This window comes from Mycobacterium vicinigordonae (genome assembly GCF_013466425.1).
GTDB lineage: Bacteria > Actinomycetota > Actinomycetes > Mycobacteriales > Mycobacteriaceae > Mycobacterium > Mycobacterium vicinigordonae.
The window spans coordinates 4073600-4131270 of sequence record NZ_CP059165.1; the positions used below are offsets into that span (position 1 = coordinate 4073600).

The window sequence follows — 57671 nt, forward strand, 5'->3', positions numbered from 1 at the left end:
ACGACAGCAGGGCAACTGCATCGTCGCTGGCCACCCGCACCGATTCGGCGCGGGCCCGCGCTTCCTCGGATCCGGACAGGTCCACCCATTTGAAATAGCCCGCGGTGAGCGCAAGCAGCAGCGCGATCCCCGGCAGCACGCCGAAGGCAAGGACACGCGACCGCGCGATCGGGGGCCGGCGCCGGATCGCCTTGGCGTCTCCATCCAGCCGGTCGTCCGACTCGTCGCGCAGTTCGTCTTCCGATTCGTCGTGCAGTTCGCCTTCTGATTCGTCGCTGCCCGAATCCGCAGCTTCGTCGCCGGACGTCTCGGTGGCCTCTCCGTCCTCATTGCCGCCGACAAGAGCGGATTCCTGCGTCGTATCGTCATCCGGCGTACTTTCGGCTCGCGTTGTCATCCCCGTGGTCCGTTCGCTCAGCGTCGTCATGGCACGAACACCACATTCGACATCTTGGCGTCGCTGCCGACGGCTTGGACATCGATTCGCATCCGCCATTCCCGCGGCGCCTCTTCGCCGGCGGCCGTCCGCGACTTCACCGCTACCGCCACCAACACCCTGGCCGAGTCCCCCTGCTGGGACTCCAGCCCAGCTTCGGTGACGGTGCCCTCCGATTTCGACTGCGCGGCCTTGACGAGTTCGATGAACGGTTTGGCCCGATGCTCGAAATCCTCCCGGAAGGCGCCGGTGGCCGAATCGAGGATCCGCTGCACATCGGCGTCGATCTCGGTGTAGTTGAGTGTAGTGAGATTCACCGCACCCTGGCGGGCCGTCTGGATAAACAACTGGCGTTGGACGCGGGCCTGGTGCTGCTCGTACCCGCGGTAGCCGAGCCAACCGGTCAATCCGGCGAGCGCGGCCACGACGACTCCGCTGACGACCAGAGCGCGCCCGATGTGGGTAAGCCGCCCAAGTGGATTCGGCAGTCCCCGACCGGTGGCGCGAGAGGCGACTGGGTTCTCGGCCGCGTCGGCGTCCGCCTCAATGCACTCGTCGGATTCCCTGGACAAAGCGACTTCACCTTGGGTGTCAGCAATATCAGGCTTCTCAGAAGGCTCGTCAGCCATGTTGCTCCTTCCTACTGCTCACGGTGACGGCACCAGCAGCGATTGCCAGTTCTTGGCACGTGGATGTGCCAAATCGGACTCGGTATAGCGGTGCCCGTCGGGTCCCACGTAGTCACCGGTCGCCGGATCGTACGTGGCGACCGCTACCGGCGGTGGAGGTGGCGGTGGTGCCGGTGCGATGCCTTGAGGCGGTGGCAGCCGCGGGTCCTGGCCCGGCGGATACTGCGGAACCCCCTGGCCGGTGGTGGTGGCGTTGGGGTCGCCCTTCCAGTTGTAGCCGTCGTTGAGCGGCACATACTCCTCGTCGCTTTCACACATTTCGACGGTGGGAGCCCGCTTCCACGGCTTGGTTTCGCACGGAATATTGCGTGCACCACGGACATTGAGCTCGGAGTCCTGTGGCAGCCGGCAGTAAAGTTCGGCCGCCGGCCGGTCCGGCGCGTCCACACTGGCCGGCGAACGGCGCTGCGTCGGCGGCAGGAAGCCGGTCGTGCACGGGGGCGGTAAGTTCATGTTGAGGTTGAAGTCCAGATAGAACCCGCGATAGTCCTGCTTGGTCGCGGTGTTGGGTACCAGGGATCCGGCCATCACGGCGATACCCTGCGGCAGCAGCACCAAGATCTGCTCGATGTCGTGGCGATAGACGAAGGCGATGTCCCCCAGGCTCACCAGGTTCGCGAACAGCACCGGCACTGCGGGTGCCACGCGGTCGAACATCGCGCGTCCTTCCTCCAGCCCGGAACTGCCCTGCCGCAAAAGATCTCGCAGGGCGGCGTCCTGCGCCTGGAACTGTGCCGTGATCGCGGCGGTCCGGTGTGCCCATGTCGCGATCGCATCCGCGGTCTGCACTTGGGAATTCAGCACCGGCGGCGCCTGGTCGATCAGGGTGGTCAGCGGCCCGACGTTTTGCCCTGCCGCGATCGCCAACGCCGTTGACCCGTCCACGATCCGAGACAGTTCCGGGCCCAGCCCACCGACCGCACGGTCGGACTCGTTGATCACTGTGCTCAGGTTTGCTCGCGGAATCGCTTGCAGCGCACGGTTGGTCATGTCCAGCAGTCGGCCGATATCGACGGGCACATCGACGTGGCCTGCGGAGATCACGTCCCCGTTACGCAGCAACCGGGTGTGCTGTGCCTGAGTCCCAGCACCCGGTAGCGGGGTCAATTCGAGGTACTGTTCCCCGATCGCCGAGCGGCTATGTACGGATGCCTGCACATCGGCGGGCACCTTGACCCCGGATTTAAGGGCCAGCACAGCGCGCACCCCGGTGGCGGTGACGTTCACCGACCTGACCTGGCCCACGTCGGTGCCGCGGTAGGTGACGACCGAGTTCTCGTATAACCCGCCGGATTGCGGCAAGTCGACGGTGACGTGGTACTCCCCGATCCCGAACAATGTTTCGGGTAGTTTCATGTAGTTGAATGCCATTGCACCGCAAGAGATTATGGTCACGACAAACAGCACTGCTAATTGAACCCAGGTCCTGCGATTCAGGCGCAGCATTCAGTACCCCCCGTCGTGGTAGGGGAAGGTCAGCGGGTTGCCCGCGGTGGCCGGGCTCGGTTGCATGCCGATGGTGCGGCCCCACTGCAATTCGAGCTGGGTGAGGTTGCCCTCCCATCGGGAGCCGGTAAAGATGCCGGTGTCGATGCGGCTCAACGTCAAGTCGACGATCATCGTGAGGTTGGCGTAGTCACCGCGGAACCAATTGCGGACCGTGGAGGTCGGCCAAGGGTAGGTCGCCAGCCCATCCAAGCCCTTGGTGAGCGCCGGTCCGGCGTCTGCGAGCCTGCGCAGCACGGGGGCGATATTGCGCAAGTTGTTGACCAGGGATTGCTTGCTCTGGCGCACGGTGTCGGCTGCGACGGCACTGAACTTGCCGAGTTGGTCGATCGCGTCGGCGATCGCGGCACGCTCCTGGGCCAACACCGCAAGCGCCTTCGGCACGGTGGTCAAAGCTCGGTCGACGACCTGGTCCTTGGCGGCGAACTGGCCCGCCAGCGCGTTGAGATTCTCTGCGGCGGAGATGATGTCGTCGGTCTGCGCGTTGGTGCCGGCGATGAACTCGTCGAGTTGGTGCAACAGGCTTCGCATGTCGTTCTCCCGGCCGGCGAACGCCTTGGCCACTGCTTGGGTAATCTCCTGCAGTTGGCCCAGCCCCCCGCCGTTGAGCAGCACCGACACCGAGGCCAGGGTCTGCTCGGTGGTCGGATACATGCTGGCGTGAGACAGCGGGATGATCGACCCATTGACGAGTTGACCGACCGGCGGCTCGTCCTTGGGCGGCGCCAGTTCGACGTGCATCGAACCCAGCAGACTGGTCTGCCCGATCTTGGCCGTGGAATTGGCCGGCAGGTGGACGTTGCCGTCGATGCGCATGGTGACCAGCGCGTGCCACTCCTGGACCTCGATCTTGGTGACGTTGCCGATGTTGACGTCGTCGACGCGGACGCGAGTGTTTTCCTGGATGTTCACCACGTCGGGCAGCTGCGCCTGAATTGTGTAGGAGCCCGGACCCCCACCGGCGGTGCCGGGCAGCCTCAGCGAGTTCAGTCCATGCCAATCGCACCCGGGCAACAACGCAAGGCAGGCGGCGGTGAGTCCAGCGAGCACGGCGCGCCTGATCATCCGGGCCCCTGCGGGACCATCAGGCCGGCCAGCCCCAATGCCGGGTCGGGGAGGGTCGGGCCCGGACGGGCCGCCGGGGCGGGGTTGGGCGGCTCGGGCGGTGCATCAGGAGCCGGTACGGCCCCGGGCGGCGGCCCATCGGGTCGCAGCCGGTCCTCACTGTAGGTAATCTCGTTCGGGCGGGCCTGCGGCCCCACGAACGGATTGAGCCCCGCCGGGATGTAGTTGTAGATCCGGTTCTTGATGATCGGCTCGACATACTGCAGGCACAGCTTGGACACCCGGTCCAGGCCGCGTCGGGAGGCCGCTTCGATAGAGCTGCATATCCACTGGGGAATGTCGGCGAAGTTGTTCAGCGCGATGATGCCGGTCATCGCACCCTGCGCGGGCTGATAGATGTTCACGAAATTCTGAAACACCGTCGGAGCGACATGCAGAATTTGTTTGATGTCGGCGCGGCTGTCGTTCAGAGCGGTGGTGATGGAACTCAGCCGGTCGAATGTGACACCGATCGATTCGCGGTTCTCCGCGAGGAATCCGCGCAAGTCCACCAGCGCGGTGTCCAGACCTCTTACCGCACTGGCGATTTCGTTGGGGGTATTGGTCAGAACGGTCGTTACGCTGGCCAGATTCCGGTTGAACGACGCCAACAGATCGCTGCTGGAGTACAGCGCCGAAACCAGCAGCTGCAGATTGCGCACCGTGCTGAAGATGTCATCGGCGTGGTCTCCGAGCGCCGAAAGTGCTTCGGAGAGCTTAATGATGGTGTCGCGCGCGGTGTCGCCCTCGCCGCGCAGGTTGTCCGCGGCAGAGTTGACAAAGGTGCCGAGCGAGTTCACCCCGCCCGGCGTCGTCGGCTGCAGCGACTCGGTGAGCTTCTCCAGCTGACGGCGGAAATCGTCCCATTCCACCGGTACCGCGGTGCGGCTCAGCGGTATCGACGCTCCCGCAGCCAGTTTGGGTCCACCGGAATAGGCTGGTACGAGTTGAATCGCCCGCGACGTAACCAGTGACGGCGACAAGATCGCGGCGCGGGCGTCGGCCGGGACAGGGTACTGCTTGTCGACCGAGAAGGTCACCTTTGAACTGGTCGGCTGCGGCTCGATCTTGTCCACCACACCCACCGCGACACCCAAAATGCGAATTTCGTCGCCGACAAAAAGGCCGTTGGCGTTGACGAAGTACGCCGAGTAGGTGTTCTTGTCGACCTCTTTCCACAGTTGCCGGCCGACCAGAAACGAGGCGAAAGCCAGGGTGAGGACCAGGCTGACACAAGTCACCTGCCGGACAACTTTCCGTTCGACGTTCACGGCGCGCCCACCCCGGCAGGTGCGGGCTCGGGCGGGGGCCCCGGCGCAGGCCCGGGTGAGGGCGGCTGAGACCACAGCGGCTGCGGCGCGGCTTCGGGCGGCACGGGCGGCGACCCGGTGGGCGGGTCCACCGACTCGGAGGGCAAGTGCTGGTTGGGATCCAGATACCGGTCGTACATGCGGGAGTCGAGTATCGGCCCGCTCAGCTGACCGGGGACCAGGTTCGCGACATAAGCCTTGAAAAAGGGACCGGATCCCAGGACTTCACCGAAAGACATTGCGTATCGCTTGAATTTGGGCAGAGTGCGCTGCAGGTCTTCTTTGCGATTGTCGAGGACCTCCAGTACGCGGTTCAGCTTGTCGAGCGCCGGCTTGAGTTGCGTGCGGTTCTCGTCGACCAGCCCCGAGAGCTGGTGCGAAACCGCCGTCAGATTGTTCATCAATGCGTCGATCGAATCCCGCTCCTGCAGCAGCGCCACCAGCAGCGCATTGGAATTAGATACCAGGGCGGCAATCTGCTGGCTGCGCCGGCCCAGCACGCCGGCGACATTGTTGGCGTTGCTTAACAGGCTGCGCAGCTGGGCATCACGATTGTTCAGGGTGTCCGAGAATCGCGCCACGCCTTCCAGGGCCGGCCTCAGATTCGGCGGTGTCTCCTTGAAGGTATCCGCCAAGGTGGTTAAGGCCGTGGATAATTGGACGGTATCGAGTCCGCTGATCTGGGTCGTCAGGTCGCCCAGCGCATCGGGCAGGTCGTAGGGGGACGTGGTGCGTTCCAGCGGTATGACGCCCGCCAGCCGGCCCCCGCCACGCGGAGTGAGCTCGAGCATCTTGGAGCCCAAGATCGTTTCGGTCTTGATCGCCGCTTCGGTTCGGTCCCCGAGTTCGACCTTCTTGCGGACGGTGAACCCGACCCGGACCTTGGTGCCTTCCAAGCGGATATCGGAAACTCTGCCGACACCCACGCCGGACACCCGTACCTGATTGCCCGGCTTGATGCCGCCGGCCTCCGCGAAGTAGGCCGCATAGTTGTCATAATCGTTGACGAACGGCAGCTTGTTGTACTGGAACGCGACGATCACCAGGCAGGTCACCAGTACGGTGCCCATCACGCCCAGCAGGAATGAGCTGCGCTTTCTGCCTGGTTTGCCCCCGAATCGCTGGTTGAAGAAGCTCATTGAGGCGTGCACCGCCCAGAGGGCTGGCTGACCAACTTGATGTAGATCGGGTTGCCTCCCTTGCCGTTCATCTTGAGCAGCACTTCGCAGAAGTAGAAGCCGAAGTAGTCGCCGGTAAGGCCCTGCCGCGACAACACCTGGTACACGTCGGGAAGGCTGTGCAGCAGACCGTCGACGTATTCTCGGTCGGCGAGCACCTGGGCCGACATGCGGTCGGTCTCGTGCACCACATCGCGAATCGGCTGGCGCGCCTGGACCAGCAGGTCGGAGATCGAACCCGCGGCAGCATTGACGTACGCGAGCCCGTTGGAGATGTCGGTCTTGCGCTGCGCCAGGCCGTCGACGAATTCCGCGAGTTTGTCCAAGCCGTCGGAGAACTCGTGATCACGGGCGGCGAAAGTATGTAGCACCGTATTCAGGTTGGTGATCAGCTCTCCGATCAACTCGCTGCGACCGGCCAAAGTGGAAGTCAGCGTCGAGGTCTGAGCCAGCACCGAGGCCAGGGTGCCGCCCTGCCCCTGGAATATACGAAGCAGTTGCCCGGACAGCGCGTTGACCTGTTCGGGGTCCAGAGCGCGGAACAACGGGCGGAATCCGCCGATCAAGGTGTCGATATCCAGTGCCGGCGATGTCTTCGATAGCGGAATCGTCGCACCCGCAGCCAACCGGCGCGGTGACCCGGCGCCGTCCTCCAAGGCGAGAAACCGGTCACCAATCAGGTTTTCGTAGCGCACTACGGCCTTGGTGCCCTCGGTCAGGCGCAGACTACGGTCGATCGCGAAGTCGACGGTCACAGTGCCGTCGCGATGCAGGGTGATGTCACCGACCTTGCCGACCTCGGCTCCGGCGATACGCACGAAGTTGCCGGACTTTAGGCCGGATACATTGGTGAACAACGCCCGATAGTTGGTGCGGTCGTCGAACCGCAACTGGCCGAATACCGTGATCAGGGCGAAGGTGAACAGCAAGCACACCACCGTGAATAACGCGACCCGGGCCGCGACTCTCCAGGTGCCCGGCCTTCCAGCTTGACTCATGGTGGTGGCTGCCCTCCGCGGTAGAAGTAGCGCGGCGGCTCCGGCGGATTCTTAGTGGTCGGAAAGTAGTTGGACCACCAAGGATTACCGACGGCCAGGTTGGTGCGGATCTCATTCGGGGCGGCACCCCATCCGGTGTCGGTGACCAGCGCCCGCACCGGGTAATTCGCGCTCGGATCCGGCAGCGACCCACAGCTCGGCCGGCCGCCGGGCCCACCGGTCGCGTTGACCTTCGGCAGATTCTTCGGGTACCGGTACGGATCGTCACCGAAGAGCAGCCCGGCATCCATAATGAACGAATATCCATTGCCCCCAAGGGTTTCCCTGCCGCCATGCTCGACATACCATTGGGCGCCCTGGAATAGGCAGGTGTAGGTGGGCGAATACATCTGCAGCAGCGCCGTTGTCGGGTCGAGCAGGTTGATTGACCGCACGATGTTCGCTTCGCTGCGGCCGATGACGCCGATACCAGCTTGACTAAAGCCGATCGCGGACATCAGCACGGCGTCCAGTGACCGCTGATTGTCGGTGAGGGTGACGCTGGTGGTCGACGCCGAATCGAGGATCGTCAGGATATCCTGCGCTGCGGTCGAATACGCGGCCATCGTCTTGCCGAACAGCTTCCAGTCCAGGTGCATCGTGTCCAGACGCGGGTTGACGGCCTGCAGCACGTCGTTCGCGTCGGTAATCGCCTGCCCGATCCGATCGCCCTTGCCGCGCAACGACTGCGCGAAGGCAGACAGGATCGCGTTCAGCTTCGCCGGGTCGATGGCCTGGACCACGGACTGCAAATTTTCGAAAACCGTGTTGACTTCGACGGTCACATTCCGGGAGTGCAGCACCGCACCGGGCTTCAGTCTCGCGGGGCTGGGATGCTCGGGCACGGTCAGCTCGACGTACTTGGACCCAAACGCGGTGGTCGACTTGATTTCAGCCTCGACGTTGCTCGGCAGGAACTTGAACGCATCCGGCTGCATCTTCAGTTGCAGCCGAGCGGCTTTGGTGTCGGTGCCGATCGAGGCGACCTGGCCGACCTGCACACCGCGCAACTTGACCTTGGCGCCCGACTCCATCACCAGGCCAGCCCGATCCGACACCAAGGTCAGCGGGACGAAGGTGTCGAACTTGCCGGTGAAGGCGCCCGCGGTCAGCGCAATCAGCAACCCGATCACAATAAACAACGTCGGCGCGTACCAAATCGGATCGATCTTGCTCGTCCGGCTTCTGTTCACCCGGAAGGCTCCCCGGTCGCGCTTGTCGTGGTGATTGCTCATGGGTCAGCCAGACAGGTTGAAGTTGCCGTGCTGGCCGTAGACGGACAGCGAAATTAACAGGCACACAAAAGCGGTGACGATCATCGACGACCGTACCGACCGGCCGACCGCCTCTCCGACACCGGCCGGGCCGCCGGTCGCGGTGAAACCGTAGTAGGTGTGGACGACCATCACACCGGTGGCCATCGCCAGCGCCGACCCGAACGACCACAGCAGGTCGGTGGGATGCAGGAACGTACCGAAATAGTGCTCGTAGACGCCGCGCGACTGGCCGTAGACGAAGATGGTCAGGAATTTGGCCGCGATGAACGACATCAGCACCGCGACGGCGTAGAGCGGGATGACAACCAGGACACCGGCGATGATCCGAGTGGAGGCCAGATAGGTGATCGCGCGAATGCCCATTACTTCCAGCGCGTCGATCTCTTCGTTGATACGCATGGCACCCAATTGGGCGGTCGCGCCGGCGCCGATGGTGGCCGCGAGTGCCAACCCTGCTGTGCAGGGCGCGATCATGCGGACGTTCAAGAATGCCGACAGGAAACCGGTCAGTGCCTCGACGCCGACGTTGGACAGCGTGTCGTAGCCCTGCACTGCCACCAGGGCACCGGTGGTCAGCGTCAGGAAGCCGATGATGCCGACGGTGCCACCAATGACCGCGAGCGCTCCTGTGCCCATGCCCATCTCGGCGATCAGCCGCAGCAGCTCACCCGGATAGCGACGTACGGCCTCGCCGATGTTGAGCAGGGAACGACCATAGAACGCGGTCTGTTCGCCCATTTTCCGAGTGGCCGACACGAGCCTGGAGGCGATGTCTGCGAATCGCGAAGGGCCGCTCAGCGTCGCCTCACTCATGGCACGGTGGGGTTCATTTGGCGGTGACCTTCACACCGAGCGCGGTGGTCAAGATATTGATGAAGAACAAAGCCATAAATGAGAACACCACGGTTTCGTTCACCGCACTGCCGACACCGGCGGGGCCGCCGCCCACCGAAAGTCCTTTGTAGCAGGCGATCAGGCCCGCCGAGATGCCGAACAGGGTCGCCTTGATCAGCGAAATCACCACTTGCGGCAGCCCGGTGAGCAATGTCATCCCCGCGACGAAGGCGCCGGGTGTGACGTGCTGGACGTACACGACGAAGATGTAGCTGCCGACCAGGCCGGTTACAGCGACCACCGAATACAGCAGCACCGCGACGAAGGTGGCCGCAATGAGACGCGGGACCACCAGTGCCTGAATGGGATTAACGCCGATGACTTTCATCGCGTCAATTTCCTCACGGATGGTGCGCGCTCCCAAGTCGGCGCACATAGCCGTCGAGCCGGCACCCGAGACGACCATTGCCGTGACAACCGGGCCCACCTGCGTCACCGACGCCAGCCCTGCGCCGGCACCGGACAGATCGCCGGCACCGATCTCTACGAGCAGAATGTTCAACACGAACACAATCAGCACCGTGTACGGAATCGACAACATGATGGTCGGGAAAATCGACACCCGGGCGACGAACCAGATCTGCTCAAGGATCTCGCGCCACGCCCACGGCCGTCGCACCAGCACCACAAATGTCTCCGCGCAGAACTGGAAGAACCCGCCCAGCGCGTTCATGGGTTTGGACATGGTTGTCGAGATGGTCATCGGGTCGGTTTACCCCCCCGGGTTATCCGAAAGTACAGACGGCTCATATCAGATCCTCGTTAAGCCTGCGCGGCAACAGGATTCGCATCTGGCCGTATTATCTTGTGCGACAAGGGTTTAGCAACTTCTGCAACGTAATCCAGGCTGCGTCGCCTAATTGCAGATAGAAACACGACGCCAGCTTACGAGCAACGCCTGGTCCAACCCAGGTTTGTAATCAGGCGGAAAACAAGGGTGGAAAGTATGCGCCGATCAGCCTACGGCCGCGCCGCCCTCCGCGATGCGACGGACTGCCCTGAGGAAGATGTCGATCTCCTCGAAGGTGTTGTAGAACGCGAACGACGGGCGAACCGTGGCCTCCAGCCCGTACCGCCGCAGAATCGGCTGCGCGCAGTGATGGCCGGCCCGGACCGCGATTCCCTCGGCATTTAGCGCTTTGCCGACCTCCAGCGGCTCGTGACCGGCCAGCACGAACGACAGCACGCTGGCCTTTTCGCTCGCGGTACCCACCAGGCGAACACCGGGAATGTCGGCCAGCCGCGGTGTCGCGTATTCGAGTAACTCGTGCTCGTAGGCCGCGATGCGCTCGATGCCCACCTTCTCGACATAGCGCAGCGCTTCACCGAGTCCGACCGCATCGGCGATGTTGCCGGTGCCGGCCTCGAACTTGTTGGGCAGGCCTTGATACAGCGACCGCTCCAGAGTGACGTCGGCGATCATGTTCCCGCCGCCCTGCCACGGTGGCGTCTCGGCGAGCGCCTCCTCGCTGCCGTACAGCACACCGATTCCCGTGGGGCCGTAGATCTTATGGCCGGAGAATACAAAGAAGTCCACACCCAGCTCGGCGACGTCGATCGGCAGATGCGGAATCGACTGCGCGCCGTCGATCAGCACCCGGGCCCCGTAGCGGTGCCCGAGCTGCACAATCTTCTCGACGGGGGTCACCGTACCCAGCGCATTCGAAACCTGGGTTGCTGCAACCAGTTTGGTTTTCGGCCCGAGCAGGTCCTCGAATTCCGACAGCAGCAGATTGCCCGCCTCGTCCACCGGCGCCACTTTCAACACCGCGCCGGTCTGCTGCGAAATCAGTTGCCAGGGAACGATGTTCGCATGATGCTCGAGGTGGGTGATGACGATTTCGTCGCCGGGTTTGAGATGTTTGCCACCCCACGCGTAGGCGACCAGGTTGATGGCCTCGGTGGTGCCCCGCACGAAGATGTTCTGTTCGGACTTGGGGGCGCCGATGAAACGACGCACGGTATCGCGCGCCTCTTCGTAGGCGTCGGTGGCCCGGGCGGCCAATTCGTGTGCCGCACGGTGGATGTTGGAGTTCTCGTGGGCGTAGAAGTACGCCAACCGGTCGATCACCACCTGGGGCTTCTGGGTGGTGGCGGCGTTGTCGAACCAGATCAGCGGCTTGCCGTTGACTGTCTCGCGCAGGATGGGGAAATCGGCCCGCACCGCGGCGACGTCGAAAACCTCGTGCTCGTCCGGCAGCTGCGGTATCGGCTCGGGTCGGGTGAGGAAGTTGTAGCTGGCTTCATCCCCGGGCACGCGCGGGCCCGGTGCCGCCACCGGCGCGTCGGACCAACCCAGATCGGTAACCGTTGGGGCTTCGGGTAGCCAACCGGGCGCCGAGCCACGAGGTGCCACCGGGGCGGTCGGTGCCGCGCCGGCCAGCACACCGGGCACCGTCGGGACGATGCCCGACGTCGGCACTGCGAACACCGTCAGGTCGACGACTCCGGGTGGCAGCAACGGATCGGCGGCCAAGGTCTCACCGGCGGTAGGCGCTGCAGTGGAGTCCGGCACACTGCCGCGCGGCGCCACCGGCGCCGTCTGCGGCGGGACACCCTCCGGCCCGGGGGATGTCGGGGCGGGGACGTACACATCCGATAATCCGACTAGCGGCACCGGGGCCGGGAACAGATCAGAGGTAGTTGCAGCCGTCCGTGCAGCCGACGTCGCGGCCGTCGTGTCGGGTGCGTTCCCGCGCGGCGCGACCGGTGTGGTCTGCGGTGGGCTGTCCGGCCCTGGCCGGATGCTGGCCGCGTAGATCTGGCTGGCCAGCGCGGCCAGTTCCCCGGCGCTGACCGGGAGTTCGCTTTCGGCGTCTACCGAGCGGTACTCACTTGTACTCATGGAACTGGTCCACGGCGACGTTGTCGAGCACGGCAAGCGCATCGTCGGTGAGAACAGCCAGCGAGGTGTACAGAGTGACCAGGTAGGTGGCGATCGCCGACTTGTTGATCCCGGTGAACCGCACCGACAAGCCGGGCGCCTGCTCCCCGACCAGACCCGGCTGGAACAGGCCCACCACGCCTTGCCGCTCCTCACCGGTGCGCACCAGCAGAAACTTCGTCTTGCCGTCTTCGACCGGCACCTTGTCCGACGGGATCAGCGGGATACCACGCCAGGTGATGAACTGGGCGCCGAACAGGCTCACTACCGGCGGCGGCACCCCGCGGTACGTAGCCTCGCGTCCGAACGCGGCAATGCCCAGCGGGTGGGTAAGGAAGAAGCTGGGCGTCTTCCACACCTTGGTGATGAGCGCGTCCAGGTCGTCAGGGGTTGGGGCACCGCCCAGGGTCTGAATGGTCTGCTCGGGGGTGGCCTGAGCCAGAAGTCCGTACTCGGGGCTATTGACCAGCTCGAACTCCTGGCGCTCTTTGATGGTCTCGATGGTCAGCCGCAGCTGCTGCGCGATCTGGTCGTGCGGGCTCGAATACAAGTCGGAAACCCTGGTGTGGATGTCGAGCAAGGTCGAGATGGTACGCAGGGTGTACTCGCGCGGACTGGTCTCGTAGTCGACATAAGTCTCCGGCAGCGGCTCGTCGACGCTGGCACCCGCCTCGGCTTTGATGGCGACCCGGTCCGGGTTAACGACCCGGTTGACGCGGTAAATACCGGCTTCCACCGGCACCCAGCTCAGCAGGTGCAACAGCCAGCGAGGCGTGATCGTCGACAGCTGCGGGACGGTCTTTGTGGCATTGGCGAGCTGCCGGGCGGCAAGGTCGCCGAGCGCCTGGGACTCGTTCTGCGCCCCCTGGGATGAAGTGGCCATCGTCGTCCTTTCCGTGCGTATTCTCCGGCTACGCGGGGATTGCCGGCAGAGCCATCATGCCCCACCTCAAGCCCGAATGCCCGCCGAGGGTAACCAGACCTTGGCGCCCGGACAAAGCGTTTAACCGAGGCTGAGCCGAACCGGCAAGACTCTCCCAGATTCCTCTCAGCGGAGTCCAAATTTTCGATGCTTTATAGTGGTCGCATGCCACAGCCCGTCCAGCTGCGTATTGTCCGCACGCGCTGCATTGCCGTGGCCTGTTGTTGTTGTTCCTGTTGATTTCTGACGCCATCTGACCGTTCAGCAATCGTCGCGCTCCCACCGATCTCGGTGTAGTGATGCGCGCTACACCGTTCAGGAAGAGCAACCGTCCCATGACCGTTCTATCGATACCCACGGCCATATCGCGGGTCGCGACCCGCAGCCGAGTCCGCGTCCGCCCCGCCGTCGAACCGGCTCGCATGACGCGTTACCGCGGCGGCACTTACTCGCACACCGTTGACAAGGTTGTGTTCACCGACGGCACCTCGGCTCGCACCGACCTGATCAGGCTCAATCCCAACCTGCAGGCCTACTCGCTGGACTTCGCCGGGATCGCCCCGCATCACCCGTCGCCCTATCGGCTTGGGTCGTGGTCGGCGCTCCCCCATCTACACACCCGCGGATGTGAAGCCGAGGTGGAGTGGATCCTGCGCCACTCGTTCCCGATGCGGTCCATCGCGCGGGTGAGCGACGAGCTGCGCCGGGCTGGTTACCCGCTAGGTCGGGGCAACATCAGCGAGCATGAGGCCATCGCGGCGACCCAGGCCGCGATCTGGCACTTCACCAACGGGATGGCACTGGACACCCGGCCGTTGAATGCGCCCATCGCCGTTCTCCGGGGCCCCGGCTCGGCGCTCACCTTCGAGTTCGACGGGCAGCCGCAACTCGGCGGGTACGCGCTATGGACCGCGTCTGAATCCCCCGTCACGGTTCGGCTGCAGAAATCCGCCGACGCCGTCGTCTGGCAAGACGTCTCCGGATCCCAATTGGTCACCAATCCGGGCAGGGGCCGCTACCAGCGCACACTCGGCCTCGGCAGCACGTTGTCGAGCGACAGTCACGGCCGCGGTGCCCGCGGCTACCGCTATTACCGGTTGCTCACCGCCGCGCCGGACGGCTCACCCGACGCGGCGGCCACCATCGACCACGTCGACTTCTGGCTTACCGGCTCCGGTCACTACCGCAACACCGACCGCGTCGTACATCTCTACAACTACTTGCTGTCCGGGGCCTACACCGCTCTTCGGACCGCCCCGCAGCCGCTGCTCGACAGCGCGGCCGTCGCCGAGCCGGGGCTGGTCGGCCCGTTCCAGGTGAGCGTCCCGATGACGCTGAGAGTCGGCGCCGGCTATCAACTCATCGACGCATTCGGCGCGGTCCTCGACGAAAGGATCGCACCAGGCACCGACTTCTATGTGTGTTTCACCGCGGGGAGCCCGCGAACCAAGGGAATAAGGCTGACCGGATTCACGTCGCACCACCTGAGCGGCCGGGTGTTGACCGGAGTGGCGCTGGCAGGGTCGGCACAGGGGTCGGTTCCCGGACTCACTCCGGTTGCGCTGACCACCCCTGTGCACGCGACAATTGAATTCGACATCACCTGGCAAACCGTCCGGGCCGGCACCGACATCGTTGGAGAATGTGGATGACCATCGCGGAGAACATCACACAACTCATCGGGAACACGCCGCTGGTGCGGCTCCGCCGGGTCACCGACGGCGCAGTTGCTGATGTCGTGGCCAAGCTGGAGTCGTTCAACCCGGCCGGCAGCGTGAAGGACCGCATCGGCGTGGCGATGATCGATGCGGCCGAGCAGGCAGGCCTGATTAACCCGGACACCATCATCGTCGAGCCCACCAGCGGCAACACCGGTATCGCGCTGGCAATGGTGGCCGCCGCTCGCGGCTACAAACTGGTGCTCACCATGCCAGACACGATGAGCATCGAACGACGGATGCTGCTGCGGGCCTACGGGGCCGAACTGATCCTCACCCCGGGCTCCGAAGGCATGCCGGGGGCTATCGCACGGGCCGAAGAGCTGGTCAAATCCGACGACCGCTACTTCATGCCCCAACAATTCGAGAATCCGGCCAACCCGGCCGTGCACGCCGTCACGACCGCCGAAGAAGTTTGGCGCGACACCGACGGCAAAATCGACTTTTTCGTTTCCGGCGTCGGCACCGGTGGAACCATCACCGGCGTCGCCCAGGTGATCAAGGAACGCAAGCCGTCAACGCAGTTCATCGCGGTCGAGCCGGCTGCGTCGCCGGTGTTGTCCGGCGGCCAGAAGGGACCACATCCCATCCAGGGCATCGGAGCCGGGTTCATCCCGCCGGTGCTGGACATGGCTCTGGTCGACGAGGTCATCACCGTCGAGAACGAAGACGCACTCACGCTGGCCCGCCGGCTGGCCAAAGAAGAGGGCCTGCTGGTCGGCATCTCCTCGGGTGCCGCAGTAGCCGCCGCCCTCGAAGTTGCGCGCCGGCCGGAGAATGCCGGAAAGCTCGTTGTCGTGGTGCTGCCGTCGTTCGGCGAACGCTATCTCAGTACCGTGCTGTTCTCTGATCTGGCGGATTGACCGTGCTCAAAGCCATCCGACGGGATATCCGAGCGGCCAGGGAACGCGATCCGGCCGAGCCGACCGTGCTCGAGGTCGTCTTCGCCTACCCGGGTGTGCACGCCGTGTGGGGGCACCGGATCAGCCACTGGCTGTGGCTGCGCGGCGCGCGCCTGCTGGCGCGGACCTTGGCGGAAATCACCCGGATCCTGACCGGGGTGGAAATCCACCCCGGCGCCAGGCTGGGCCCCGGCTTGTTCATCGACCACGCGACCGGGGTGGTGATTGGGGAGACCACGGAGGTCGGCGAAGACGTGACCCTGTTTCACGGCGTCACCCTCGGCGGCACGGGCCGCGACCGCGGCAAACGACACCCCACCATCGGCGACCGGGTTGTCATCGGCGCCGGAGCCAAAGTGCTGGGTGCGATCAAAATCGGCGATGACAGCCGGATCGGCGCCAACTCCGTGGTGGTCAAGGAGGTGCCGGCCAGCGCTGTGGTGGTCGGTGTGCCGGGACAGATCGTCAGCCGCCCGGGACCTGCCAGCGAGGACGAATCCAAGCTGCCCGACCTCGTCGGGGTCAGCCTGAAGTCACTACTCACCCGGGTGGCCAGGTTGGAAGAGCAGGGCACCGGCCAGCAGAACGGTCAGTCGGCAGAGCGTGTCATTCGCCCCCCCGAGGCCGGGGTGTGGCATGGCGAGGATTTCTCCATCTAGGGAATATCGCGACGGAGAAAGTGTTGGTGAGCTGGTGAGTTCTGTGGTGATAGCCGGGGTTGCGATTGTCGCGGCGTTAGGCGCGGCATGCGTCTTGGGCTGTGTGATCAACCGGCGGTCGGGGGTGCTGCGGCCCGCGACATATCCCTCGGCGTCCGAGCAGGACAACTCCGACCTCAACCTGTCCGACAGTGGGCCGACGGTGCTGCACTTCAGCGCTGACTGGTGCGGACCCTGCGCGGCGGTTCGACGGGTAGTCGACCAGGTGTGCACTGAGTTGCCCGAAGTCGCGCACGTCGAACTGGACATCGACGCGAACCCGGTTGCGGCCAGGCGACTATCGGTGCTGTCGCTGCCCACCACCTTCATCTTCGACGCCAAAGGCCAGCAGCAGTACCGCACGGCGGGCGTACCGAAAGCCGTTGACCTGCACGCGGCGCTGCAACCACTGCTGGTGTCAGCGGTCGAGTCAGGCGAGTGAGAGGAACAACGTCGATGCCGTCCGATATCAGCCAAGTAGACGTCCGCGGACCGCGATTCGCGGCCTGGATCACAACCACCGTTCTGGTGCTCACCCTGGTGGTCTCGATGATCAGCCCCATTGCGGCGGCGGTGATTCTCGCGGCGCAAGCAGTGGTCTTCGCGGTCACCGCGGTGCGCGGCCCGCGGAACAGCCCGTACGGGTGGCTCTTCGCCAAGTTCGTCGCGACACGGCTCGGTCCGGTGACTGAACGTGAACCGGTGCCACCGCTGAAGTTCGCCCAACTCGTCGGTCTTGTATTCGCTGTCATCGGGGTCGTGGGATTCGCGTCGGGCATTCAACTGCTCGGTACCATCGCAACTGGATTCGCTCTCTTCGCCGCCTTCCTCAACGCCGCTTTCGGCATCTGCCTGGGTTGCCAGATGTACCCGCTGGTCGCGCGTCTCCGTCGCGTCCCCGCGGCGTAGCGGTCGAATCAGCCAGAAATCAAACGGGTTACGGTGCAGTCGGGGGTGTAATCAGCGCGTTCGGCGAAACAGCTCCTGTCGTCGGCGCGTCGATCGAACCGAATGCGACGCCCCCCTCTTGCCGATGTCGTATAGTTATCCCATGCAATGGTTTCCCAGGTCACGTGCAGCGCACCGGGCGGCCTGCTTTCACTGCCGGTGATTCCCTTATTGCGCTTGACGTTTCGTGCCATGACCATGGCCGACATAGCGTTTCAACGAGAGGTCGAAGTCGGATGACGGACGGTCTGCAGACGCACCCGCACCTCGACTCTGGCCGCGAGCAAAACACCCGCGCACTCGACGTGGCGGTAGGCATCCTCGTCGGTCTGCGCCGCTGCAGCACATACGTCTCGTTCCGAGAACTGCTGTCTGCCAGCGAACGACACGCAGTGCCGATTTTTGCCCTGGCCGGAGCATTGGTAAACCTGGCCAGCCGCGACCCCAACTGCCGGCCCGCGACAGCAGCCGCACAGTCTGCCGCGGAACGTGAGTGGGGTGCCTACTACCCGCCCTAGGTTGACGTTCAGAGTCCCGCTGCGAGGGTGGTGCGGACGAAATGACTGCCGGGACTGCAAGACTGGCGCACCACCGCAATATCGTCGATAACGTCGAAGTCGCTCAGGACGTCCGCCTGGGTCACCTCAATTCCGTTGTCGTTCAACGCGTTCAAGGTGAGATCCGCGGTGTCGGGTCGCGACATCGGGACGCTGCGCAGGCATTCGGCCGCCGTCGGCGTCTGCAATCCGAGCACCCACCAACCGCCGTCGCACGCCCGGCCGAGGAGCGCCTGTGCCCGGAGTAGCCGACGCGCGCAGTCGGCTAGCAGCTCGCCGGTCACCTGAGGGGTGTCCATCCCAATCTGCAACACCGCGTGCCCGGCGGACCCCGCGTCGAGGTGCGCGTTGGCCAGCCGGTCAGCGAAGTCGTCGCCGCGCTGCGGAATCACCTGAAACGACTCGAGTCGGCGACGGATCTCGGTGCCACCGGCTGCACCGTCCAGGTCGCCGGTGAGCGCCACCACCCGCGACGCCACCGGCGTAGCGGACATCGCGTCGAGTGTGTCCAACAGCGCCGCGGCCGCGATCTGCGCGGCAACCTCTTCGCCCACGGACGCGGCGAGCCGCGTCTTGGCACGGCCCGGCTCGGGGGCCTTCGCCACCACCAGCAGCGTCACCGGCAACCCGGTCACGAGATGACCTTCCAGAAATCGAGAATCGCGGTGATGCTGCCCCGAAGAGAGCCGCTGACCTTCGATTTACCGCCGGTCCGAGGACCGTAGTTGACATCGAGTTCGACCACCCGCCAGCCGGCAGCGGCCGCTCGAACCAGCAGTTCCAGCGGATAGCCCGACCGCCGATCGACGACACCCAGATCCAGCAGCGCCGCGCGCCGGGCCACCCGCATCGGCGCTATGTCATGAACCGGCAGGCCATGGCGTGTGCGCAACCGCCAGCTCATCACCACGGTGCCCACCCGAGCCACCCACGGCCAATGCAGCCCCGGCACCGGGCGCCGGCGGCCGATCACCAGGTCGGCGCCCTGGTTGAGCGCGTCGACCAGACGCGGCAGGTCACCGGCGTTCATCGAACCGTCGGCGTCGATCACCGCCACGATCGCGGTGTGGGCGGCGACCACGCCCGCGTGCACCGCCGACCCGTAACCGGGCCGCGGCTCGTGTACGACGACAGCACCTTGGCGGTTGGCGACTCCGGCGGTGTCGTCGGTGCTGCCGTTGTCCACCACCAGCGCGTGGTAACCGGCGGGGATCGCAGCCAACACAGCCGGAAGTGACTCCTGCTCGTTGAGGCAGGGCAGCACCACGGTCACGTCATCGTCGGCCATTCGTCATTCCTAACGCAGCGGCGCGAAGGCGAATTCGCGCAGGCCCTCGCGCGGGTCGATGGCCGCCCGGAAACCCAGCACCTCAGCGGCGCGGGCCGGGTCGGCGACGATGTGCCGCACGTCGCCGCTGCGGTACTCCCCGGTGACGATTGGACTCAGGCCCGCCTCGCGTGCGTCGCTCACCGCGGCGGCCACCTCGAGGATCGAGATGGGTCGTCCCGAGCAGACATTGACTGCGGTGAAGCCGTCGCACTCGGCGGTGGCCGCGACGTTCGCCGCCGCCACGTCGTCCACGTGCACGAAGTCCCGCATTTGCCGACCGTCTTCGAAAACTTTTGGTGGCAAACCCTTTTCGAGTGAGGAACGAAAGATCGCGGCGACCCCCGAATACGGGGTGTCCCGCGGCATACCGGGGCCGTAGACGTTGTGATACCGCAGCGCCACCACCGAACCACCGGTGGCCTCCGACCACGCCAGCGCGTAATGCTCCTGCGCGGTCTTACTTGCCGCGTAGAGACTTCGCGGCCGCAGCGCAACGTCCTCGGCGACAAGGCGCCAGTGCAACTCCTCACCGCCGACCGGACAGCGGTGCTCGAAGACCCCGGCATCCAGATCGGCCCGCCGACGCGGCAGCGGATCGACCGGTCCGTGCACCGAGCAGGAGTAGCTGCCCTGCCCGTACACAACCATCGACGACGCCAGCACCAACCGTCGTACTCCCGCCTCGAACATCTGCGCCAGCAGCACGGTAGTGCCAAAATCATTGTGCCCGCCATAGGCCGGTGCATCCGCGGCGTTCACCCCAGCACCCACCATTGCGGCCTGATGGCATACCAGGTCCACCCCGGCCAGCAGTGGCGCCAAGCCGTCGCCGTCGCGGACGTCCACCCGGTGGCATCCGGGCGGCAATTGCGCATCCGGTCCATGCGCCGCCGGCAGCAACAGGTCGACGCCCACCACGTCATGACCGGCGCCGCGCAGTGCAGCGCCCACCCGCGAACCGATGAACCCCGCCGCCCCGGTCAGCAGCACCTTCATGACAGCTCTACCGTTCCTCTCGCCGTGTTTGACCGCTCTCACCATGGCCTAACGTCCTGCCGCTATCCAAATCCGTCACCAAAACGGTTGCGGCATAAGAGCCTCTAAGCTCGGCCCGTGGGTGGTCAGGTCGCCGGCAGCAGCTCGGGGGTGATGACCTGTAAGGTTCCGCCACCGTCGGCAAGGCTGCCCGTCACCACAACAGTGCCCGAATGTGGATCCACCGCAACGGAATTCGGCTGCCGCACGGTGGCTACATCGCCCAGGATCCGCGGCTTGCCAGGGTCGGGGAGGTCGATCACCCGAACCTGGTTGGACGCGGTCAATGTGACATAGAGGCGGCGACGCGCACCGTCATACGCCAGACCGTAGGGTTTTCCCGGCGCGTCGACCTTCGCGACACCGGTGAGTTGCGGGTCCACCCGTTCGATAAGTACCGCGCCACCGTCGGTGTCGGCAAAGGCCGCTCGGTCGCCACCCAGGGCCACCGCATGGGTGAGTTTCACCCCGACCGGCCCCTGCGCCACTTGCCGACCGGCCGGCCCGTCGTATACCCACACCCCGTTGCCCTGCACGTCGGCCACCGCGGCGTAATTGCCGACGGCTGCGACGCCGCCCGGCTGTACCGGTCCGGCGGGTAGCGAGGCGACCACCACCCCGCCTCGTACCAGCACCACGCCGCCGCCGTGTTCGTTGGTGACGACGATCGTGTCCCCCGCCGTCCGCGCCGCGTCGTGCGGTTGGTGGCCGACACCCGTCACAGCCCTGAGCACGTGACCGTCGGCAAGGGAAAGCTCCCACAGCTCGTTGGTCGCCTCCAGCGGGACCAAGACGGGGCCATCGGGGCCGACCAGGCTCAGGTGCCTGGCCGATCCCCGGGTCGGGACCAGTTGCCGTCGCACGCCCGTCGCCGCGTCGAACAACTCGATACCGTCGGGGTTACGCACCGCCACCGCGCCGACTCCGGACGTTCCGATGACGATGCCCTCGGGGATGTCGCCCGTCGGGACCACCGTGCCGACCGGCGCGCCCGGCGCTGGGGCGATCGCTGGCTCGGCTGCGGGTCTTGCTGTGGGCGCCGAGTTGGGCGTACTTGGGTGTTGGGTGCAGCCGGCAACCAGCGACATCATCGTCAGTACCGCCGCGCCGACCCGCGTCCGCAGCCGCGCCAAAGCGTCGCGATACGGCGCGGCGGCATTCGGTTTCATCACGCCACACCGGGTACCCGCGGCGGTACAGAACAACCAAATCAAGGGTCTACCAGCTCATATGCGCGAGCAACAATCAGTCCAAGGAATCCCGACGTTTTGAAATCAGTGTGAGGGCAATCCAACGCGCTACCAGCACCGAATAGCGGGGGAAGGCACCGTCGGTGTCCTCGGGCGGGTGAGGGAAGGGGTTCAACATCGTTCCGAGCAAAGTCGCTTCGGTGGGCTGTGCCGAACTGCGCGTAGATCGTGCAGCCGGTGACGCGTTTCAACGCCAACCGCAGGACGCTCTCATTGGCGAGAGTTACGATCCAGCGGTGTCGATGTCGGCGGATCTCATCTATCGCTCGGCCGCGGCCGGCAGGTCATGTTGGTCCCGTAACCATCACGGACACCGCCGTGATCTGCCGATCGACCGGTGGATGGGTGGCGCGCAGAGCACGCCCCAGGACCGGTCGGCCGATGAGCACGTCCTGGCGCTCTGCTCGTCGCGGCCCACCCTGGACGTGGGGTGCGGTCCAGGACGGTTCGCCGCGGCACTGCAACAACGGGGATTACCCGCACTGGGCATCGACAACTCCACCGCGGCGGTGGAGATGACACGTCAGCGAGGCGGAACGGCAATTCGCCGCGACTTGTTCGCGCCGTTGCCTGGCGAAGGCAACTGGGATCAAGTCCTGCTCACCGACGGCAACATCGGCATCGGGGGCGATCCGGTCCAGACGTTACGGAGGGCGGCGGACCTGCTTGCCCCTGGCGGCGTGGTGATCGCCGAGATCGACTGTCCCGCAACGTCGATCTGTTACGAACTGATTCGGTGGGAAACCGATCACCATCTGGGACACTGGTTTCCGTGGTCGCGGGTCGGACTCGGTGCACTGGCCGGCATCGCGGTCGCCGCCGGTTTACTTGTCACCCAAGCCGTCGACATTCACAATCGGGTGATCACCGTGCTGAAGGCCGACGCCGGCGCACAGCGCGGTGTCAACGGCGGAGTAGTCACCTGAACGCCACGCCCCGCGACACCGAACATCCCACGACACCCGCGGACGGCGCTCTGCCGTGGTGGCGAAGCCCGCTGCGCGGCCCCTGGCTGACTTCAATACTTGGCCTAGCACTACTGGTCGGGCTGCCGGTGGTGGCCCTGACCGGCCTGCTCTCCTACATCGCTTACGGCCCCAAACTGGGTCAGGCCATCCCGGGCGAGGTGGGGTGGCTCAGGCTGCCCATCTTCGATTGGCCAACCCGGCCCTCCTGGTTGTACCGGCTCACCCAGGGCTTGCACGTTGGATTGGGTCTGATCCTGATCCCGGTGGTGTTGGCAAAACTGTGGTCGGTCATCCCTCGACTGTTCGTGTGGCCACCGGCACGGACGATCGCGCAGCTGCTGGAGCGGCTGTCGTTGGTGATGTTGGTCGGCGGGATACTCTTCGAGATCGTCACCGGCGTGCTGAACATCCAGTACGACTACATCTTCGGCTTCAGCTTCTACGACGCGCACTACTTCGGGGCGTGGATCTTCATCGCTGGCTTTACGATCCACGTGTTAATTAAGTTCCCAAAGATGGTGCGCAGCTTGCGTTCTCGGTCTTTTCGCTCCGTGCTTCGCACCTCGCGTGCCGACACGCTGCCCGAACCTCCCGACGCCGACGGGCTGGTAGCCGCGAATCCCGCGCCGCCCACGATGAGTCGTCGCGGAGCGCTCGGGCTGGTCGCCGGCGGCGCGCTGTTCGTCGGAGTACTCACCGCCGGCCAGACCGTGGGCGGTGTCGCCCGCAGTGCAGCCTTCCTGGTGCCGCGAGGCCGAAGCCGCGGCAACGGCCCCAACGATTTTCAGGTCAACCGTACCGCCGCCGCCGCCGCGATCACGCCCGCAGACATGGGCGCCGGCTGGCGACTCGCGCTGCTCGGACCGACCGGGACGAAGTTGCTGGATCGGCGCGACCTCGAGTCGATGCCGCAACACACCGCAACGCTGCCGATCGCCTGCGTCGAAGGCTGGTCGACCACCCAGACCTGGAGCGGAGTCCGGCTCGCGGATCTGGCCGCGATGGCCGGGATGCCCGGACCTGCCCGAGCCACCGTCCGTTCGCTGGAGCGGTTCGGCGCCTTCAACCAGGCGGTGCTGGCCGCCAACCAGGTGGGTGATCGTGACTCGCTGCTCGCCCTGCGGGTCAACGGCGTCGATTTGTCGCCCGATCACGGCTACCCCGCACGCATCATCGTTCCCGCCCTACCAGGGGTGCACAACACCAAATGGGTGCGGTCTATCGAGTTCGGAACGCCCTAAGATGCGCGCGCTGATCGCTCGGTTCCGCGCGTTCTACGGCGGCAATCCGTTGCATCTTTTGGGCACGGTTGCAGCCTGCGCGCTGGCCGGTTACGTGGTCACCGTGCTGGGGCCGGCTGCCCTGTTTAACCCCAGAGTCTGGTGGCAGTCGATCGGAGTCTGGTTTCTGGCCGCGGTGGTCGCACACGATCTGATCCTGTTTCCCCTCTACGCCATTGCCGACCGCTCGCTGGTTCGGGCGCTCGCGGCCGTGCGGGCGCGCCGTGCAGCGCCGCGGCCGGGAGTCTCGCCGCTGAACTATCTGCGTGTTCCGACGCTCGCGACTGGGCTGTCACTACTGCTGTTCTTCCCGGGCATCATCCAGCAGGGGCATGCGACGTATACGACGGCTACCGGGCAGGATCAGAGCCCGTTTCTAGGACGCTGGCTGCTGCTGGTCGCTGCCGTCTACGCTCTGAGCGCACTGGCCTATGCCGTCCGACTCGCAATGGCGCGACATCCAAAGGAACGGTGAAGACGGGTCGCCGCGAAATCGTCGCGGTATCCATCGGCGTCGCTTTGGTGACAGCCGCTTTCGTGGTACCGCATCTGAACCTTGGCATTGTTACTCCCCTGATCCACAGTTCGCCGCAGACGATTCACGACTTAGCCGGCACCGCACCGATTTTCGGTTGGTGGAACGTCCACGCCGGCTGGAGCAGCATCGCCGCCGCAGCCATAGGAATCGCGGCGGTGGTCTGGGGACCCCGTCTGGCGCAGCAGTTGTCGTGGCGAGCGCTGACACTCTCGACGTGGGCAACCTCGTGCGCATGGGCCTTTGCACTGGCGATGATCGACGGCTGGCAGCTCGGGTTCGCGGGCCGGCTGGTCGCCCGCCACGAGTACCTACGTCAGGTGCCCACGGTCACCGACATCCCGGAGATGTTGCGGACCTTCTCTCGCCGCATCCTTGATTTTCAGCCCGATTCGTGGATAACCCATGTCTCCGGGCATCCGCCCGGCGCGCTGCTTACCTTCGTCTGGCTCGACCGCATCGGATTGGGCGGCGGCGCATGGGCGGGAGCGTTCTGCCTGTTGATCGGGTCGAGCGCAGCGACCGCGGTGATCGTCGCGGTGCGCGCCACCGCCGACGAAGCCACCGCACGCAACGCCGCACCGTTCGTCGCCGTCGCACCAACCGCGATCTGGGTCGCAGTCTCGGCGGACGCCTACTTCGCCGGAGTCGCCGCCTGGGGTATCGCCCTGCTCGCGCTGGCCGCCAGCCGGACCGTGCGCGCGCCGGTCCCGGTCGCCGTCGCAGCCGGTCTGCTGCTCGGCTGGGCCGCATTTCTGAACTACGGCATGGTGTTGATGGCACTGCCCGCGCTGGCAGTGCTCGTCGCCGTCCGTAATCGCCGGGCGGCCTGCACAGCGCTGGCGGCAGCACTTCTTGCCGCCCTGGCGGTGCTGGTGGCGTTCGCGCTGGCCGGGTTCTGGTGGTTCGACGGATACACGCTGGTTCAGCGACGCTATTGGCAGGGCATCGCGATGAACCGGCCGTTTCAGTATTGGAGCTGGGCCAATCTGGCTTCGGTCTGCTGCGCGATCGGTCTTGGCAGCGTCGCCGGCCTGGGCCGGGTCTTCGACACGGCAGCAATCCGCCGGCGGTCCGGTCTGCAGCTGCTGGTGCTGGCCGCGATTGCAGCCATCATCTGCGCCGATTTGAGCATGCTCAGCAAGGCTGAAACGGAGCGAATCTGGCTGCCGTTCACGGTGTGGCTGACTGCGGCCGGCGCGCTGCTACCTGGGCAGTCGCAGCGCTGGTGGCTGGCGGCCAACGTGATCGGCGCACTCGCGATCAACCATTTGATCCTGACCAATTGGTAGCCGGGTCAACCCAAACGATCCGGCAAACGCCGCCTTGCGCAGGCTCCCCCGGAAGGACTCGAACCTTCAACCCTTCGGTTAACAGCCGAATGCTCTGCCAGTTGAGCTACAGGGGACTATCAGTCCAGCGAGACGCTGGTGCTGACCGCGGGACGACTCTAGCGTACTGGCATAGGCGGCCCCAACTAGAGGCCCCCGGGTAAGTTGCGGACCAGTTTGCCGATTCCTGCGGTTTCGGGTCAGCGGCCCTTTGCCAGCAACTGGGGTGCGCCGAACCCGGGTCAGATGAGGCAGGATGGACCTATTCACTCGTCTCTCGGAGGGATCGCTTTGATCGGGTATGTCGCCGTGTTGGGGGTGGGCTACGTGCTGGGCACGAAGGCCGGACGTCGCCGCTACGAGCAGATCGCCGGCACCTATCGCGCCGTGACCAGCAGCCCCGTAGCCAGATCGCTCATCGACGGGGGACGCCGCAAGATCGCCAACCGGATCTCCCCCGACACGGGGTTCGTGACGCTCACTGAGATCGACGCACAGACCGCCGTCGTCGAACGCGAAGGCGAGCACCGAGTGGACGACCTGCAACCGGCGGCGGAACCGCAAGTCACGCGGTAAGGCCGTCACCGCTGGCCTGCTCCAGCAGGCTTCGGCGGTAAGCCTCCATCGCAACCAGGTCTCCGAACAGCGCGTGGTACTCGTCGCCATTTTCGATCGGAGACATGCGCTGCAGCTTGGACTTCACCTCGGCAATCTGGCGGCCCATCCAGACCTCCTGCAGCCGGGCCAGCACTCCGCCGATGTATCGGGGTAGCTGTTCGTCCTCGGCGCGGATCACCTCGACGCCCAGCTCGGTGACCAATCCGGCGGTCAATGCCGAGTTGGTGTGCTGACGCACCATGTCCAGCCATTGGGCTCCGCTGACGCCGATTGAGGTTCCACCTGCCGCCTCGATGGCCGCGCGCACCGCCGCGTAGCCGGGATGCGTGAAGCTTTCGACGGTCAGGGTGTCGAACACCGGGCCGGCCAACGCCGGAAACTGCAACGCCGACTTGAGCGCCTCACGCTGCGGCCACAATGTCGGGTCGCGCGGATCGGGACGGGCGGCTGCGGGTGCGGCGGCGACCGTGCCGGCGGTCTGCTGGGCGGAGTCTTGCACCCGGCGCGGGGACGGCTTGGTCCCGCTCTGGCCGGGATTCTTGGCTTTCTTGGCTTCGCCCCGGACCCGGTCGATGACTTGTGCGACATCGTCCCAACCGACCCAGCCCGCCAGCTGACGCGCGTATTCGTCGCGCAAGGTAGGGTCCTTGATCTGGCCCACCATCGGCACGCAGCGACGTAACGCGGCCACCCGGCCCTCGGCGCTGTCCAAATCCATTTCGGCGATAGCAGTGCGAATCGCGAACTCGAACAACGGGGTTCGCCGAGCCACCAGGTCGCGCAGCGCGCCGTCTCCTGCTTTCAGCCGGAGGTCGCATGGATCCATGCCGTCCGGGGCGACGGCCACGAACGACTGGCCGGCCAGCTGCTGCTCGCCGGCGAAAGCCTTGAGCGCGGCCGCTTTGCCGGCCTCGTCGCCGTCGAAGACGTAGATCAGCTCGCCGCGAAAGAAGCTGTCGTCCATCATGTGTCGGCGCAGCATCGCCAGATGTTCGTCGCCGAACGCGGTGCCGCAGGACGCCACGGCCGTGGTCACCCCGGCCAGGTGCATCGCCATCACGTCGGTGTACCCCTCGACCACCACCGCCTGGTGGCCCTTAGCGATGTCGCGCCTGGCCAGGTCGATGCCGAACATCACCGACGACTTCTTGTACAACACAGTTTCCGGCGTGTTGACGTACTTGGCTTCCATCGGATCGTCGTCGAACAGCCGTCGCGCCCCGAACCCGATCACCTCGCCGGACGAGGTACGGATGGGCCACAGCAGCCGCCGGTGAAAACGGTCTATCGGGCCGCGCCGGCCCTGCCTAGACAAGCCCGCCGCTTCCAGTTCCTTGAACTCAAAGCCCTTGCGCTGCAAATGCTTTGTCAGGGTATCCCAGCCAGACGGGGCAAATCCGCAGCCGAACCGGCGGGCAGCCTCGGCATCGAAGCTGCGCTCGGTCAGGTACTGCCGGGCCGGGGCCGCCTCGTCGGACTCCAGCGCCTGGGCGTAGAACTCCGCGGCCGCCGCGTTCGCCCCGACGAGTCGGCTGCGGCTGCCGCGGTCGCGCTGCACATTGGTGGCCGAGGCGCCGGTGTAGGTGATGGTGTAGCCGATGCGGTCGGCAAGCATCTCGACAGCCTCGACGAAGCTGACGTGTTCGATCTTCTGGACGAACGCGAAAACGTCGCCGCCCTCCCCGCAGCCGAAGCAGTGGAATTGGCCGTGGTTGGGACGCACGTTGAACGACGGCGACTTCTCGTTGTGGAACGGGCACAACCCCTTCATCGAATCGGCGCCGGCCCGCTTGAGTTGCACGTAGTCGCCGACGACTTCCTCGATCCGGGTGCCTTCCCGGATGGCGGTGATGTCGCGATCGGAAATCCGGTAACGGCCGCCGCGACGGCCATCGTCCCTGGAACCTGCCGGACTCGACACGGGCTCAGTCTAGGCCGTTGCCCCGGTGCCGATATCAGAGGCGATGCGCTCCAGCCGGCCTTCGGTGTAAGAGGCGATCTGGTCGACGACCACGCGCAGCCGAGCCCCGTCGTCGGCCGCGGTGTTGAACGCCGCGGCAAACAATGGGTCGAGTGTTTGCGGTGCTCCGGCAAGCAGCCAGTGCGCCACCCGGTGAATCCGCTCGCGCTGGGCAACCTGGGCCTGCAGGTGCCGCGGATCGGACATGATGAACTGCAGCGCCAGCATTTTCAGCAGCGCCACCTCAGCCCGCACCAGGTCGGGCACGTGCAGGTCAGCCTGGTAACGCACCAGCGGCCCGGGACCGGCCACAGCGCGGGTGGTGGCGATCGCGGCCGTGGCGAACCTGCCGACCAGCTCGCTGGTCAGCCGCTTCAACGCGACAGACGCCGCCAGCGTGGCGTCGTACTTGCCGACCGCCGTCACTACCGGCAGCCCCGACAGCCGCCGGGCGGCCTCTGCCAACTCGTCGGCGCTGAGCCGCGAGAACTCGCTCTCCCCCAGCTTGGCCAGCCCAGCGGCCTCGTCCTCGTCCGCGAGCACCCGTAGATCAATCCGTTCGGAGACCACACCGTCCTCGACGTCATGCACGGAGTAGGCGACGTCGTCGGCCCAGTCCATCACCTGCGCTTCCAGGCAGGTCCGGCGCGGCGGTGCGGCGGCGCGGGCCCAGGCGGCGGCGGGTTGGTCCTCGGCGTAGAAACCGAACTTGCGTTCACAGCCCTCGCCGCGCTGCCACGGATACTTGGTCACCGCATCCAACGCGGCGCGGGTCAGGTTCAGCCCGGCGCTATACCCTTGTGCATCAAGGACTTTGGGTTCAAGGCTAGTCAGGATGCGAAAATTCTGCGCGTTGCCCTCGAAACCGCCGTAGCCGGCGGCGAACTCATCGAGGGCCCGCTCACCGTTATGGCCGTACGGCGGGTGGCCGATGTCGTGCGCCAGACCGGCCAACTCTACGAGGTCCAGATCGCAGCCCAACCCCACCGCCATGCCACGCCCGATCTGGGCCACCTCCAGCGAATGGGTCAACCGGGTGCGTGGCGTGTCGCCTTCCCGCGGCCCCACCACCTGGGTCTTGTCAGCTAGTCGGCGCAGCGCGGCGCTGTGCAGCACGCGCGCCCGATCGCGGGCGAAGTCGGTCCGGTGCTGGCCCTCGGTGCCGGGCAAACCGGCGGTCTTCGGCTCTTCGACGACGCGCCGCTCCCGGTCAGACTCGTCGTAGGGGTCTTGCTGATCAGTACTCACCGCCCCACAGTCTGCCAGCGGCCGGCGTCACCAAATCCACCGACCGAATGACGGTTGAGGCGGCTTGGCCGGGGTATCACAGGCACCGGGTCGGATCCAGGATGGACGAGGAAGCTGGCGGATTTGGACGGATTGGTCGCGCTGCTGTCGGCCAAGGTCTGGCCGCATTCGATCTGCCGCTCGGGTGACGCAATCAGCCGACGGCGGGGGCCGACGCAGATCCCCTGAGACAAAGTTCAGGAGTGGATTCAAAGTGAAGAACGACGTGCACACCAAGCGTTGGACATTACGAGCCGCGACCGCTGCCGTCGCGGCCGCCGCATTGCCGGCGTTCCTCGGAGTGGTCGGCAGTGTGCCGACCGCACGGGCGGCCGCGCCGGAGTTCCTGCAGGTCCCGTCGGCGGCAATGGGCCACGACATCACCGTGGAGTTTCAGCAGGGTGGGGCCCCCGCCGTCTATCTACTTGACGGTTTGCGGGCCCGCGACGACCGCAACGGCTGGGACATCGAGACGAACGCGTTCGACGAGTACCGGGGGTCGGGCATCTCGGTGGTGATGCCGGTCGGCGGTCGCTCCAGCTTCTACGCCGACTGGTACGGATCGGCGAACGGGGCCACTTACAAATGGGAAACCTTCTTGACCAGTGAGCTGCCGCCCTACCTGGCGGGCAAGGGTGTCCGCACCACGCGCAATGCCGTCGTGGGTGTTTCGATGTCCGGCTCGTCTGCGTTGATCCTGGCGGCCTACCATCCCGGCCAATTCGCGTACGCCAGCTCGCTGTCCGCCTACCTCACCCCATCCAGCGGCAACGGGCCCACCTTAATCAAGTTTGCGATGAATGACGAAGGCGGTTACAACCCGGAAGACATGTGGGGACCCTCGGGCGGCCCCGGCTGGCAGCGCAACGACCCCACCGTCCAGGCCGGCAGACTGGCGGGCAACAACACCCGCCTCTGGGTCTACAGCGGCAACGGAACCCCGTCTGAGTTGGGTCAGAACAGCCTGCCAGGCCAAGTCATCGAGCAGGTCGTGCTGCAGAGCAATATCGACTTCAAGAACGCCTATACCGCGGCCGGCGGACACAACGCCACGTTCAATATCGACGGCAGTGGCGTGCACAGCTGGGGCTACTGGAATGCGCAGCTGGTCGCCATGAAGCCGGACATGCAGCGCACCTTGGGGGCCGGCGGCGGGCAGGCCTGACCACTTGCACCGCGGCACAGGTTCACACCAGTGGAGTGGGCCTCGCCCGCAACCGCAGCACCCTCGTAATGGACCGCGCTCGCCGCAGCGACGCTCGCCGACGTTTAATAGCGACATGCGCATCACCCGCCTGCTCGGTTCGTTGCTGACAATCGTCGGCCTGGCGGCGGGGTCGCTGCTGCTAGCACCCGCCGCGGGCGCACAGCCGCCGTTCCGATTGCCGGGCTATATCACCGACAACGCCGGCGCACTGTCGGAATCCGGCCGGGCCGCGGTTACCTCGGCAACCATCAAGCTCTATGGCGACCGGCGCATTCGGCTATGGGTGGTCTACGTCGACACCTTCTCCGGCCAAAGCGCCGAGAACTGGGCCCAGCAAACCTACCGGGCCAGCGATCTGCACAACTATGACGCGGTGCTGGCAGTCGCGACCACCGACCGCGCCTACGCATTCCTAGTTCCCAACGGCGTTCAGGGCGTCAGCCCGGGTCAGGTCGACAACCTGCGGCACAACCAGATCGAACCGGCACTGGCCAACGGCGACTGGGCCGGGGCGGCCGTCGCCGCGGCCAACGGACTCAACGTCGCACCCACCTCCACCAGTCCTTTTCTACTGTTGGGTGCGCTCGGGGTCATTGCGCTGCTGGTGCTGGTGCTGCTCGTGCTGATGCGGCGACGCGCCCGCCGACGGCGCGTCAAAGCCCTGGCCGCGGCCCGCAACATCGACCCCACCGACGAGACCGCGCTGGCCGCGGTGCCGCTGGACATCCTCGACGAGCTATCCCGCGCCAGGGTGGTGGAAGTGGACAACGCCGTGCGCACCAGCACCAACGAGCTGGCGTTGGCTATCGACGAATTCGGCGACCAGCGCACCGCACCGTTCACCGCGGCGCTGAACAACGCCAAAGCGGCTCTGTCCCAAGCGTTCACAGTGCGTCAGCAGCTCGACGACACGATACCCGAGACCCCGGCGCAGCGGCGTGAGCTGCTCACCCGGGTGATCGTCTCGGCTGCCAACGCCGATCGCGAATTGGAGGCACAGACTGAGGCGTTCCAGCAGCTGCGCGATCTGGTGATCAACGCCCCGTCCCGGCTTGACGCCCTGACCCGGCAGTACGTCGAGCTCACCAGCCGCGTCGACCCTGCGGCGCAGCATCTAGTCGAGTTGCACAAAGAATTCGGCGCCGCGGCGCTGGCCTCGGTGTCGGGCAACGTCACCACCGCCAAAGACCGTCTGGACTTCGCCGACCGCAACATCGGCACGGCTCGCGATCTGGCCGGCCATGCCGTGAGCGGGCAGCAGTCACCTCTGGTGGACGCCGTGCGGGCTGCCGAATCCGCCCTGGGGCAAGCCCGTTCGCTGCTGGACGCGGTGGACAGCGCGGCCGGCGACATCCGGCACGCCGTTGCCAGTCTGCCCGCACTGCTCACCGAGGTGCAGGCGGCCATCAAACGCGCCAACGAGCAGCTGCAGAGCGCCAAGGGCAACAGCGCCACGCACCTCAGCGAACTGATTGGCGCTCGGGATGCGGCGGCCCGCGCGCTGGACAACGCCAGTGGCTCCGGCGGCACCACCGATCCGCTGAGCGCGTTTGCCCAGCTGACCAAGGCCGATGCCGAACTCAACCAGCTGCTGACCACGGTGGCGCAGGAGCAGGCCAACGCTGAACGCCTCAGCCGCTCGCTGGAGCAGGCGATGTTCACCGCCGAATCGCGGGTGCGGGCAGTGTCGGAGTACATCGACACCCGGCGCGGCAGTATCGGCCCTGAAGCCCGGACCCGGCTCGCTGAGGCGAAACGCCAACTCGAGGCAGCCCACGCCAGGAAGGCCTCGCATCTGACCGAGGCAATTGCCTACGCCAACGGCGCATCCACGCTGGCCTCCCAGGCGCAGTCGCTGGCCAACGCCGATGTCCAGTCGACGCAGCGCGCCTACATGCGCAGCACCGACAGCGACACCCGCGCCATGCTGGGCGGCATCATCATCGGCGATCTGCTCAGCGGTGGACTGCGTGGCGGGTTCGGTGGCTGGAGCCCGACATCATTTGGAGGCTCGTCCGGATCGTCGGGGGGCTCGTCCGGCGGCGGTTTCATGGGTGGCGGCGGCCGGTTCTAAGTTCGTTCTGAGTCCGAGCGTCCCCAGCACGCTGTAGGCAAAAAAGAACTGCGCACGTCTACCTGCGGAACTCGCCGCGGGTAGACGTGCGCAGTCGACGGTCGCGGCGGACGCACCGGCAAGCGGTGCGCCGCCCCGAACCGTACTTCTCTCAGGCCCAGCTGGACCCGACGGCGCTGTCGGTCTGCGCCATGTTGCTGCCGGCGCTCTGGACCTTTTGGCCGTGAGCGTTGGCCTGCTCGTAGATCACCTGGAAGTTGCGACCCAACTGGGTGATGAACTCTTGGCAAGCCACCGAACCGGCGCCGCCCCAGAAGTCACCGGCAGCCAGCACATCGCGAACGATGGCCTGGTGCTCGGCCTCCAAGTTGGCGGCCTGCGCGCGGATGAGCGCACCGTGAGCGTCGACGTCGCCGAACTGGTAATTGATCGTCATCGAACCTGTTCTCCTTTGTCTGTGGAAGTTGTTGGCCTGCAGCGATTTTCGCCGCAGTCGGACTAGCTGCTCAGAATCTGCTGCGACGCCTGCTCTTGCTGCTCGTAGTTGTTGGCGTCACGGATCAGACCGTCGCGAACCCCGTGAAGCATGTTCACGATGTTGCGGAAGGCCTGGTTCATCTGGGTCATCGTGTCCATCGAGGTGGCCTCGGCCAGACCACTCCAGCCGGCGCCGGAGATGTTCTGCGAGGACGCCATCATCCGGCGAGCCTCGTCTTCCACCGTCTGTGCGTGAGTCTCGAAACGACCCGCCATCGCCCGCATCGAGTGCGGGTCGGTCATAAAGCGAGTTGCCATGTTGCATGTCTCCTTTTGCTTACGTGGATGTGTTACTTGGATTTCTCAACCAGTTTTGATTGATGTGATCGCCGCCTTCGGGAACTCCGAAGCGGTCAATCACCCGTAGACAACGACAGTCTTGACCCTTTCTCTCATCCGGCTGCCGGCGAATGCGGGACCACGCTGCTACCGCGTGGCATCTCGAAACGAGGTTCAGCGTTCTCCGCTTCCCACTGTTTCCACTCAGCCCACTCATCCCACTCGTCGTTGCTCGGTTCGATCGGTTCCGGATCGACCGCACCGGGCACTACGACGACGTCTTCGACACCAGCTTCAGACTCCTTCGCCCAATGGTCGTAGTCGTCTGGCGGAACAGCCGTACCCCAGCTGAGCGGAACCGACAGTCCGCCGAGCATGCCTGACTCGCCCCGTTTCGCCGCCACCGAGTCTGGCGGCAAGGGCGGACCAAGAGGCAAAAGCACGGTGTCCCCTTCCAGCGCTGATGTCATAACACCATTGCTTGACGGCGAGTGCACACCACCAAGCACTCGAATCGTAAGCCAATTCTCGGCCCAGCATGTCCTGAATCCGGATATTCCCGGCAGCAAAACTCTTTAGTCGTGGTCGGCGCCGACGATGGCGCCCGCCGAACGCGGCCTTCTCAGCGTTTTCGACAACTCTTCGGTCGGGCGGCAGCTTTGCATCTGGCTGACCCAAACCGCGGCCGGCCACCCGATGACCAGCGTCGGAATGCTTTCGGCGACCGGCACTTTCCGTCGCCTCGAGACCGATGCGTAGTCCGCTAACAGAGGCCGCTTGGGGTGCCTCGGGTGGGCTGGGTTTCCTGGGTGGGCATGGATTGCGGGAACGGCACGCGATACGGAATCGAGGTCTTCGTCGTCGTGCCCAGCACAGCGTTGGGGACGCACTGCGGCAATTTCGGCAGCGCGGCCAGCCGCGGGTGGTCCAGATGCGGTTTCGAGGGATTCGGCGGGACCGCGAAATTGAACGCCGAGGTCATATCGCCGACGACACTATTGCGCCAGGCGCTGAGGTTGGGCACCGGCACCCCGAAGCGGGTGCTGATCAGTTTCAGCGTCGAAGTGTGGTCGAAAGTGTTGTGACACACCAGCGGACCGCGACTGTACGGCGAGATGACGATGCACGGTACGCGAAATCCCAAGCCAATCGGACCGCGGATCCCGCCTGAACCGGAAACCGAGTTGATGTCGGCGACGGTCACGTATTCGCCCGGGGTATTCGGTGGCGCTGTCGGCGGTATGACATGGTCGAAGAAGCCGCCGTTCTCGTCGTAATTGACGATCAGCGCGGTCTTCTCCCACACCGCCGGATTGGACAGCAGGATCCGGAGCGCGTCGACAATGCCCACCGCCCCAATCGAAACCGGGAACGCCGGATGTTCGGACAGCAGAAACCCCGGGAGCAGCCAGGAGACCTTAGGCAGTCTGTTGTTGCGGACGTCGGAGAAAAAGTCCATCGGATAGGTCGGTGCGATGCCGTAGCGGGCCAGGTTCGACCGCGGGTCGGCCGCCTGCTTGAAATCGTTGATCAGGCCGTTGTAGCCGATGACCGTGTTGTTCAGTGGACCTAGCAACTTGTTCTGGTACACCTTCCAGCTGACCCCAGCAGCTTCCAGGCGATCCGGCATGGTCTCCCAGCTGTACTGCTGTAACGGCTGGATATTGGGTTCTACGAGCACGGGCCCGCCGTGCGTGCCCTCCGGGTCGATCCAGGCGCTCATCCAATAGAGCCGATTCGGCGTGGTACCGCCCAGCAACGAACAGAAGTAGCGGTCGCAGATCGTGAAGGTGTCGGCGAGCAGATGGTGAATCGGGATGTCGGCTCGCGTGTAATATCCCATGGTCACCGGGGTGTTGCCCTGCAGAGGGCTGTGCGCCGCCTGCGCCGGTAGCCAGCCGTCGTTGGCGCCTCCGTTCCAGGACTGGTGCATGGCGGTCCAGCTGTGATCGGGGTCGTTCACGCATTCACCGGCGACCAGCGGGCCACGGGTGGTGTCGAACCGGAACGGAATGGTTGTCCCGGCAGGGTCGTTCGCCTGTGTCGCCGGGTTCCATCCCTTTTGCTGAAACACGTTCGGAGGCGTGGTGTCCCCGAATCCCGATACACCCGAAAGGGTGCCGAAGTAGTGGTCGAAGGAACGGTTCTCCTGCATTAACAGCACAATGTGTTCGATGTCGGTCAAATGACCGTTGCAGGGACCGGCGCCGTAGGCTTTTTCGATTATCGGCCCGGCAAGGTCCATGAATGCGCCGGCGGTGCTGGCGGCGGCAGCCTTCGCCAAAAATTGTCGACGGGTCATTCCGTCGACCGGGTGTTCGGTGCCCACACGCCCTCCTTGAAGGCTCATTCGCCGCCTGATCACGGTATATTCACGCGGCCGACCAGCCGCGGATACGGCGACCGGCGTGTCGGAATCCAGTTCCATTTCGCTGCACCGAGATAAAACTGTGACTCCGTTCTTGCACGAAGCGCTTGGATTAGTGCTAATGCCGTGTCACGCCGCCGGCAGCACCCCCGGTGTTGCGCGATAGCAAGAATGGCGGTCGCCGAAAAAATTAAAGTAATCGCATATTCCTAATCAATCCCTCACACAGCGATTCAATACTCGGACTGAGGAATGCGGCGGACGGGCGGCCCGAGGTCAGGGGCCATTTTTGAACTTGCGCCGGCCGAGCCTGCGCGGCAGGCCCCCTTAGCGATACGCCAGAAATGGTCCGATTGTCTGGATGCTCGTGGCGCGACGGGAAAACGGTGGCCGGCAATGGGTTTCGCGACCCTAACCCGGCGTTGTAGCGTCCGTTGCCATGTGGTGCACGGTGCTGGTGTTAGCTCTTGTTGCTACCGCCGACCCGATTCGGATCGGTGTCAGCGCCGTTTTGTCGTCGCGGCCCAGGGCGGCCGGCCCGCTGCTCGCGTTCTGGCTCGGCGGAATGGCGATAAGCGTTGTTCTGGCGGCCGGTGTGCTCTTTGGTTTGCGCGACGTCGCTGTGACGGCGATGCACCGAGTGCAACTCGCCGCGGCCACGACGACGGCAGCTCACATCCAGATCATGCTGGGTTCGTTGGCGTTGCTGGTCGCGGTCGCCGTAGTCGGTCTGTCGTCGCGCCGACGCACCCGACCGGGACTGGGGGCGCCCGGGCCATCACCCTCGGCCTTCGCAAGAATGTCGACGCGCGCGAACCATGCGTTAGAGACGAGGCCACTGGGCGTTGCGTTCGCACTCGGGATGGGAATGCTGGTGGACTTCCGGTTCCTGGCGGCGCTCACCGCGATCCTGGCCTCAGACGCGGCAATGCGGGTGCAGGTCGGCGCTGCCGGGGTGTACACCCTGATCGCACTGGCGTTTGTCGAACTTCCCCTGATCAGTCAATTCGCGGCTCCGGCCAGGACCGACCGTGTCATGGCCGCGGTGAATCAGTGGGCGAAGGCCCGCCGGCAACAGGTTTCCGCCGCCGTCATCGCCCTGCTCGGAGCCTTCTTGATGAGCCGCGGCCTCGGTCACGCCTGACCGTCGGCGTGTCACAACAGGTGTCGTAATGCGTTGCGCCACCGCTGAAAACAAAGACGCGGGCGACGCGCACCCCCTGCGTCACCCGCGCCACTGCGTAGACGGTTATCCGACGCCAGTCCGCGGGATCACACTCGGCCGGTTCTGTACGACATGCGGACTCGCACCACCGCGGCCCATCATGCCGCCGGGCATGCCCGCCCCGGCGCCGCCACCCATACCCATCGGCATCGGCATCATCGGCATACCGCCGCCGGCACCCGCCGCACCAGCGGCTTGCGCCATCTCTGCAGCGTTGGCACCGAGGCCCGCCATCGCCGAGCTGGCCATTCCCTTGGGTACCGAGCCCTGCCAGGTCGGCGGCACCGACATCGCGCCAACCAGTCGGGCGTTGCCGAGGCTTCCCGCCATACCGGCACCCAGGCCGGCCCCGCCACCGCCGATGCCCCGCATCGGATTGACGTCACCAACGAACTTCGGCGCGTCGGCCAGGTCAGCCGCGGTCGTGGCTCCGACCAGGCCAGCGGTGCCGGCGTTGGCGGTCTGCCCCACTTGCATCAGCGGACCCAGCATCATGCTCGCCGGCATCGCTGCGACCTGAGCGAAAGACGACATCTGCGCGATGGGCAGCGCCGAGGCCATCGCCGAAACCTGGGTCGCCGCAGTCGAAACACCGGCAACCGCGTTCGCGGCAACCGGGCTCAGTGCGGCGGTAGCCGAAGTAGCCAGCCCGGCAACATTGCCGTTGACCGTGGCAGCCAAACCCGCCAAATCCACCGGCGGCATGCTGAACGGCATCAAACTCTCCGCCACCGCCGTCGCACCCGAGTGATACCCCAGCATCGCCGCCACATCCTGAGCCCACATCTCCACATAATCGAACTCAGTCGCAAAAATCGCCGGCGTATTCAACCCCAAAAAATTCGTCGCCACCAACGTCGCCAACGACACCCGATTAGCCTCCACCGCCAACGGATGCACCGTCGCCGTCAACGCCGCCTCAAACGACGACGCCGCCGCCCGCGCCTGACCCGCCGCCGCCCCCGCCTGCGCCGCCGCCGCACTCAACCACCCCACATACGGAGTCGCCGCAGCCACCATCGACGCCGACGCCGGACCCGACCACGGCCCACCCGCCAACCCCACAATCACCGAATCAAACGAACTCGCCGACGCCGACAAATCCGCCGCCAAACTCTCCCAAGCCGCCGCCGCCACATGCAACGGACCCGACCCCGCACCAGCAAAAATCCGCGCCGAATTAATCTCCGGCGGCAACCACGCAAAATCCAAAATCATCAACAACCCCAACCCACCAGCCGCGTCAACGGCGCCAACAAAGCCTTGCCACTACGACCCGACACGCACCAGCCCACGGCCGGATCGTAAGACAGACCGATCCGAAAATCCGGGCTTTCGCCAAATTGGCCCAACACCCGGTAGCCGATCACGAACCGAGATAGCTACTCGTCCATCATATTCGGGACCCGCAGGTGCTCCCTGCAGGAATTGTGGCGCTATCCGACGCCGGTCCTCGGGATCACGCTCGGCCGGTTCTGCACGGGCTGCGGACTCGCGCCGCCGCGGCCCATCATGCCGCCGGGCATGCCCGCTCCGGCGCCACCGCCCGCGCCCATCGGCATCGGCATCATCCCCATACCGGAGCCACCGGCAGGCTGCGCCATCGCCGCGGCGCTGGGCATTCCGCCCAATCCCGCCATCGCCGAGCTGGCCATTCCCTTGGGTACCGAACCCTCCCAGGTCGGCGGCACCGACAGCGCGCCGACCAGTCGCGCGTTGCCCAGGCCTCCCGCCATGCCGGCACCCAGGCCGGCCCCGCCGCCCATCCCGCCCAGCGCCGGCGTCGTTTCCCCGACGAACTTGGGGACGTCGGCCAATCCTTCGGCGGCGCCGGTCAATCCGGCGGCACCGACGTTGGCGGTCTGCCCCAATTGCATCAGCGGACCCAGCATCATGCTCGCCGGCATCGCTCCGGCCTGAGCGACTTGCATCAGCATCGAGACGGGAGCCCCGGAGGCCACCGACTGCACACCGGCGATCAGTGTCGCGGCGCCCGCGGTGACCTGCTCAGCGATCGGGCTCAGTGCGGCGGTGGCCGAAGTAGCCAGCCCGGCAACATTGCCGTTGACCGTGGCAACCAAACCCGCCAAATCCACCGGCGGCATGCTGAACGGCATCAAACTCTCCGCCACCGCCGTCGCACCCGAGTGATACCCCAGCATCGCCGCCACATCCTGAGCCCACATCTCCACATAATCGAACTCAGTCGCAAAAATCGCCGGCGTATTCAACCCCAAAAAATTCGTCGCCACCAACGTCGCCAACGACACCCGATTAGCCTCCACCGCCAACGGATGCACCGTCGCCGTCAACGCCGCCTCAAACGACGACGCCGCCGCCCGCGCCTGACCCGCCGCCGCCCCCGCCTGCGCCGCCGCCGCACTCAACCACCCCACATACGGAGTCGCCGCAGCCACCATCGACGCCGACGCCGGACCCGACCACGGCCCACCCGCCAACCCCACAATCACCGAATCAAACGAACTCGCCGACGCCGACAAATCCGCCGCCAAACTCTCCCAAGCCGCCGCCGCCACATGCAACGGACCCGACCCCGCACCAGCAAAAATCCGCGCCGAATTAATCTCCGGCGGCAACCACGCAAAATCCAAAATCATCAACAACCCCAACCCACCAGCCGCGTCAACGGCGCCAACCCGGATGTGGCGGACCCGTCACGAGAGCCAGTCCACGGCCGGATCGTAAGGCAGATTCCGGCGATAATCCTGGTTTTCATCAGATTTTTCGGTTAATTCGACGAGTCTGTCGTTAACTGGCCCGGGCACCGGCCGCGACCGGACAACAATTCGCATCGTTGTTCGAATGCCGGGGGCATGGGATTGGGAGTTATGTTCTCCGAACTCGGAATGGAACACGCTTCTAGAACAAGCCCTTGAGGACTCCCGACTGCGCGTTGCCCGCAACGAGGATGCCGGAGCTGCCGATCCCGGAGTTGAAGATTCCCGACGTCAGATATCCCGCGATAAAGAAGCCCGCGTTGCGGTTCGAGGCATTGTAGACACCGGCGTTGAAGTATCCGGTGTTGAGAATGCCCGAGTTGCCGCCGGGGGCGGTCACCGTGCTGGTATTGACGTAGCCAGAGTTGCCGATCCCAGAATTCTGCAAGCCGGAGTTGCCGGAGCTCGTCGAATCAAGATGACCGAAGCCCGAATTGCCCGTCCCAGCATTGAAGAAGCCCGAGTTTGGCCCACCTTGCGTTGCCGCACTAAAGAACCCGGTGTTCAAGCCGCCAGCGTTGAACGCGCCGGTGTTGGTGTTGCCGGCATTGACCAGACCGGTGTTGACATCGCCCGCGTTACCGAAGCCGGAATTGACATCACCGGCATTGAGGAAACCGGTGTTCACGTCACCGGCGTTACCGAAGCTGGTGTTGGAATCGCCGGAGTTAAAGCTGCCCGCATTGAAGTTGCCCGAGTCGAAAAAGCCGAAATTGCCAGCACCCGCGTTGGCCGCACCGGTGTTCGTGCTGCCGCCATTCCAGAATCCGGTGTTGACGCTGCCCGCGTTGCCGAAGCCGGTGTTTCCGACGCCGGAGTTGAACAAGCCGACGTTGCCGTCGCCGGAGTTGAAGAACCCGATGTTGTTGTTACCCGAGTTGAATAACCCGATGTTGCCGGTCCCAGTGTTCAACGCGCCGAACCCGACCTGGTTGTCGCCCGTAAGCCCAAAGCCGAAGTTGTTGTTGCCGGAGTTCCCGAAGCCAACGTTGCCGGTGCCGGTGTTACCGAAGCCGATGTTGTTACTGCCGGCGTTGCCGCTGCCCAGGTTGCTGTTACCGGTATTGCCACTACCGAAATTGGTGTTGCCGATATTGCCGCCGCCGACGTTGGTGTTGCCGATGTTGCCGCTGCCGAGATTCGTGTTGCCGATGTTGCCGCTGCCCAGGTTTTGGCCGCCGAAGTTGCCGCTGCCGACGTTGAAATTGCCGCTATTGCCGCTGCCCAGGTTGGTATTACCCCGATTGCCGCTGCCTAGGTTGCTGCTCCCGATGTTGCCGCTGCCCAGGTTGCTGCTGCCGATATTGCCGCTGCCCAGGTTGCTGTTGCCGATATTGCCGCTGCCGACGTTGAGCGAACCGATGTTTCCGAGTCCGAGGTTGATACCTGACAAGGCCTCCTGCCAGGACGACAACGCCGCAGCCGCCGCCGACGCCCCACCGTGATACCCCACCATCGCCGCCACATCAGCAGCCCAGAACTGCTCATACACACTCTCAGCAGCCGCAATCGCCGGCGCATTCTGACCCAACACATTCGAGACCACCAACTGCACAAACGCATCCCGATTCGCCGCCACCACCAACGGATGCACCGTCGCCGACAACGCCGCCTCAAACGCACCCGCCACCGCCTGCGCCGACACCGCCGCCCCCGCCGCCCGCGCCGACGCCGCCGACAACCACCCCGCATACGGCAACGCCGCAGCCCTCATCGCCTCAGCCGCCGCACCCTGCCACGCACTGCCAGCACCCCCCGCCAAACCCGACGCCACCGCCACAAACGAATCCGCCGCCGACCCCAACTCCTCAGCCAACCCCGACCACGCCGCCGCCGCCGCCAACATCGGCGCCGACCCCGCACCAGAAAACAGCCGCAACGAATTGATCTCCGGCGGCAACACCACGAAATTCATCGAAACGCCCTTCAGGAAAGTGCGGTCAGCGGAAGAAGCCGGAAAGTCCCGAGCCGGTGTTGAATCCACCGGAGCTGTCGTTACCGGAGTTCGAGATGCCGGAGGTGTTGTTGCCGGTGTTGGAGTAGCCCGCCGAAAAGTTGCCGTTGTTTGAGAAGCCGGCATTGTTCGTGCCGATGTTGCCGAAGCCGGAGTTATACCCGGCGAGCAGAGCCGGACCGCTGTTGGAGAAGCCGGAGTTGCCGATGCCGAAGTTGTTGTATCCAGAGTTGTAGCTGCCGTTGGGGTCGCTGTGGCCCCATCCCGAGTTGTTCGTACCGACGTTGCCGAAACCGGAGTTCGCGACCGGTTGACTGACGGCGCTGAGGAATCCGGTGTTGAGGTTGCCGCCGTTGAAGCCGCCAGTATTGATGTCGCCGCCGTTGAAGAGGCCCGTGTTGTAACTACCGCCGTTGAAGACGCCGGTGTTCGAATTCCCCGCGTTCAAGAATCCGGTGTTTCCGGCGCCGGCATTCCCGAAGCCGGTGTTGCTCCAACCTGCGTTGAAACTACCGGAGTTGTAGCTGCCGCCGTCGCCCAGTCCAAAGTTGGAGTTCCCGGCACTTCCAATGCCGGTATTGGAATTGCCGGCGTGCCAGAAGCCGGTGTTGAAGTTGCCGGCGTTGCCGAACCCGGTGTTGCCGTTTCCGGAGTTGAAGAAGCCGACGTTGCCGTCGCCGGAGTTGAAGAAGCCGATGTTGTTGTTGCCCGAGTTGAACAGTCCGAAATTGCCGGTCCCGGTGTTCAATGCCCCGAAACCGCGCTGGTTGTCGCCGGTGAGCCCGAATCCGATGTTGTTGTTGCCGGAGTTCCCGAAACCGATGTTGCCGGACCCCAAATTGCCGAAGCCGATGTTGTTACCACCGTTGTTACCGCTGCCCAGGGTGAAGCCGCCGATGTTCCCGCTGCCCAAGGACAGATCACCGATGTTTCCGCTGCCGATGTTGATAGTGCCGAAGTTGCCGCTGCCCAGGTTGAGGCTGCCGATGTTGCCGCTACCCAGGTTTCCGGAGCCGAAGTTGCCGCTGCCCAGGTTGAAGTCGCCGGTGTTGCCGATTCCGAAGTTGCCGGTCCCAATGTTTCCGCTGCTTAGGTTGAAGCTGCCGATGTTGCCGCTGCCCAGGTTCCAGCTGCCGATATTGCCGCTGCCCAGGAAATTGAGATCCCCGATGTTGCCGCTGCCGATATTGAGGGAGCCGATATTGCCCGAGCCGAAGTTCAGGACGAGGTCGCTGAGCCCCGCGGCCGCCGCGGCCGGGGCGGCCGCGGCGTTTGCGAGCTGAGCGCCTAGCGCTCCCGGCAGACCTTGCAGGCCTGTCAAAGCCTCCTGCCAGGACGACAACGCCGCAGCCGCCGCCGACGCCCCACCGTGATACCCCACCATCGCCGCCACATCAGCAGCCCAGAACTGCTCATACACACTCTCAGCAGCCGCAATCGCCGGCGCATTCTGACCCAACACATTCGAGACCACCAACTGCACAAACGCATCCCGATTCGCCGCCACCACCAACGGATGCACCGTCGCCGACAACGCCGCCTCAAACGCACCCGCCACCGCCTGCGCCGACACCGCCGCCCCCGCCGCCCGCGCCGACGCCGCCGACAACCACCCCGCATACGGCAACGCCGCAGCCCTCATCGCCTCAGCCGCCGCACCCTGCCACGCACTGCCAGCACCCCCCGCCAAACCCGACGCCACCGCCACAAACGAATCCGCCGCCGACCCCAACTCCTCAGCCAACCCCGACCACGCCGCCGCCGCCGCCAACATCGGCGCCGACCCCGCACCAGAAAACAGCCGCAACGAATTGATCTCCGGCGGCAACACCACGAAATTCATCGAAACGCCACTCCTTTGGCCAACTATTCGCAACCGCGCACCCGGCTGTTACCGAGATCCGCAAGCCGCGGACGGGGCGCCTGATCGAGCAACCCGGAACCAAGTAGCGACCCTAAGCGCCCCTGGAATCAAAATCCCGGATTTCACCCGCGACGCGCGGCTGGTCGCGGCCAGCCAGCACTGGCCAGAGGGACCGGGCTCGCCGCGGCGCGATGTGGGCGACGAAAGTGCGGCTCAGCTGCCTTTGAGACGCACAGCGAGATAGTCCGCGACACTGTCCATCGCGACCCGCTCCTGGCTCATCGCGTCCCGTTCGCGAATCGTGACGGCGTTGTCGTCGAGTGACTCGAAGTCGACGGTCACGCAGTACGGCGTGCCGATCTCGTCCTGGCGGCGGTAGCGCCGGCCGATGGCGCCAGCGTCGTCGAATTCGATGTTCCAAGATTTGCGCAGTTCGGCGGCCAGGTCGCGGGCCTTGGGGCTCAGATCGGCGTGCCGCGACAGCGGCAACACCGCGGCCTTGACCGGCGCCAGCCGCGGATCGATCCGCAGCACCGTGCGCTTGTCCATGCCGCCTTTGGCGTTCGGCGCCTCGTCTTCGGTGTAGGCGTCAATCAGAAACGCCATGAACGAGCGGGTCAGGCCGGCCGCCGGTTCGATCACGTACGGCGTGTAGCGGGTGTCGCTGCCCTGGTCGTAGAAGGAGAGCTCGGTCCCGGAATGCTTGCTGTGCGTCGAGAGGTCGAAGTCGGTTCGGTTCGCGACGCCTTCCAGTTCGCCCCACGGGTTGCCGGCGAAGCCGAATTTGTACTCGATGTCCACGGTGCGGTCGGAGTAGTGCGACAGCTTCTCTTTGGGGTGCTCATACAGTCGTAGGTTCTCTGGGTCGATGCCGAGGTCGATGTACCACTGTCGCCTGGTGTCGATCCAGTACTGATGCCACTCCCTGGCCGTCGACGGCTCGACGAAGAACTCCATCTCCATCTGCTCGAACTCCCGCGTACGGAAGATGAAGTTGCCCGGGGTGATCTCATTGCGGAAGCTCTTGCCGATCTGCCCGATCCCGAACGGCGGCTTTTTGCGGGACGTCGTCACCACATTGGCGAAGTTGACGAAGATGCCCTGCGCGGTCTCTGGACGCAGATAGTGCAGACCCTCTTCGGTCTCGATCGGCCCGAGGTAGGTCTTGAGCATCATGTTGAACTCGCGCGGTTCGGTCCACTGACCCTTGGTGCCACAGTCCGGGCAGACGATCTCTGTCATCGGGACGTCCTCGGGCTGACCGCCTTTCTTGAGGGCGTAGGCCTCCTGCATGTGGTCCTGCCGGTGCCGCTTGTGACAGTTCAGGCACTCCACCAACGGGTCGTGGAAGACCTCGACGTGGCCGGATGCCACCCACACCTCGCGCGGGAGGATGATCGACGAATCCAGACCCACCACGTCGTCGCGACCGGTGACAATGGCTCGCCACCACTGACGTTTGATGTTCTCCTTCAGTTCCACGCCCAGCGGACCGTAGTCCCACGCTGATTTGGTGCCACCGTAAATCTCCCCGGCGGGGAAGACGAAGCCGCGCCGTTTGGCCAGGTTGACTACGGTGTCGATTACAGACGCCACGGGGCGTGGGCTCCCTTCGGAGAATCAGCCAGACGCGGGGGCCGATGGGCTGCCCGCAAAACATCAGTCATGGTAGCGACCGTTGCACCGGTCTTTGACATGCATCATCATGCATGTGACAGTGGAGAGCAGCCGCGGGGTGTCGAGAGGTGGGTCCGAGGCTAATCAGGTGCAATCGATTGCTTAGTACTTCAAGAGGTGGTGACCGCACACGGTGACGTCGCCCTGGACGCCTGCGCCCCCTTCCGCCGACGACGACCTGGTCGGCCCGCACGAGCACCTGGTCGACGCTTTCACGCCGCGCGCCGCCTACCCGACTCCGCCAGCGCGGGAAATCCTTGATGCCGCCGGTGAACTGCTGCGCGCACTGGCCGCGCCGGTCCGGATCGCCATTGTGTTGCAACTCCGCGAATCCCAGCGCTGCGTCCACGAATTGGTGGATGCGCTCGGGGTGCCGCAGCCGCTGGTCAGCCAGCACTTGAAGATCCTGAAGGCGGCCGGTGTGGTGTCCGGCGAACGGTCCGGTCGCGAGGTGCTCTACCGGCTCGCCGACCATCACCTGGCGCACATCGTGGTCGACGCGGTGGCGCACGCGAGCGAGGACAACCCATGACCGGGACGAGCGTCCGTTCCACCCGCCAACGAGCGGCCATCTCGACACTGTTGGAGACCCTCGAGGAGTTCCGCTCCGCGCAGGAATTGCACGATGAGTTGCGACGCCGTGGCGAGAACATCGGTTTGACGACGGTCTACCGCACCCTGCAGTCGATGGCGACCGCCGGCCTGGTGGACACGCTGCGTACCGACACCGGCGAATCGGTCTATCGCCGATGTTCGGATCACCATCACCACCACCTGGTGTGCCGCGGCTGCGGCTCCACCATCGAGGTGGGCGACCACGAAGTAGAGGAGTGGGCCGCCGAAGTCGCCAGCAAGTACGGTTACTCGGACGTCAGCCACACGATCGAGATTTTCGGCACCTGCTCCGACTGCCGCGCCTGACCACAGCGCTAGCCGAGCAGTTCAGTGCGAATCCGCGCGCCGCTGTCGAGTACCAGCAGGATGAGCGTGCGCAGCGCGTCGTCAGTCAGGCCGGCACCGGGAAAGTTGTACCGCAGCATCACGTCCCCGGCTTTCTTCTTGCCCAGGTCCTTCGCCAGCACGCTCACCGAGCCGAAGTTGAGATCGCGCCCCTGACGGGCCACCTGGTCGGTGACTTTCCTGGTTAGCGGCACGTCCCAGGCGATCACCTGGGTCAGTGACACCATGTCGAGGTCCTCGACGATGTTCACGACTCGTAGCGAGGCGAACGTTCCGTTGTGCCGGACGGTGATCGCGCCATCGGCCTCCTCCGCCACGGGCAGTACCTCGCTGAGTAGCGGTGTGAGTCGCTGCTGCAGGGATGACATCTAAGCGCTCCCGAATCGTCGATTACGCGAGGCGTATTCCTCGCAGGCCGCCCACAGATCGCGGCGGTCGTAGTCCGGCCACAACTTGTCCTGGAAAACAAACTCGGCGTACGCCGCTTGCCACAACATGAAGTTGCTGGACCGATGTTCCCCCGACGTGCGCAGGAAAAGGTCGACATCGGGAATATCAGGCCGCTGTAGGTAGCGGGAGATGGTGGCCTCGGTGATGCGGTGTGGGTTGAGCCGTCCGGCCGCGACCTCGTCGGCGATCCGGCGAGTGGCCTCAGCTATCTCAGCGCGGCCACCGTAGTTGACGCAATAGTTGACGGTGATGACGTCGTTGCGGGCGGTCATCTCCTCCGCGATCGCCAGTTCGTTGATTACGCTGCGCCACAGGCGCGGTCGGGAACCGACCCACCGGATCCGGACCCCGATGTCGTTGAGGTTCACCCGGCGCGTGCGGACCACGTCCCGGTTGAAGCCCATCAGGAAGCGGACCTCCTCGGGTGAGCGCTTCCAGTTCTCCGTGGAGAACGCATAAAGGCTGAGCCACTTGATCCCGAGTTCGATTGCACCGCAGACGATGTCGATCACCACCGCTTCGCCCATCTTGTGGCCCTCGGTCCGGCTGAGGCCGCGTTGGGTGGCCCAGCGGCCGTTGCCGTCCATCACGATCGCGACGTGGTTAGGCAACTGGGCCGCCGGGATCCTGGGCGCGACGGCCTTCGAAGTGTGCTGCGGCGGCCGTCGCGGTCCCCCGTCCCGCGACGGCGGCAGCGGCGGGAAGACAACTGGCCATGTCGAGGTGTCGGGAAACGTCGGATAGTCGTGCGGCGCCGGGGACAGCTGCGGGAAGTCGGCGGACCTCAGCTTTCGCTCGGCCTTTTTAGCCACACTCGCTATCCTGCCCGATCAGCGCGGCGCGGCGGTCGGCCAGGGTGCGATCGGCCTGGTAGTTCCGCTCCACCAGCGGCAGCGTTTTCAGCTGCCGTTCCAGATGCCATTGCAGGTGCGCGGCCACCAGTCCACTGACGTGGCTGCGGTGCGCCTGCGGTGAGCGCTCGGCGCTTTCCCAGTCACCGTCGTGCAGGGCCGACATCAGGTCCAGTACGCCCAACGGCGGTGTCGTCGCACCGGCCGGCCGACAGTGCGGGCAGACGCTGCCGCCGGCGGCGATGTGGAACGCCCGGTGTGGTCCGGGTGTGGCGCAGCGGGCACATTCGGTCAGCGCCGGCGCCCATCCGGCGGTGGCCATGGCGCGCAACAGGTACGCGTCCAACAGCAGATCGCGGGGCCGGCGCCCGTCGGCCACCGCCCGCAGCGCACTGACGGTGAGCTTGTGCAGCGCCGGGGCGGGCGCCCGCTCCTCGCCGGCCAGCCGCTCGGCGGTTTCCAGCATCGCGCACCCGCAGGTATAGCGGCCGTAGTCGCTGACGATGTCGGTGGCGAACGCGTCGATCGAAACGACCTGGGTGACGATGTCGAGGTTGCGGCCCGGGTGCAGCTGGGCGTCGATGTGCGCAAACGGCTCCAGCCGGGCACCGAATTTGCTGCGGGTGCGGCGTACGCCTTTGGCCACTGCGCGCACCAGCCCGTGATCGCGGGTCAACAGGGTAACGATCCGGTCGGCTTCGCCGAGCTTGTGCTGGCGCAGCACAACAGCCCGGTCTCGATATAGCCGCATCACCATAGTTTTGCACCCCGCCGCGACATCCTCGGTATCCGCGCCGATTAGTCTCGTACCCCGTGGTTGGCGCTTCTGGGTCTGGTTCTGGGGCCGTTTTCGGCTCCGGCCAGCAGCGCTTGCCCACCTTGACCGACCTGCTGTACCAGCTGGCTACCCGGAAGGTGACGTCTGCCGAGCTGACGCAGCGGTCGCTGCACGCCATCGATGTGAGCCAGTCCACCTTGAACGCCTTCCGGGTGGTGCTCACCGAATCCGCGTTGGCCGATGCGGCCGCTGCCGACCGACGCCGGGCCGCCGGGGATACCGCACCCCTGCTGGGCATCCCGATCGCAGTCAAGGATGACGTCGATGTCGCCGGAGTGCCGACCGCCTATGGGACCGACGGGTATGTCCGGCCCGCCGCTCAGGACAGCGAGGTGGTGCGCCGGCTCAAGGCGGCCGGCGCGGTGATCGTCGGCAAGACCAACACCTGCGAACTCGGCCAGTGGCCGTTCACCAGCGGGCCAGGATTCGGACACACCCGAAATCCGTGGTCTCGCCGGCACACCCCGGGCGGGTCTTCGGGGGGTAGCGCGGCCGCGGTGGCCGCGGGACTGGTGACCGCCGCCATCGGCTCCGACGGCGCCGGCAGCGTTCGTATCCCGGCAGCGTGGACGCACTTGGTGGGCATCAAGCCTCAGCGCGGCCGCATCTCCACCTGGCCCGATCCCGAATCGTTCAACGGCCTGACCGTCAACGGCGTGCTGGCGCGCACCGTGGCCGACGCCGCACTGGTCCTGGACGCGGCGTCCGGGAACGTCGACGGCGACCTACACAAGCCGCCACCACTTACCGCGTCCGAATACGTGGGCATCGCGCCCGGCCCGCTGCGAATTGCGCTGTCCACGCGGGCTCCATACACCTTCTTCCGGGCCAAATTGCATCCCGAGATCCTGGCCGCAATCCAGCAGGTGGGCGAGCAACTCGAGTTGCTCGGTCACACCGTCGTCAAGGGAAACCCGGACTACGGGATGAGACTTTCCTGGGATTTCCTAGCCAGATCCACCTCCGCATTGTGGGCGTGGCAGGAGCGGATGGGCGACGGCGTCAACTGGGACCCTCGCACGCTGTCCAACATGCGCACCGGCCACATGCTGTCGCAGGCCACGCTGCGCACCGCCCGCCGCCACCAGGCCACCGACCAGCGCCGGGTGGGATCAATTTTCAACATTGTCGATGTGGTGCTGGCACCGACCACCGCTCAGCCGCCGCCGCAGGCCCGCGCCTTCGACCGGTTGAGCAGCCTGGGCACCGACCGTGCCATCATTGCCGCCTGCCCGTACACCTGGCCGTGGAACGTGCTCGGCTGGCCTGCGATCAATGTGCCGGCCGGTTTCACCTCCGACGGGTTGCCCATCGGTGTGCAGTTGATGGGACCAGCTAACAGCGAAGGCATGCTGATCTCACTGGCCGCCGAATTGGAGGCCGTCAGCGGGTGGGCATCCAAGCAACCGCAACCCTGGTGGATCACCGGGAACAGTTCGCCGCCGATTCACAGCGTGCCCACTGGGCCGTCACCGAAAAAGCGCTAGCGGCGGGACGCTTCGCGAAAGGTGCCGCGATAGCTCTGCGGCGACACACCGACCACCCGCCGGAACTGTTCACGGAAATTCGCCGCAGACGCGAAACCGACTCGGCGCGAGATGCTTTCGATGCTGTCGCCCGTCGCTTCCAGGAGTTCCTGGGCCTGCCGGATGCGCACACCGCAAAGCCACTGCATGGGCGTTTGTCCGGTCTCACGGCGGAAACTACGGTTCAGCGTCCGCACGCTGGTGGAGGCGTGCCGTGCGACGTCGGCCAGGGTCAACGGCTGATCAACGTTGCGCAGCATCCAGGCCAGCACCGCATCGAGTTCAGTGTTGGCTGCGCGACGGTTGCGGACGATGAACTGCGCCTGGCCGCCAGTGCGGTACAGCGGGGCGACCGCCATGCGCGCCGCGTCCGCGGCCACGGCCGAGCCGTAGTCGCGGGCGACCATGTGCAGGCACAGGTCCATGCCCGCCGTCGCACCGGCCGAGGTGAGGATCTGACCTTCGTCGACGTACAGCGCATCGGCGTCCAGACGTACGGCCGGATAGGCGGCGGCGAAGTACTCGGCAGCCATCCAGTGGGTGGTCGCTCGCTTGCCGTCCAGGATCCCCGCGGCGGCCAGGGTGAACGCGCCGCTGCAGATAGAAGCTATTCGTGTTCCGTTCTGATGTGCGGTCGTCAGTGCCGCGACTACGTCTTCGCGAACTCCGGTGGTGACATCGTTGCGTCCGGGCACCACGATGGTGTCGGCCCGGCCGAGCTCGTCCAGACCGAACTCGGTGGTGATGCTGATCGGCCCGGCCGCCACGACGGACTCGACGCCGCACACCCGCACGCGATAGCCGGGATCGCCGCTGGCCAGCCGGACCCGGCCGAATGTCTCGATCGCGATGGCGAGGTCGAACGCGATGACGTCGGACTCGGCCAAGACGGCGATCGCGTGCATGCATTGGCAATATACCCGCGCATCATGTCTATCCGGCCACTAGTCGAATACCGATGCACCGACCACCATGTGTGGAATGCGTGCGCAGATAGTGCTTTACGACGGGTTCGACCCGCTCGACGTCGTCGCCCCATTTGAAATACTTTCCGCCGGAAGCGAATTTGTGGGAGGCGACCTGGAAGTGTCGCTGGTGGCGGCGGAGGGCGCCCGCAGCGTGACCAGTGGCACTCGCGGTTTGGCCCTGGCCGCCACCGCGGCCCTCGATCCGGCGGACAGCGGCTGTGTGCTGGTGCCCGGGGCGAGCGGACCGATCGCCGGTGACCCCGACGACGGCGTCGAGACTATTCCCGTACTACTGGCCCGCGCAGCACAGACGGAGCTTTCGCCGTTGCTGGCCAAGGCATTCGACAATCCGGAAATTACGGTAGCGGCAGTTTGCGGCGGTTCAGTGATCATGGCGATGACAGGCCTCATTGAGGGGCGCCACGCGGTGACCCATCACCTGGGCCTGGACCTGCTGGACGCATCCGGCGTCAAGGCGGTGGCCGCTCGGGTAGTGGACGACGGCGACCTGGTCACCGCTGGCGGGGTGACATCGGGCCTGGACCTCGGACTGCACCTGTTGGACCGCTGGTACGGCCCGCGGATCGCGCATGCCGTTGAAGAACTATTCGAATACGAGCGCCGAGGCGTCGTGTGGCGCGACACCGGCCGGGAACCGCAGGAGGTCTGAGTGAGCTCTGAGTCGAGATTTTGTGGCGGCTGGGACGTGGCGATCAAGACGCCGATCGGCACATTGGCGGTACGGTACGTTTTCGCCGAAGGACCCTCGGGCCTGACGGGCACCGCCACATATAAGGCGGAAACCGTTGCCTTGCACGATATTAGGAGTGCCGACGACTGCGCCCGGCTGACCTGGCGGCAATCGGTACGCAAGCCAATGCGGCTCAATCTGGATTTCGACGTGGTGTTCGACGGCGATGTGATGAATGGATATTCCCGTGCCGGCCGGCTACCACGCTCGGTGGTGACGGGCACGCGACAAACAGCCTAGAAGCCTAGGCGGCCGAGCTGTTTGGGGTCACGTTGCCAGTTCTTGGCGACCTTGACGCGTAAGTCCAGGTACACCTTGGTGCCGAGCAGCTTTTCGATCTGAGTGCGTGCGGCGCTGCCCACTTCGCGCAGCCGAGCGCCGCCCTTGCCGATCACGATGCCCTTCTGACTGTCCCGTTCGACATAGAGCACTGCGTGCACGTCGATCAGGTCGTCGCGATCCTCGCGAGGAGTGACCTCGTCGATCACCACCGCCAGCGAATGCGGCAGCTCGTCGCGAACACCCTCGAGTGCGGCCTCGCGGATCAGCTCGCCCATCAGCACCTCCTCGGGTTCGTCGGTCAGCTCGCCGTCGGGGTAATAGGCGGGGCCCGGTGGCAGCGACGCGGCCAGTACATCGATCAAGACGTCGACCTGCGCCCCGGAAACCGCTGACACCGGGACGATTTCGGCCGCATTCGGGACCAGCTCGCTCACTGCGACTAATTGCGCGGCGACCCGCTCCTTGGGCACTTTGTCGATCTTGGTCACAATGGCCACCAGCGTGGTCCGCGGGGCCACCGAAGCGATCTGTTCGACGATCCAGCGATCACCAGGACCGATCGCCTCGTCCGCCGGGATGCACAACCCGATGACGTCCACCTCGGTATAAGTGCCGCGGACCAGGTCGTTGAGGCGCTTTCCCAACAGAGTTCGCGGCCGGTGCAGGCCCGGGGTATCGACCAAGATGATCTGAAAGTTCTCCCGATGCACAATGCCGCGGATGGTGTGCCGGGTGGTCTGCGGGCGCATCGAAGTGATGGCAACCTTGGCGCCGACCAGCGCGTTGGTCAGGGTCGACTTGCCGGTATTGGGCCTACCCACCAAACACACGAAGCCCGAACGGAACTCACTCACTCACCATCCTCCGCCCAGTGTCACTTGCCCTCCTCGGTTTCGGCCGGGCTCAGCAGTACGGTGCCGATCCGGACCCGGCCCCGGTGATCGCGACCGCCTTCGGCGTGCAACCGCAACCCGTGCGAGACCACCTCGGCACCGGGCAACGGGACCCGCCCGAGTTCCAGCGCCAACAGGCCACCCACCGTGTCGACGTCGAGGTCGTCGTCGAACTGCACGCCGTACAGCTCGCCGACGTCTTCGATGGGCAACCGGGCTGACACCCGAAACCGGTTGTCCCCTAGTTCTTCCACGGGGGCCGTTTCGGCCTCGTCGTACTCGTCGGCGATTTCACCGACGATCTCCTCGAGCACGTCCTCGATGCTCACCAACCCGGCTATGGCACCGTACTCGTCGACCAGCAGCACCAGGTGAATGCGGTCGCGTTGCATCTCGCGCAGCAGGGCGTCTAGCGGCTTGGAGTCCGGCACGAATACCGCCGGACGCATGACTTTGTACACCAAAACGTCGCGGCCGCTGTCGATGGAGAAGAATGCCTGTTGCACAAGATCTTTGAGGTAGACCACACCCAGGACATCGTCGACGTTCTCGCCGATCACCGGCAGGCGGGAATGTCCGCTTCGCACTGCTAAGGCGATCGCCTGACCGGCTGATTTGTCGCCTTCGATCCACACCATCTCGGTACGGGGCACCATCACCTCACGGGCTGGGGTGTCGCCGAGTTCGAAGACCGATTCGATCATCCGGCGTTCATCGGCGGCGACCACGCCGCGCTGCTGGGCCAGGTCGACGACTTCGCGCAGTTCAATTTCAGAGGCGAACGGCCCGTTGCGGAAACCGCGGCCGGGGGTCAGCGCATTGCCGAGCAGCACCAGCACCCGGCTGATCGGCATCAAGAGCCACGAAATCACTTGCAGCGGAAGGGCAGTTGCCAGCGAAATGGAGTACGCGTGCTGGCGCCCGAGAGTGCGTGGGCCGACACCAATCACGACGAAGCTAGTGACCACCATGATCGCCGACGCGTAGAACAGCCCCCAACCCAGACTGTGGCCGAACTGGAAATAAACCACCAGTAGCGCGGTTGCCGTGATCTCGCACACGATGCGCAGCAGTACTACCAAATTGATGTAGCGGGGACGGTCGGTCATGACTTTTAGCAGCGACTGCGCACCGGGGCGTTCGTCGCGCACCAGTTCCTGGACCCGCGCCAGCGACACCGTGCTGACAGCGGCGTCGACCATCGCGAAGCACCCACCCAGAGCCACCAACACGATCGCACCGAGCAGCTGGGAAAGGCCGCTCAATTGTCGAAATACCTTGACTTGTCCAACAATCGGCGGTCGCGCTCTTCCTGCCGGTCCTGCTGGTAGGCCTCGACCTGTTCGGCCACCCACTCCGCGAGAAGCCGGTCCTGCAGCGCGAACATCTCCCGCTCCTCGTCGGGTTCCCCGTGGTCGTAGCCGAGCAGGTGCAGGACGCCGTGGACGGTGAGCAGCGCGAGTTCATGTCCAAGGCTGTGGCCTGCTGCGGCAGCCTGTTTGGCGGCGAATTCCGGGCACAACACGATGTCACCCAGCATGGCCGGCCCGGGTTCGGGCGCGTCGGGGCGCCCGCCAGGTTCGAGCTCGTCCATCGGGAAGCTCATCACGTCGGTCGGCCCCGGCAGGTCCATCCACCTCATGTGCAGATCCGCCATGGCCGCGGTGTCCAGCAGCACCATCGACAGCTCGGCGGCCGGGTTGACGTCCATTCTGGCGATGACGAACCGCGCGACGCTGACCAGTTCAACTTCGGAGACGTCGATGCCCGACTCGTTGGATACTTCGATGCTCATAACACGCTCACGCACTCATCATCGACGATTGCGCCCGCCGGATGCCCGCCGAGCCGCTCGGTTCATTCCCGCGCCGGGTTCTTCGTATCTCGCGTAGGCGTCGACGATCTCCCCCACCAGACGGTGGCGGACCACGTCCTGGCTGGTCAGTTCGGCGATGTGGATGTCGTCGATGTCGTCGAGGATGTCGACGGCGGCCCGCAGGCCCGATCGCGCGCCGCCGGGAAGATCGATCTGGGTAACGTCACCGGTCACGACGATCTTGGAGCCGAAGCCCAGCCGGGTGAGGAACATCTTCATCTGCTCGGCGGTGGTGTTCTGCGCCTCGTCCAGAACGATGAACGCGTCGTTAAGCGTCCTGCCGCGCATGTACGCCAGCGGTGCCACCTCGATCACCCCGGCCGACATCAGCTTGGGGATCAGCTCGGGATCCATCATGTCGTAGAGCGCGTCATACAGCGGCCGCAGGTACGGGTCGATCTTCTCGCTGAGTGTGCCGGGCAGAAAGCCAAGGCGCTCACCGGCTTCCACCGCCGGACGGGTCAGGATGATGCGGGTGACCTGCTTGGTCTGCAACGCGTGCACGGCCTTGGCCATAGCAAGGTAGGTCTTGCCGGTCCCGGCCGGGCCGATCCCGAAGACGATGGTGTGGTTGTCGATTGCGTCGACGTAATGCTTCTGGTTGAGCGTCTTGGGCCGAATCGTCTTGCCGCGGCGGGACAAGATGTCGAGCGTGAGGACGTCGGCGGGTGACTCGTTGCCGGTGCCGACCAACATCGCGACGCTGTGGCGCACACCTTCGGGCGTCAGCGCCTGGCGTCGGTCCACAATCGCGATCAGTTCGGCGATTGCACGTTCGGCCAGCGCGACGTCAGCCGGCTCACCGGACAGGCTGATGGTGTTGCCGCGAACATGCAGCTTTGCGCTGAGGTCACGTTCCAAGGCCCGCAGATTCTCGTCGGCCGAACCCAGCAGGCCCACGACGAGGTCGGGTGGAACATCGATGCTGCTGCGAACCTGAGCGTCAGCCGGCCGGGCAGACTCAGCAGCGCGGGTCTCGCGGGGCGTCACGTGGTTACCAAGACCTTCGGGTGCCTGCTTTCTGGCCTATCGGACGGGGCAACTTAGTCTAACGCCGGTCGTTGACCGCTTCCCAGCGATTCGATACCCACCAACAGGATGTTCAATCCGCGCTCAAAATCCGCCGCGGCCGTGGACTGCTGGCTGACCTGGGACAAGGCGGCGATGTGCGGGTGTTCCTCGCCGGCCAGTCGGCCGATTCGGGCTGCCACGGCAACCTGCTCGCGATCCCGCCCGGGACCGGCCAAAGGGCCGGCGAGCTCCGCCTGCGCGCTGCCCATGACCAGGCCGAGCACCGCCCGGAAACTGGCCAGCAGATCCTCGGCATCGAGTCCCGCACGTGTGAGAGCGGCGATCAACCGGTCCGCCGCGAGATAGCTCGACGCCGACACGGTGCGACGGGTCAACACCAGTGGGATGGCGTTGGGGTGCCGACGTAGCGTCTCCCACATCGCCAGTGCGATGGCCCGCACGTCGCTGCACCAATTATCCGATTTAACAGGCACTTTCACTTCCGTGATGACCGCCTCGGCAACCAGCTCCTCGAGTTCGCCGCGGTCCCGGACGTAGTTGTAGAGCGTCATGGGACCGGTGCCGAGGGAACCGGCCAACGAACGCATGCTCAGCCCGCTCAGACCGTCCCGGTCGACGATCTCGAGCGCGGCTGTGGCGATGTCGGAAACCGTGAATCGCGCCCGCACCCGAACCTCCCAACGGTTGACACGTACAACGTACGCATAGTACAACACGTACATCGTACGTATTGGAGGATTCATGGGCACTATCACCGCTACCAGCTTCACTTCGCAGGCCACTCGCTGCGCGGCCTGGCTCTCCCGGCCGCCTGGCGTCGGGCCGCACCCCGCGATCGTCCTCGCGCACGGACTAGGCGCCAACCACACCATGGCGCTGTCGCGCTACCAACAACATTTCGCAGCAGCCGGCATGGCAACGCTGGCGTTTGACTACCGCAACCTCGGAGACTCCGACGGCACCCCCCGACAACGGCTCAGCCTGCGTCGACATCGTCGCGACATCGCGGCAGCGCTGGATTTCGTGCGCGAACTGCCGGACGTCGATGCCGGTCGCGTGGCCCTGTGGGGAACCAGCCTGGGCGCGATGCACGTCCTGCGGGTCGCCGCACAAAGGCCTGACCTCGCCGCGGTGGTGGTGCAGTGTCCGATCGTCGACGGACCGGCGACGCTGCGACGGATGGACCCGGTCGCGCTGCTACGGATCGGGCCGGCGATCCTCGAGGACGCCGTTCGCGCCGCTTTCGGACGGGAGCGCCGATACGTGCCCATCGTCGGACAGCCCGGCAGCGTAGCGGCTGTCACGGTGGCCGGGGCGCAAGCCGGCTGGGATTCGACGGTGGACCCCGGGGGGTCGTTCGACAACCGCGTCGCCGCATCGAATGTCATCGAGATCGCCGTCACCAGCGCCAAGCGCGCGGCGCGCCGGATCACCGCCCCGGTGCTGGTATGCATATCAGACCGGGAGACGTTGATGGATCCGCGCCACGCCGAGGATGTCGCCCGCCGTGCCCCACGCGGCACCGCGCGGCACTACGACGGCGACCATTTCCAGATCTACCATCCGCCGCTGCTAGCCGACCTGCTCGCCGATCAGACCGCGTTTCTCAAGGAGCATCTCAGTGTCGCATAACCCGCTGCGTGCCAACGATATTCGATTCGTCGACT

Annotated in this window: 58 protein-coding genes and 1 tRNA gene (2 of these 59 running past the window's edge); 21 read left to right on the forward strand and 38 right to left on the reverse strand. The window is 65.3% G+C overall.

Annotated features, from left to right (window positions below; genetic code table 11):
* The 12 genes from H0P51_RS18290 to H0P51_RS18345 all read right to left on the reverse strand — a co-directional run.
* Positions 1–427, reverse strand: partial view of a hypothetical protein gene (locus H0P51_RS18290; RefSeq protein ID WP_343061710.1) — the 5' portion only. 317 nt of this gene lie to the left of the window's left edge; 427 of the gene's 744 nt are visible here — the first part of the coding sequence; it begins with the start codon at positions 425–427; its stop codon lies off the left edge, out of view.
* On the reverse strand, positions 424–1065 hold the full coding sequence (locus tag H0P51_RS18295; RefSeq protein ID WP_246398065.1) for an Mce protein: 642 nt from the start codon (positions 1063–1065) through the stop codon (positions 424–426). The genes H0P51_RS18290 and H0P51_RS18295 overlap by 4 nt, the downstream gene beginning before the upstream one ends.
* Before the next feature lie 18 nt (positions 1066–1083).
* Positions 1084–2571 (reverse strand): MCE family protein, encoded by a 1488-nt coding sequence (locus H0P51_RS18300; RefSeq protein WP_180914239.1) that lies wholly within the window; start codon positions 2569–2571, stop codon positions 1084–1086.
* On the reverse strand, positions 2572–3693 hold the full coding sequence (locus tag H0P51_RS18305) for an MCE family protein (protein WP_281374055.1): 1122 nt from the start codon (positions 3691–3693) through the stop codon (positions 2572–2574).
* Positions 3693–5006, reverse strand: coding sequence for an MCE family protein (locus H0P51_RS18310; RefSeq protein WP_180914241.1), 1314 nt, complete (start codon positions 5004–5006; stop codon positions 3693–3695). The genes H0P51_RS18305 and H0P51_RS18310 overlap by 1 nt, the downstream gene beginning before the upstream one ends.
* On the reverse strand, positions 5003–6184 hold the full coding sequence (locus H0P51_RS18315) for a virulence factor Mce family protein (protein ID WP_180914243.1): 1182 nt from the start codon (positions 6182–6184) through the stop codon (positions 5003–5005). Before H0P51_RS18315 ends, H0P51_RS18310 begins: the two co-directional genes overlap by 4 nt.
* The gene (locus H0P51_RS18320) at positions 6181–7221 is read right to left on the reverse strand and encodes an MCE family protein (RefSeq protein ID WP_180914245.1); all 1041 of its coding nucleotides are present in this window, start codon (positions 7219–7221) and stop codon (positions 6181–6183) included. The genes H0P51_RS18315 and H0P51_RS18320 overlap by 4 nt, the downstream gene beginning before the upstream one ends.
* On the reverse strand, positions 7218–8495 hold the full coding sequence (locus H0P51_RS18325) for an MCE family protein (protein WP_180914247.1): 1278 nt from the start codon (positions 8493–8495) through the stop codon (positions 7218–7220). Before H0P51_RS18325 ends, H0P51_RS18320 begins: the two co-directional genes overlap by 4 nt.
* Before the next feature lie 3 nt (positions 8496–8498).
* Positions 8499–9275 carry an ABC transporter permease gene (locus H0P51_RS18330; protein WP_425488882.1) on the reverse strand — a complete coding sequence of 259 codons (777 nt, stop codon included), beginning with the start codon at positions 9273–9275 and terminating at the stop codon, positions 8499–8501.
* 88 nt (positions 9276–9363) lie between these two features.
* Entirely contained in the window at positions 9364–10134 is a 771-nt protein-coding gene (locus H0P51_RS18335) for an MlaE family ABC transporter permease (RefSeq protein ID WP_180914250.1), read from the reverse strand.
* A 252-nt stretch (positions 10135–10386) separates the two neighbouring features.
* Positions 10387–12276: a family 2A encapsulin nanocompartment cargo protein cysteine desulfurase gene (locus H0P51_RS18340; RefSeq protein WP_180914252.1), complete on the reverse strand. Its 1890-nt coding sequence runs from the start codon at positions 12274–12276 to the stop codon at positions 10387–10389.
* Positions 12263–13198 (reverse strand): family 2A encapsulin nanocompartment shell protein, encoded by a 936-nt coding sequence (locus H0P51_RS18345; protein WP_180914254.1) that lies wholly within the window; start codon positions 13196–13198, stop codon positions 12263–12265. The genes H0P51_RS18340 and H0P51_RS18345 overlap by 14 nt, the downstream gene beginning before the upstream one ends.
* A gap of 374 nt (positions 13199–13572) precedes the next feature.
* Here H0P51_RS18345 and H0P51_RS18350 point away from each other — a divergent pair, with 374 nt between their 5' ends.
* The 6 genes from H0P51_RS18350 to H0P51_RS18375 all read left to right on the forward strand — a co-directional run bounded on the left by H0P51_RS18350 (position 13573) and on the right by H0P51_RS18375 (position 18021).
* On the forward strand, positions 13573–14889 hold the full coding sequence (locus tag H0P51_RS18350; protein ID WP_180914256.1) for a thioester domain-containing protein: 1317 nt from the start codon (positions 13573–13575) through the stop codon (positions 14887–14889).
* Complete coding sequence (cysK, locus tag H0P51_RS18355; protein ID WP_180914257.1) at positions 14886–15818, forward strand: cysteine synthase A; 933 nt, start codon at positions 14886–14888, stop codon at positions 15816–15818. The genes H0P51_RS18350 and cysK overlap by 4 nt, the downstream gene beginning before the upstream one ends.
* Positions 15819–15820: 2 nt before the next feature.
* Positions 15821–16516 (forward strand): serine O-acetyltransferase, encoded by a 696-nt coding sequence (gene cysE / locus H0P51_RS18360; RefSeq protein WP_180914259.1) that lies wholly within the window; start codon positions 15821–15823, stop codon positions 16514–16516.
* A 34-nt stretch (positions 16517–16550) separates the two neighbouring features.
* Positions 16551–16997 (forward strand): thioredoxin family protein, encoded by a 447-nt coding sequence (locus H0P51_RS18365; protein WP_246398066.1) that lies wholly within the window; start codon positions 16551–16553, stop codon positions 16995–16997.
* A 14-nt stretch (positions 16998–17011) separates the two neighbouring features.
* Positions 17012–17464, forward strand: coding sequence for a DUF4395 domain-containing protein (locus tag H0P51_RS18370; RefSeq protein WP_180914262.1), 453 nt, complete (start codon positions 17012–17014; stop codon positions 17462–17464).
* Positions 17465–17739: 275 nt separating this feature from the next.
* Positions 17740–18021: a transcription antitermination regulator gene (locus tag H0P51_RS18375; protein ID WP_180914264.1), complete on the forward strand. Its 282-nt coding sequence runs from the start codon at positions 17740–17742 to the stop codon at positions 18019–18021.
* Positions 18022–18029: 8 nt separating this feature from the next.
* Here H0P51_RS18375 and H0P51_RS18380 read toward each other — a convergent pair whose 3' ends face one another.
* From H0P51_RS18380 to H0P51_RS18395, 4 genes are all read right to left on the reverse strand, one after another.
* Positions 18030–18695, reverse strand: a complete 666-nt coding sequence (locus H0P51_RS18380) for a TIGR04282 family arsenosugar biosynthesis glycosyltransferase (protein WP_180914266.1) — start codon at positions 18693–18695, stop codon at positions 18030–18032.
* Positions 18692–19348, reverse strand: coding sequence for a glycosyltransferase family 2 protein (locus H0P51_RS18385; RefSeq protein WP_180914267.1), 657 nt, complete (start codon positions 19346–19348; stop codon positions 18692–18694). Before H0P51_RS18385 ends, H0P51_RS18380 begins: the two co-directional genes overlap by 4 nt.
* 9 nt (positions 19349–19357) lie before the next feature.
* Positions 19358–20386, reverse strand: coding sequence for an NAD-dependent epimerase/dehydratase family protein (locus tag H0P51_RS18390; protein ID WP_180914269.1), 1029 nt, complete (start codon positions 20384–20386; stop codon positions 19358–19360).
* Positions 20387–20511: 125 nt separating this feature from the next.
* Positions 20512–21594, reverse strand: coding sequence for a YncE family protein (locus H0P51_RS18395; protein WP_246398068.1), 1083 nt, complete (start codon positions 21592–21594; stop codon positions 20512–20514).
* Positions 21595–21917: 323 nt separating this feature from the next.
* Here H0P51_RS18395 and H0P51_RS18400 point away from each other — a divergent pair, with 323 nt between their 5' ends.
* The 4 genes from H0P51_RS18400 to H0P51_RS18415 are packed head-to-tail and all read left to right on the forward strand — an operon-like array spanning position 21918 to position 25750.
* Entirely contained in the window at positions 21918–22601 is a 684-nt protein-coding gene (locus H0P51_RS18400) for a methyltransferase domain-containing protein (protein ID WP_180919070.1), read from the forward strand.
* 50 nt (positions 22602–22651) lie between these two features.
* On the forward strand, positions 22652–23884 hold the full coding sequence (locus H0P51_RS18405) for a molybdopterin-dependent oxidoreductase (protein ID WP_180919071.1): 1233 nt from the start codon (positions 22652–22654) through the stop codon (positions 23882–23884).
* Position 23885: 1 nt separating this feature from the next.
* Entirely contained in the window at positions 23886–24398 is a 513-nt protein-coding gene (locus tag H0P51_RS18410; RefSeq protein ID WP_180914271.1) for a hypothetical protein, read from the forward strand.
* A complete protein-coding gene (locus H0P51_RS18415; protein WP_180914272.1) occupies positions 24395–25750 on the forward strand; it encodes a hypothetical protein in 1356 nt (451 codons plus the stop codon). Before H0P51_RS18410 ends, H0P51_RS18415 begins: the two co-directional genes overlap by 4 nt.
* Before the next feature lie 43 nt (positions 25751–25793).
* Here the strand turns inward: H0P51_RS18415 and H0P51_RS18420 are convergent.
* Positions 25794–25866: transfer RNA gene (locus tag H0P51_RS18420), tRNA-Asn, on the reverse strand.
* Positions 25867–26080: 214 nt separating this feature from the next.
* Here H0P51_RS18420 and H0P51_RS18425 point away from each other — a divergent pair.
* Positions 26081–26365 carry a hypothetical protein gene (locus H0P51_RS18425; protein WP_180914274.1) on the forward strand — a complete coding sequence of 95 codons (285 nt, stop codon included), beginning with the start codon at positions 26081–26083 and terminating at the stop codon, positions 26363–26365.
* Here H0P51_RS18425 and dnaG read toward each other — a convergent pair.
* Positions 26355–28328, reverse strand: a complete 1974-nt coding sequence (dnaG, locus tag H0P51_RS18430; protein WP_180914276.1) for a DNA primase — start codon at positions 28326–28328, stop codon at positions 26355–26357. The genes H0P51_RS18425 and dnaG overlap by 11 nt on opposite strands.
* Before the next feature lie 9 nt (positions 28329–28337).
* Positions 28338–29615 (reverse strand): deoxyguanosinetriphosphate triphosphohydrolase, encoded by a 1278-nt coding sequence (locus tag H0P51_RS18435; protein ID WP_180914278.1) that lies wholly within the window; start codon positions 29613–29615, stop codon positions 28338–28340.
* Between the two features lie 253 nt (positions 29616–29868).
* On the opposite strand from H0P51_RS18435, the gene H0P51_RS18440 reads away from it, so the two are divergent.
* Positions 29869–30819 carry an esterase family protein gene (locus H0P51_RS18440; protein ID WP_180914280.1) on the forward strand — a complete coding sequence of 317 codons (951 nt, stop codon included), beginning with the start codon at positions 29869–29871 and terminating at the stop codon, positions 30817–30819.
* A gap of 115 nt (positions 30820–30934) precedes the next feature.
* The gene (locus H0P51_RS18445; protein ID WP_180914282.1) at positions 30935–32935 is read left to right on the forward strand and encodes a TPM domain-containing protein; all 2001 of its coding nucleotides are present in this window, start codon (positions 30935–30937) and stop codon (positions 32933–32935) included.
* A 151-nt stretch (positions 32936–33086) separates the two neighbouring features.
* Here H0P51_RS18445 and H0P51_RS18450 read toward each other — a convergent pair whose 3' ends face one another.
* From H0P51_RS18450 to H0P51_RS18470, 5 genes are all read right to left on the reverse strand, one after another.
* A complete protein-coding gene (locus H0P51_RS18450) occupies positions 33087–33371 on the reverse strand; it encodes a WXG100 family type VII secretion target (RefSeq protein ID WP_083111340.1) in 285 nt (94 codons plus the stop codon).
* 62 nt (positions 33372–33433) lie between these two features.
* A complete protein-coding gene (locus H0P51_RS18455; protein WP_180913534.1) occupies positions 33434–33730 on the reverse strand; it encodes a WXG100 family type VII secretion target in 297 nt (98 codons plus the stop codon).
* 134 nt (positions 33731–33864) lie between these two features.
* Positions 33865–34194: a hypothetical protein gene (locus tag H0P51_RS18460; protein ID WP_246398070.1), complete on the reverse strand. Its 330-nt coding sequence runs from the start codon at positions 34192–34194 to the stop codon at positions 33865–33867.
* A 132-nt stretch (positions 34195–34326) separates the two neighbouring features.
* Positions 34327–34482 carry a hypothetical protein gene (locus tag H0P51_RS18465; RefSeq protein ID WP_180914284.1) on the reverse strand — a complete coding sequence of 52 codons (156 nt, stop codon included), beginning with the start codon at positions 34480–34482 and terminating at the stop codon, positions 34327–34329.
* 32 nt (positions 34483–34514) lie between these two features.
* Positions 34515–36053, reverse strand: a complete 1539-nt coding sequence (locus H0P51_RS18470; RefSeq protein ID WP_246398857.1) for a phospholipase C — start codon at positions 36051–36053, stop codon at positions 34515–34517.
* 505 nt (positions 36054–36558) lie between these two features.
* Here H0P51_RS18470 and H0P51_RS18475 point away from each other — a divergent pair.
* Positions 36559–37263, forward strand: a complete 705-nt coding sequence (locus H0P51_RS18475) for a GAP family protein (RefSeq protein ID WP_180914287.1) — start codon at positions 36559–36561, stop codon at positions 37261–37263.
* A 105-nt stretch (positions 37264–37368) separates the two neighbouring features.
* On the opposite strand, the gene H0P51_RS18480 is transcribed toward H0P51_RS18475, so the two are convergent.
* From H0P51_RS18480 to H0P51_RS18500, 5 genes are all read right to left on the reverse strand, one after another.
* Complete coding sequence (locus H0P51_RS18480; protein WP_180914289.1) at positions 37369–38562, reverse strand: PPE family protein; 1194 nt, start codon at positions 38560–38562, stop codon at positions 37369–37371.
* Positions 38563–38780: 218 nt separating this feature from the next.
* Positions 38781–39962, reverse strand: coding sequence for a PPE family protein (locus H0P51_RS18485; protein WP_180914291.1), 1182 nt, complete (start codon positions 39960–39962; stop codon positions 38781–38783).
* Positions 39963–40224: 262 nt separating this feature from the next.
* Entirely contained in the window at positions 40225–41997 is a 1773-nt protein-coding gene (locus H0P51_RS18490) for a PPE family protein (RefSeq protein ID WP_180914293.1), read from the reverse strand.
* Between the two features lie 25 nt (positions 41998–42022).
* Positions 42023–43879 carry a PPE family protein gene (locus H0P51_RS18495; protein ID WP_180914295.1) on the reverse strand — a complete coding sequence of 619 codons (1857 nt, stop codon included), beginning with the start codon at positions 43877–43879 and terminating at the stop codon, positions 42023–42025.
* A 234-nt stretch (positions 43880–44113) separates the two neighbouring features.
* Entirely contained in the window at positions 44114–45496 is a 1383-nt protein-coding gene (locus H0P51_RS18500) for a glycine--tRNA ligase (protein WP_180914297.1), read from the reverse strand.
* 214 nt (positions 45497–45710) lie between these two features.
* Between H0P51_RS18500 and H0P51_RS18505 the strand changes: the two genes are divergently transcribed.
* Together H0P51_RS18505 and H0P51_RS18510 are read left to right on the forward strand one after the other, a co-directional pair.
* Positions 45711–46109, forward strand: a complete 399-nt coding sequence (locus H0P51_RS18505; protein WP_180914299.1) for an ArsR/SmtB family transcription factor — start codon at positions 45711–45713, stop codon at positions 46107–46109.
* Positions 46106–46498, forward strand: coding sequence for a Fur family transcriptional regulator (locus H0P51_RS18510; protein WP_180914301.1), 393 nt, complete (start codon positions 46106–46108; stop codon positions 46496–46498). Before H0P51_RS18505 ends, H0P51_RS18510 begins: the two co-directional genes overlap by 4 nt.
* 8 nt (positions 46499–46506) lie before the next feature.
* On the opposite strand, the gene H0P51_RS18515 is transcribed toward H0P51_RS18510, so the two are convergent.
* From H0P51_RS18515 to recO, 3 genes are read right to left on the reverse strand one after another with little or no spacing between them, the layout of a single operon-like run.
* The gene (locus tag H0P51_RS18515; RefSeq protein WP_180914303.1) at positions 46507–46905 is read right to left on the reverse strand and encodes a hypothetical protein; all 399 of its coding nucleotides are present in this window, start codon (positions 46903–46905) and stop codon (positions 46507–46509) included.
* On the reverse strand, positions 46906–47799 hold the full coding sequence (locus H0P51_RS18520; protein WP_180914305.1) for a decaprenyl diphosphate synthase: 894 nt from the start codon (positions 47797–47799) through the stop codon (positions 46906–46908).
* Positions 47792–48589, reverse strand: a complete 798-nt coding sequence (recO, locus tag H0P51_RS18525) for a DNA repair protein RecO (protein WP_180919073.1) — start codon at positions 48587–48589, stop codon at positions 47792–47794. The genes H0P51_RS18520 and recO overlap by 8 nt, the downstream gene beginning before the upstream one ends.
* Positions 48590–48651: 62 nt before the next feature.
* Between recO and H0P51_RS18530 the strand changes: the two genes are divergently transcribed.
* The gene (locus H0P51_RS18530) at positions 48652–50163 is read left to right on the forward strand and encodes an amidase (protein WP_180914307.1); all 1512 of its coding nucleotides are present in this window, start codon (positions 48652–48654) and stop codon (positions 50161–50163) included.
* Here H0P51_RS18530 and H0P51_RS18535 read toward each other — a convergent pair.
* Entirely contained in the window at positions 50160–51107 is a 948-nt protein-coding gene (locus tag H0P51_RS18535) for a GlxA family transcriptional regulator (protein WP_180914308.1), read from the reverse strand. The genes H0P51_RS18530 and H0P51_RS18535 overlap by 4 nt on opposite strands.
* 76 nt (positions 51108–51183) lie before the next feature.
* Here H0P51_RS18535 and H0P51_RS18540 point away from each other — a divergent pair, with 76 nt between their 5' ends.
* Entirely contained in the window at positions 51184–51840 is a 657-nt protein-coding gene (locus H0P51_RS18540; RefSeq protein ID WP_180914310.1) for a DJ-1/PfpI family protein, read from the forward strand.
* On the forward strand, positions 51841–52161 hold the full coding sequence (locus tag H0P51_RS18545; RefSeq protein ID WP_180914312.1) for a hypothetical protein: 321 nt from the start codon (positions 51841–51843) through the stop codon (positions 52159–52161).
* On the opposite strand, the gene era is transcribed toward H0P51_RS18545, so the two are convergent.
* Genes era through H0P51_RS18570 form a run of 5 tightly spaced genes read right to left on the reverse strand, consistent with a single transcriptional unit; the run spans position 52158 to position 56726 of the window.
* Entirely contained in the window at positions 52158–53057 is a 900-nt protein-coding gene (gene era, locus H0P51_RS18550) for a GTPase Era (RefSeq protein WP_180914314.1), read from the reverse strand. The genes H0P51_RS18545 and era overlap by 4 nt on opposite strands.
* 20 nt (positions 53058–53077) lie before the next feature.
* Positions 53078–54361, reverse strand: coding sequence for a hemolysin family protein (locus tag H0P51_RS18555; RefSeq protein WP_180914316.1), 1284 nt, complete (start codon positions 54359–54361; stop codon positions 53078–53080).
* Positions 54358–54891, reverse strand: a complete 534-nt coding sequence (gene ybeY, locus H0P51_RS18560) for an rRNA maturation RNase YbeY (protein ID WP_180914318.1) — start codon at positions 54889–54891, stop codon at positions 54358–54360. The genes H0P51_RS18555 and ybeY overlap by 4 nt, the downstream gene beginning before the upstream one ends.
* 18 nt (positions 54892–54909) lie before the next feature.
* Positions 54910–55962 (reverse strand): PhoH family protein, encoded by a 1053-nt coding sequence (locus H0P51_RS18565; RefSeq protein ID WP_180914320.1) that lies wholly within the window; start codon positions 55960–55962, stop codon positions 54910–54912.
* 53 nt (positions 55963–56015) lie between these two features.
* Entirely contained in the window at positions 56016–56726 is a 711-nt protein-coding gene (locus H0P51_RS18570; protein ID WP_425488883.1) for a TetR/AcrR family transcriptional regulator C-terminal domain-containing protein, read from the reverse strand.
* 19 nt (positions 56727–56745) lie between these two features.
* On the opposite strand from H0P51_RS18570, the gene H0P51_RS18575 reads away from it, so the two are divergent.
* Positions 56746–57636 (forward strand): alpha/beta hydrolase, encoded by an 891-nt coding sequence (locus H0P51_RS18575; RefSeq protein ID WP_180914322.1) that lies wholly within the window; start codon positions 56746–56748, stop codon positions 57634–57636.
* Positions 57626–57671: the start of a maleylpyruvate isomerase family mycothiol-dependent enzyme gene (locus H0P51_RS18580; protein ID WP_246398071.1), read on the forward strand. It continues 656 nt past the right edge of the window; the window shows 46 of its 702 coding nt (coding positions 1–46); it begins with the start codon at positions 57626–57628; its stop codon lies beyond the right edge, outside the window. The genes H0P51_RS18575 and H0P51_RS18580 overlap by 11 nt, the downstream gene beginning before the upstream one ends.

What these genes read in the sequence shown, in the direction of transcription:
- H0P51_RS18295 (WP_246398065.1), bottom strand. Translation starts at nt 1,065, where the DNA reads ATGGCTGACGAGCCTTCTGAGAAGCCTGATATTGCTGACACCCAAGGT.
- H0P51_RS18300 (WP_180914239.1), bottom strand. Translation starts at nt 2,571, where the DNA reads ATGCTGCGCCTGAATCGCAGGACCTGGGTTCAATTAGCAGTGCTGTTT.
- H0P51_RS18315 (WP_180914243.1), bottom strand. Translation starts at nt 6,184, where the DNA reads ATGAGCTTCTTCAACCAGCGATTCGGGGGCAAACCAGGCAGAAAGCGC.
- H0P51_RS18320 (WP_180914245.1), bottom strand. Translation starts at nt 7,221, where the DNA reads ATGAGTCAAGCTGGAAGGCCGGGCACCTGGAGAGTCGCGGCCCGGGTC.
- H0P51_RS18325 (WP_180914247.1), bottom strand. Translation starts at nt 8,495, where the DNA reads ATGAGCAATCACCACGACAAGCGCGACCGGGGAGCCTTCCGGGTGAAC.
- H0P51_RS18330 (WP_425488882.1), bottom strand. Translation starts at nt 9,275, where the DNA reads ATGGGCGAACAGACCGCGTTCTATGGTCGTTCCCTGCTCAACATCGGC.
- H0P51_RS18335 (WP_180914250.1), bottom strand. Translation starts at nt 10,134, where the DNA reads ATGACCATCTCGACAACCATGTCCAAACCCATGAACGCGCTGGGCGGG.
- H0P51_RS18340 (WP_180914252.1), bottom strand. Translation starts at nt 12,276, where the DNA reads ATGAGTACAAGTGAGTACCGCTCGGTAGACGCCGAAAGCGAACTCCCG.
- H0P51_RS18345 (WP_180914254.1), bottom strand. Translation starts at nt 13,198, where the DNA reads ATGGCCACTTCATCCCAGGGGGCGCAGAACGAGTCCCAGGCGCTCGGC.
- H0P51_RS18350 (WP_180914256.1), top strand. Translation starts at nt 13,573, where the DNA reads ATGACCGTTCTATCGATACCCACGGCCATATCGCGGGTCGCGACCCGC.
- cysK (WP_180914257.1), top strand. Translation starts at nt 14,886, where the DNA reads ATGACCATCGCGGAGAACATCACACAACTCATCGGGAACACGCCGCTG.
- H0P51_RS18370 (WP_180914262.1), top strand. Translation starts at nt 17,012, where the DNA reads ATGCCGTCCGATATCAGCCAAGTAGACGTCCGCGGACCGCGATTCGCG.
- H0P51_RS18375 (WP_180914264.1), top strand. Translation starts at nt 17,740, where the DNA reads ATGACGGACGGTCTGCAGACGCACCCGCACCTCGACTCTGGCCGCGAG.
- H0P51_RS18385 (WP_180914267.1), bottom strand. Translation starts at nt 19,348, where the DNA reads ATGGCCGACGATGACGTGACCGTGGTGCTGCCCTGCCTCAACGAGCAG.
- H0P51_RS18390 (WP_180914269.1), bottom strand. Translation starts at nt 20,386, where the DNA reads ATGAAGGTGCTGCTGACCGGGGCGGCGGGGTTCATCGGTTCGCGGGTG.
- H0P51_RS18395 (WP_246398068.1), bottom strand. Translation starts at nt 21,594, where the DNA reads ATGAAACCGAATGCCGCCGCGCCGTATCGCGACGCTTTGGCGCGGCTG.
- H0P51_RS18400 (WP_180919070.1), top strand. Translation starts at nt 21,918, where the DNA reads ATGTCGGCGGATCTCATCTATCGCTCGGCCGCGGCCGGCAGGTCATGT.
- H0P51_RS18410 (WP_180914271.1), top strand. Translation starts at nt 23,886, where the DNA reads ATGCGCGCGCTGATCGCTCGGTTCCGCGCGTTCTACGGCGGCAATCCG.
- H0P51_RS18445 (WP_180914282.1), top strand. Translation starts at nt 30,935, where the DNA reads ATGCGCATCACCCGCCTGCTCGGTTCGTTGCTGACAATCGTCGGCCTG.
- H0P51_RS18450 (WP_083111340.1), bottom strand. Translation starts at nt 33,371, where the DNA reads ATGACGATCAATTACCAGTTCGGCGACGTCGACGCTCACGGTGCGCTC.
- H0P51_RS18455 (WP_180913534.1), bottom strand. Translation starts at nt 33,730, where the DNA reads ATGGCAACTCGCTTTATGACCGACCCGCACTCGATGCGGGCGATGGCG.
- H0P51_RS18470 (WP_246398857.1), bottom strand. Translation starts at nt 36,053, where the DNA reads ATGACCCGTCGACAATTTTTGGCGAAGGCTGCCGCCGCCAGCACCGCC.
- H0P51_RS18475 (WP_180914287.1), top strand. Translation starts at nt 36,559, where the DNA reads ATGTGGTGCACGGTGCTGGTGTTAGCTCTTGTTGCTACCGCCGACCCG.
- H0P51_RS18480 (WP_180914289.1), bottom strand. Translation starts at nt 38,562, where the DNA reads ATGATTTTGGATTTTGCGTGGTTGCCGCCGGAGATTAATTCGGCGCGG.
- H0P51_RS18485 (WP_180914291.1), bottom strand. Translation starts at nt 39,962, where the DNA reads ATGATTTTGGATTTTGCGTGGTTGCCGCCGGAGATTAATTCGGCGCGG.
- H0P51_RS18490 (WP_180914293.1), bottom strand. Translation starts at nt 41,997, where the DNA reads ATGAATTTCGTGGTGTTGCCGCCGGAGATCAATTCGTTGCGGCTGTTT.
- H0P51_RS18495 (WP_180914295.1), bottom strand. Translation starts at nt 43,879, where the DNA reads ATGAATTTCGTGGTGTTGCCGCCGGAGATCAATTCGTTGCGGCTGTTT.
- H0P51_RS18510 (WP_180914301.1), top strand. Translation starts at nt 46,106, where the DNA reads ATGACCGGGACGAGCGTCCGTTCCACCCGCCAACGAGCGGCCATCTCG.
- H0P51_RS18515 (WP_180914303.1), bottom strand. Translation starts at nt 46,905, where the DNA reads ATGTCATCCCTGCAGCAGCGACTCACACCGCTACTCAGCGAGGTACTG.
- recO (WP_180919073.1), bottom strand. Translation starts at nt 48,589, where the DNA reads ATGCGGCTATATCGAGACCGGGCTGTTGTGCTGCGCCAGCACAAGCTC.
- H0P51_RS18535 (WP_180914308.1), bottom strand. Translation starts at nt 51,107, where the DNA reads ATGCACGCGATCGCCGTCTTGGCCGAGTCCGACGTCATCGCGTTCGAC.
- H0P51_RS18540 (WP_180914310.1), top strand. Translation starts at nt 51,184, where the DNA reads ATGCGTGCGCAGATAGTGCTTTACGACGGGTTCGACCCGCTCGACGTC.
- ybeY (WP_180914318.1), bottom strand. Translation starts at nt 54,891, where the DNA reads ATGAGCATCGAAGTATCCAACGAGTCGGGCATCGACGTCTCCGAAGTT.
- H0P51_RS18570 (WP_425488883.1), bottom strand. Translation starts at nt 56,726, where the DNA reads ATGTACGTGTTGTACTATGCGTACGTTGTACGTGTCAACCGTTGGGAG.
- H0P51_RS18575 (WP_180914322.1), top strand. Translation starts at nt 56,746, where the DNA reads ATGGGCACTATCACCGCTACCAGCTTCACTTCGCAGGCCACTCGCTGC.